We start from the raw sequence: 41,453 nt of genomic DNA, 5'->3' as shown, positions 1-41,453 counted from the left end.
GCGGCGCTGGGGGCGTGGCGGCGCTCGGCCCGGGGGCCGGCCCGGGAGGCATCGGCGGCAGCGGTGTCGTGGAGCAGGCCGCCAGCGCGCCTAGAATCGCCGCCGCCAGTCCGGCACGCCAGGAGAGAGTGGATAAAGACATGGGATTGCTATTGCTGGAGGCCCTGGGCGCGCTGGCCCTGCTGATATTCATTGTCTGGTGGACCATGTTCTCCGGCCGCAAGGGCGGCGAGCGGCGCGACGCCGATCAGGATCGCGACCCCAAGCCTTAATTCGCCTTGGGCGGCAGGAAGAAGCTGCGCGGCTGCGCCTTGAAGCGCCGCCAGATCGCGCCGCTGACGCGGGCCCGGTCGGCCAGCATGATGCCGCGCGAGCGCAGCGCCACCTTGAAGGCCAGATAGAAGCTGACGCTGACATTGAGCGCGCCGGTCAGCGGCACGGCGGCCACGCACCACCAGAAATCGGCCCGTTGCAGCACCTCCAGCCCCAGCGCGCCGGCGGCGGCGGCAATCTGGCCGGCCGACAGCGTGACGTGGCGCACCTCGATGGGCAGCGCGAAAAAGCCCAGCAGCGCGGGCACCAGGCCCAGCATCATGCCCAGCGAGACATTGGCCGTCAGGCCCGAGATATTGCTGCGCCACCAGTCGGCCCAGCGCTGCGCGCGCGCCTGACCGAGGCGGGCGACGATGCGCGGGTTCCAGGCGATCGCGGCGTCGAGGCGGTAGAACACAAACCAGTTCTCGACCCAGCCGGCGATCAGGCTGCTGGCGAACAGCAGGGTGCCGGTGAAGGCAGCGAACAGCAGCGTCGGGCCCAGCAGGGTCAGGCTGTGCAGCACATGCTCGGCATCCTTGGCGCCGACCAGGGGCGCGCCAAAGCTGAGCCAGCTCAGCAGCTGCACGCCCAGCACCAGGGGTACGACCAGGGCCAGATTGCCGACGATGCCGGCGATCTGCGAGCGAAGCAGATGGGCCACTTCATCGACAAAGTTCTCCAGGCCCTCATCGTTGTCGATATCGCTGAGCTTTTGCGCCATCGCCGGCGCAGTCATCGCCGGCTGCTTGGTGGCGACGGTCCAGTGCATCAGATGGATCGCGACGAAGCTGGCGGCATAGTTGGCACCGGCCCAGAAGCCGGCCCAGAAGGCCGACAGCGACAAGGCCATCACCGCGAACTTGACGAAGGTGGTGCCGGCGATCACGAGGCCGCCGCCCGCCGCGCTGCGCAGCATGTCGCGGTACTCGGCGGCGTTGCGGGTGATGTAGTGCTCGCCGGTTTCGGCGCTGCGCTCGGCCACCTTTCGGGCCAGCATCGAGTAGTGTCGAGCGAACAGCATGCGCACGCTGCGCCGCGCGTGAGTCACCCGCACCAGGTTCGAGACCAGCCGCGCCAGCTCGCGCTGCGGCTCGGGTGAGACCAGGCAATCCAGCAGGGTCTCGATGCGGCGCAGCCGCTCCAGCATCTGCTCGACCTCGAAGATGATGTCCACCGAGACGCCATAGCCTTCGAGATGGCGCGGAATGCTCTCGGCCGCCAGCCGGCAGCTGTCTAGCAGAACGCGCAGGTATTGCAGGGCCGGCATCATGGCCGCGCGATCGGCGCGCTGCAGCGCATCGCTGAACTGCTCGGTTGCTCGGCCAAGCTGTGTGAAAGGCTTGTGGCTCAGCAGCTCGGGGTCCATGCGCTGGCGCAGCGGACCCGACAGGCCGGCCGCCGCGACGCCGCTGATCAGCACTGTCAGCCCGCCCAGCATGGGCTCTCGCCACACATTGCCGGTCGGCACGGCCTGGCCGAACAGTGTCGCCAGCCGGCTCAGCAGCTCGTCGTCAAGCTCGGCCAGCCACAGCGCGTCCTCGGGCTCGGGGAAGAGCAGGCCGAACAGTTCGCCGAGTTCGCGGGTGTCCACCGTGTCGGGCAGCACGCGCTGGCGCAGCCGGTGCAGTAGTTCGCTCCACAAGGCCATGCGCGAGGCGAAGCCGACGTCGGCAAACAGGCCCAGGGCCTGAATATCGTGCCAGACGCTGCCCAGCACGCCGGCGAACGCTTCGGCATGCACCGGGTTGCGCTCCAGCACATTGAGCAGGTGTTTCAGTCGCAACAGCGGCAGCGCACGCTCGCCGCTACCGTCCAGGCCGGGCTCGCCACTGCGCTTGGCCGGGTGGCGCAGCCACTCCATCAGCCGCACCAGCCAGAGATTGCGTGCCGCCAGCTCGGCCCTGGGGTCGGCCGCGTTCAGCAGGGCCGTCAGATCCCAGCCCCGGTTCGCTCGCTTGAACCACATCAATGCAGGGTGCTGGTGTCGGCCAGCATGAATTCGGGCACCTCGGTGTAGAACACCTCGGCCGCTTCGGTGACACATAGAAAGCGGCCGCGCATGCTGCCTTGCGGCGGGGCGATCTGGGCCCAGGAGCTGTACTGGACTTTCTGGCCCGGGGCCAGCAGCGGCTGGTGGCCGACCACGGCCAGGCCGCTGACCTCCTGCACATGGCCGGCGGCGTCGCTGATCTGCCAGTGGCGCGCCACCAGCTGGGCCGTGACCGAGCCGCTGTTCTCTATGGTGATCGTGTAGCTGAAGGCATAGCGGCCTTGTTCAGCCTCGGTCTGCTCGGGCAGGACTTGCACGACAACGCTGCAGGTGAATTGAGCTTGAGCCATGGTGACTATTCTATGGTTGCTGCGCTGCATCATGATGCCGGGCGGCTATGCTGAAGCCCGGGCCGACATTGGAAGCAGAGTCAGAAAAAGGGATGAGATACCCCGCGATCACACGACGGGCATGGCTGGCGGTGCTGGGTCTGGCGCCCTGGGCCGTTGCCGCGCAGCCCGTATTGCTGCGCACCGTGGCGCAAAGCGGTGCGCCGGTCAAGTATGCACCCGGCGACAGCGCACGGCCCGGCCTCTGCGCCGAGGTGATGGGCGCGGTCGAGCGCCTTGATGCCGGCCTGCGCTTTGAGGGGCAGCGGCGGCTGACGCCGCTGCGGCGGGTCGAGCGCATGCTGGCGCAGGGCGAGATCGATGTGTTCTTCTGCCTGCTCAACACGGCGGAGCGGGCCCGCCAATGGGACTATCTGCCGGTGCCGCTGTACCGGGTGCGCCATGTGGCGGTGCAGCGCCAGAACGATCCGACCACCTTGCGCGGTGTGGCCGAGCTGCGGGGCGCCGGCCTCCACAAGCCGGTGCTGGTGGCCCAGGGTTCGGTGCTGGCGCAGGCGCTGAGGCAGGACCGGGTGCCCTTCAGCGACGCAGCGCGCTCCGACGTGGATGCGCTGCGTATGCTGATGCTGGGGCGCTCGGACGTGGTCTACGGGCAAGACATGACCCTGCTGCCGCTGCTGAGCCTGCCCGAGTTCGCCGGGCATTTGCGCCTCGCGCCGGTCGCGTTCCATGAGGAAACCCAATACGCGGTAGTGGCCAAGCACCTGCCGCCGCTCCTCACGCGGCGTCTGTTGCAGGCCTTGCAAACGCTGGAGCGCGAGGGCTTTCTGCGCGATCTAGCCGAACGTTATCGACAGCCATGAACCAAAATCTGTACTTTCCCGCCGATGGCCGGCCGCGCTGCCGCTGGTGTGCCGCCGCTGCCGACTGGCCACCGTATCTTCACTATCACGACACCGAATGGGGCTTCCCGGTCGCCGATGACCGTCGCCTGTTCGAGAAGCTGTGCCTGGAGGGTTTCCAGTCGGGCCTGTCCTGGCGAACCATCCTGGCCAAGCGCGAGGCCTTCCGCGCCGCATTCGCAGGCTTCGACGCCGACCGTGTGGCGGCCTTCGATGCCGCCGACGTCGAGCGCTTGCTGCAGGATGCCGGCATCGTCCGTCATCGCGGCAAGATCGAGGCGGTCATCAACAACGCGCAGCGCGTCATCGAACTGGTCGCCGAGCAGGGCTCGCTGGCCGCCTATATCTGGCGCTTCGAGCCGGAGGGCGGCCACGAGAACCTGACCGAGTCGCCGGCCTCCAAGGCCCTGTCCAAGGACCTGAAGAAGCGCGGCTGGAAATTCGTCGGCCCCACCACCATGCATGCCTTCATGCAGTCTATGGGCCTGATCAACGACCATGCGCCGCACTGCGTGACGCATGCCGAGGTGGAGGCCGCGCGGCGGCGTTTCAAGCCCCCGCGCGGAGCCCGGCCGGGCGTACTTTGGCCTCACGACGCTGTCGATCACATGGATCACGCCGTTGTCGGCGGCGATGTCGGTGGCCGTCACCTTGGCGCCATCGACCGTGACACCGCCCATCGTGGCGATCGTCAGCTCGCTGCCCTGCACCGTCTTGACCTTGCCGGCCTTGACGTCCTTGGCCATCACCTTGCCAGGCACGACGTGGTAGGTCAGCACGGCGGTCAGCTTGGCCTTGTCCTTCAGCAAGGCGTCGAGGTCGGCCTTGGGTACCTTGGCAAAGGCCGCATCTGTCGGCGCGAACACGGTGAACGGGCCGGGGCCCTTGAGGGTGTCGACCAGGCCTGCGGCCTGCAACGCGGTGGCCAGGGTCTTGAAGCTGCCCGCCGCCACGGCGGTGTCGACGATGTCCTTGGCCTGCGCCGACAGCGCGAGCAGGGACAGGGCACTGATTGCAATGAGCTTTTTCATCGGGTACTGCTTTCTTCGGGGTTGAGGGAAAGGGGGTAGGCGACGCTCACAGCGTCGGAAGGATGACCTTGTCGATCACATGGATCACGCCATTGCTGGCCAGCACATCGGTGGCCGTGATCCTGGCCTTGCGGCCGTTGCGGTCGCTGATGTCGAGATTGGCGTCGATCGTGAAGGTATTGCCCTGCACCGTGGTGATGGCCGGGCCGACTGGCACATCGGCCTTCAGCACCCGGGCCGGCAGCACGTGGTAGGTCAGCACCTTGCTCAGCAGGGCCTTGTCGGCCAGCAAGGCGTCCTTGCTGAGGCCCAGCTCGGTCAGCAGCGCGGCGAAGGCCGCGTTGGTCGGCGCGAACACGGTGAAGGGGCCATTGCCGCTCAGCGTGCCGGCCAAATCGGCGGCGACAACGGCCTCGACCAGGATGCTGAAATCGGGCAGCGCGCTGGCGGTCTGGACGATGGTCTTGTCGGCTGGCAGCAGCACACGGTCCAGCACATGGACGACGCCGTTGCTGGCCTGGATATCGGTGGCGGTGATGGTCGAGACACGGTTGCGTCCGTCGGTCACCCGGGCGGTGTCGCCGCTGACTTCGATCTTGAAGATGCCGCCTTGCAGCGTGGTGATGGGCTTTCCGGCCGGTATGGCCGCACGCTCCACCTTGGCGGGCAGCACATGGTAGGTCAGCACCGATGTCAGCAGGGCCTTGTCGGCCAGCAGCTGGGCCTTGCTGATGCCCAGTTCGGTCAGCAGCGCGGCGAAGGCGTCATTGGTCGGCGCGAACACGGTCAGGGTGCCCGGCGCGGACAGCGTGGTGCCCAGATCAGCCGCGATCACAGCCTCGCTGAGGATGCTGAAGCGGGCGTCGCTGCGGGCGATGTCGACGACCGTGGGCGGGTGATCATCACCGCCGCCGCAGGCGGCCAGCAGGCCGACCGAGGCCAGCAGGGTGAGGCGTTTGAACCAGGCAAACATGGCGGTATTTCCCTGCTTGTTGATAAGGGTTGAGGTTGGGGTGTCTGCGGCTTCAGAAGCCGTCGGGCAGCAAGGGCGCGGCCAGGCGGTGCAGCACGCCGTTGACGGCTTGCCAGTCGCTGCCAGGCTGCAGCGGCTGAGCGGTATCGCCGCAGCACAGCAGGCCCAGCGCGCCGAACTGGATCGCCGAGCCCTCGATGCTGTTCATGCGAGCGCCCCAGGGCAGCTCGTGGCTGAGCCAGCGTCCGCCAAGCAGATGGTGGCGCACGAGTCGGCCGAGCCGCTCGCGATCATTCATCAGCTCGCGCCGGCGCAGACCCAGGCGTGCCGCCAATTGCTTGAAACCACTGTCGTCGGGCGCCAGCAGCGTGAAGGGACCGCTGGAGCGCAGCACCACATCGAGACCGCAGCGATGCACGGCCTCGGCGAATTCGCTCAGGGACGGCGTCTGCTGCACCTGGGCCAGCAGGCCTTGTTGCGGCGCCTGCAGCACGCGGTCTATGACATGCAGCCGCAATTCGCCCCAAGTCAGCTCACCGCTCAGCAAACGGGCCAGACGGCCCTGGGCATCAAGCAGGCAAGGGCCTTGGGCATCGGCTTGCAGTCGCAGGGTGCCGCGACCCATGCTGGGCAGCGGAAGGGGCTGCGGCAGGGGCTCGGGGCTTAGCGGCACAAGCAGCAGATGCTCCAGCAGCAGCGCGCGCAAGCGCTGGGGTTCGGCCAGCAGCGCGTCCATGCCCAGGCCCTGTTCGCTCAGATGCTGCCGCAGCGCGGCGTCGCTGGGCGCCAGCAGGGTCAGGCTTCGGCCGTGGCTGAGCAGGCTCTGCAGTCCGGCGCGTGGCATGGCTGATACCAGCCAGGCCGGCGCCGTCGGCAGCTCGGTGCGCGGCTGCGCAGCGGCGCTGGCGCCGGGCAGCAAGCCGGCGCGGTGAGCGGTGGTCATCGGGCAAAGCCATCTGAGCATCTGGTCCTCGCTTTCTGGGTGTCGGCGCTGGGAGATGCGGAATTTGAACTGTTCAGTTCATTTTGTCAACTGATTGGTTTTGTAAAAATACTTAATGGTATCAATTCGACCTGCGTGTTCTGAATTGTTACGATGGGCTCTAGAATCGGGCCATGGCAAAAGTTTCATTCCGCGAACAGGTCCTGCAGGCCCGTGAGGACGCCATCGTCGATGCGGTCAACCGCCTGCTGGCCGAGAAGGGCTTCGACCTGATGACGGTGGATGAGGTGGTGGCCGATGTGGGCATCGCCAAGGCCAGCCTCTACAAGCACTTCAGCTCCAAGGAGGAGCTGGCGGCCGCCGCGATGGTGCGGGTGCTGGAGCGGGCGCTGGCCGAGCTGGCGCGGCTGCGCGAGCAGCCGGGCTCGGCGCTGGACAGGCTCAAGGCCGTGGCGCGCTGGACCATGCAGGTGCAGCTGGCCGGCGAAATGCCCTCGCTGCCGGCGCAGAACTCCAGCCTGCGCGCGGCGCTGACGGGGCACAAGCTCTATATGGACCGGCTGCTGACCCTGAGTGACGAGCTCGGCGAGTGGATCGCAGCGGCCCAGGCCGATGGCAGCCTGCGCCCCGATCTGCCGCCCGAGATCGTGCTCTACACCTTGTTCGCCCGCGCCTGCGATCCGGTACTCGCCCTGCTGAAGGCCGGCGGCCAGCACAGCGATGCGCAAATCATCGAGATGCTGCTGACCACCTGCTTCGGCGGGCTGGCGGGCTCCTAAAATCGGGGCTCACTCCCAGCCCCGCGCCCGATCATGAGCACCTCAAGCCGCCCCTCGCCGCTGATCTCTCCCAGCATCCTCTCCGCCGACTTTGCCCGCCTGGGCGAGGAGGTCCGCAACGTGCTGGCCGCCGGTGCCGACTGGATCCATTTCGATGTGATGGACAACCATTACGTGCCCAATCTGACCTTCGGGCCCATGGTCTGCGAGGCGCTGAAAAAACACGCCGTCAAGCCCGACGGCACGCCGGCGCCCATCGATGTACATCTGATGGTGCAGCCGGTCGACAGCCTGGCCCAGGCCGTTGTGCGCGCCGGCGCCGAGCTGGTGAGCTTTCACCCCGAGGTCAGCGCCCATGTGGACCGCACCGTGCAGCTGATCAAGGCCGAGGGCGCTCAGGCCGGCCTGGTGTTCAACCCGGGCACGCCGCTGGACGTGCTGGAGTGGGTGATCGACAAGGTCGACCTGGTGCTGATCATGAGCGTCAACCCGGGCTTCGGCGGTCAGAGCTTCATCCCCAGCGCGCTGAAGAAGCTGGAGGCGGCGCGCCGAATCATCGAGCAGAGCGGCCGCGACATCCGGCTGGAGATCGACGGCGGGGTCAAGGTCGACAACATCCGTCAGATCGCCGATGCCGGCGCCGACACCTTTGTGGCCGGCTCGGCCATCTTCGGTAAGCCTGATTACAAGGCGGTCATCGACGCGATGCGCGCGGAGCTGGCGCGCTGAGCGACGCCGCGCGATGCGCTTCGTCCTCGGCGACTGGGCGATCGATCCGGCCAGCAATGGCCTGAGCCGGGGCGAAGAGCGCCGCCAGATCGAGCCGCGGGCGATGCAGGTGCTGGTGGCGCTGTGCGAGCAGCCCGGCCAGGTGCTCAGCGCCGAGCAGCTGCTGCAGCAGTGCTGGCCCGAGCAACCGCTGGGCGACAACCCGGTGCACAAGACCGTGGCCCAGCTGCGCCGCGCGCTGGACGACAGCGCCACCGAGCCGCGCTATATCGAGACCCTGCGCAAGCGCGGCTACCGCGTGCTGGCCCCGGTCGCGTCCAGCGATGGCCCCGCGCCCCAGGCCCGCGAGGGCGGCTGGCGCGGCGGCTCGCCGTTTCGCGGCCTGCTGGCTTTCGATGCGGCCCATGCCGAGGTCTTCTTCGGCCGCGAGCGCGTGCTGCAGGAATTGTTGCTCAGCGTGCGCGCCCGCTGGCGCGAGCAGCGTGCCTTCACGCTGCTGCTCGGGCCCAGCGGCTCGGGCAAGACCTCGCTGGTGCAGGCCGGTCTGTTCCCGGCCCTGCAAGGCCTGGCCAGCACGGGCCTGGACCTCGGCGATATCGGCCTGCATGCGCCGCTGGCCGCGCTGGCGGCCGCGCTGCTGGACTGGGAGCTCGACGGGCGCAGCCTGTTCCCCGGCGCCAGTGCCGACAGCCTGGCCCGGAGCCTGGCGCACACGCCGCAGGCCGTGCTGGCCGAGATTGCGGCTGCGCGCGGCGGGCGCGACGCGGCGCTGCTGCTTTTCGTCGACCGGCTGGAGGCGCTGTTCGTCGCGCCGCATCTCGATGCCGCCTGTGTTGGCGACCTGCTGGCCGCGCTGCAGGCCCTGGCCGACAGCGGCGATGTCATCGTGATCGCGGCCTGCCGCAACGATTTCTATCCGCGCCTGTCCGAGCACAGCCTGCTGATGCGCGACAAGCAGCTGGGCGCGCACTTCGACCTGGGCCCGCCCAGCCGTGCCGAGATTGCCCAGATGATCCGCCTGCCGGCACGCGCGGCCGGGCTGAGCTTCGGCATCGATCCGAGCACCCGGGCGCGGCTCGACGATCAGCTCTGCGACGACGCGGCCCACAGCCCGGATGCGCTGCCGCTGCTGCAGTACACGCTGGAGGAGCTGTACCGGCTGCGCAGCCCGCATGGCGAGCTGAGCTTCGCTGCCTACCGCGAACTCGGCGGGCTGGAGGGCGCGATCGGCCTGCGCGCCGAGGCCGTGATCAAGAGCCTGCTGCCCATCCAGCAACAGGCCCTGCCGCAGGTGCTGGCGCTGCAGATCAGCCTGTCGGCCGAGGAGGCGCGCGCCACCAGCCGGCGCGCGCTGTGGGACGAGCTCGGTGGTGCGGCCGAGCGCGAGCTGGTCCAGGCCCTGGTCGATGCGCGGCTGCTGGTCAGCGATCTGATCGAGCAGCGGGCCGGTTTTCGCGTCGCCCACGAGGCGATTCTGCGGCGCTGGCCGCGGGTCACCGAATGGATTGCCGAGCACCAACAGGCCCTGCAGCTGCGCAGCCGGCTGCGCCAGCAGGTGGCGCGCTGGCAGGCCGAGGGGCGGGCCGCCGAGTACCTGCTGCCCAAGGGCAAGCAGCTGGCCGACGCGCTGGCGCTGCTAGGGCATAGCGAGTTCGTGATCAGCGCTGACGAGCGCGACTATGTGCAGGCCTCGCGCCGCCGCGCCGCGCGCGGCGGGCATCTGCGCCTGGCGGCCGTGCTGGGCCTGGCCTTGCTGACCCTGCTCAGCGGCACGCTGGCCTGGCGAGCCGACCGCGCAGAGCAGCTGGCGCGCCAGCGCAGCGAGCAGGCCGATGACTTGCTGGGCTATATGCTGGGTGAATTCGCCGACAAGCTGCGCCCGGTGGGCCGGCTCGAACTGCTCGACAGCGTCGGCGCGCAGGCCCTGAAGCATCTGGCCGAAGGCGACCGCCCGACCGAGCCCCAGGCCCTGCTGCAGCGTGCCAAGGCGCTGACCGTGATCGGCGAGGTGCGGGTCTCCAAGCGCGAGCTGGAGGCGGCGATAGCACCGCTGCAGCAGGCGCGCCGCCTGCTCGAGGTGGCCACGCCCGCCGCCGAGCTGCTGCCGCAGTGGCGCAAGGCCCAGGGCGCGGCGGATTTCTGGCTCGGCCATGCGTTCTATGTGCAGCGCCAGTTCGGCGCCGCGCGCGCCGCCTGGCACGCCTACCGCGAGCACAGCGCCCAATGGCTGGCCGAGGCGCCCGGCCAGGCCGAGCCGCTGATCGAGCTGTCCTATGCCGAGAACAGCCTGGGCACGGTGATGCTGGACAGCGGCGATCTGCCCGGCGCGGCGCGGCAGTTCCGCGCCTCGATCGAGCTCAAGCAGCAGGCGATGCGGCTGCGCCCCGATGACCTGGGCCTGAAGGCCTGGTGGGCCAACAGCCTGACCTGGCTGGGCACGACCCTGCTGTGGCAGGGCGAGTTTGAGGCCGCGCGGCGCCTGTTCGAGCAGGGGCTGCAAGGCATCGCACAGGCGCGCGCCCAGGCCCCGTCGGATCTGGAGTGGCTGGACAGCGAAGCGGTGGCCCAGACCTGGATCGGTCAGGCCTGGCAGAAGCTGGGGCAGCGTGATCAGGCGCTGGCGGCCTTCGGCCGGGCCAAGGCCTTGTTCGGCCGCTTGCTGGCGCAGGAGAGCGACAACCGCAAATGGCGGCTGGGCCTGGCCCGGGTCGAGGTGCTGGAGATCGAGACGCAGGCGCCCGGGCGCGGCGCGGCGCGGCTGCGCGAGCTGTTGGCGCAGATGCAGCGTTTCAACAGCGGCGCCAGCGCGGCGGCGACGCTGCGTCGCCTGCCTCAGCGCGCGCAGACCACGCTGCTGCTGGGCCGCGAACTGCGTGCCCAGGGCGAAGACGCCGAGGCCCTAGAGCTGCTGACGGGCCTGCTGCCCAGCCTGAGTGATGCACTGCAAACCCAGCCCGACGATCTGCGCCTGCATGCCGAGCGCGCCAAGGTCCGGCTGGCCGTCGCGGATCTGCACGCGCAAGCGCGCGCCGAGACGGCGGCACGCGCGCAATGTGAATCCGTGCTGGCCGAGTTGGACCGCCTGCGGCCCTTGCTGCGGGTTCATTTCGATATTACCGAGACCTGGGTCCAGGCATATTCATGCCTGGAGCGGAAAAGCCAGGTCGGCGCCGAGCAGCAATGGTTGGCTGAACGTCGCGATCCCCGCTCCTGATTTATTTGAAAACCAGTTGAAAAGGGATAGCCATGTCGACCAATACCTACTATGTCAAGGCCTCGATAGACGCCAGCGGCAACTATGCCGACTGCAGTTATTTCACCGACCCGGCCTGTACCCAGGTGGCCGAGCAGCCTTTGCGCATTCCACAAAGCGCCGGGGTTTGTAACTTCGTGCAGGCCGCCGCCTCGCCGCTGGTGCTGGTCGGCTCGGTCTTCAAGACCCTGGGCCATGCGCCGACGCTGAACAGCCACAACTTCACGCCGGCCAATGACGAACACATCGTCGCGGTGGGCATGCCCACCAGCGAGATCGTCACCAAGGGTGTGGTGCTGATGTTCTCCAGCCCCGGGGAGGTCACCTGCCTGTATCCCAGCACCGACCCCGAGGTCAAGAACGACGACCAGTGAGCCGGCACCGTCCATCTGAGACCGAGATGAGACCAAGCTGAGACTGCCGCCAGCGCCGGGCAGGTCGACAATTCGCGGACTTGCTTGGCCGTAGATCCGTCAAAACCAAGGGTTGTCCCTTGGTTTTTTCGTTGATGGAGTCCCGGAAGGTTTCCGGAAGCTTGCCCGGGCCCGGGCTGCCTAGCGTCCGTGACGTCGCGGAGATCGCGCGGCGCCGCCGCGGGACGCTCGACCGACCCGCCCCCATCATCAAAAGAGGGTCCGAGCATGCAGCAAGACCCAGAACGCGCCGGTCGGCCGGTGCCGACCACTGGACGGGTATTCCTGGTCTCCGAGATACTGAAGGATCTGCGCAGCGAGAAACTGCAAAGCCAGGAGGAAATGGCATTTTCCTGCAGCGACCGGAAAATCCGGGTCTCGATCGCGTCGATCAAGCGGGCCGAAACCGGCAAGCCGGTGATTTACCGGGTGGCCCGCGAACTGGCACGGTATTTCGATGTGCCGGTGCAGAAACTGATACGCAGCGAGCGCAGCGGCACCGCCTGATACTGATACCAAACTGATACTGGTTGGCCGGCCGCCAGCCACCAAACTAGTCTTCGCTCAGGGGCTGCGGAATATCGACCAAGCATCGGCCTTGAACAAGTGACAAGGCCGGGACGCCGGGCCGCAGCGGCGTCTTCTATCATCGCGGGGATGAAGAACATCCTGCTGGTGTGCACCGCCAATATCTGCCGTTCGCCGATGGCCGAGGCGGTCTTGAAGGCGCAAGGCCTGTATGCGCTGGTGCAATCGGCCGGCATGCGCGCCGGGCCGCGGGGCGAGCCGGTCGATGCCCGCGCCGCCCGCGTGCTCTTGCAGCGCGGCTATGAGCTGGGCAAGAAATGGCGTTCGCGGCGCGTCCAGGCCGAGGACTTTGCCCGCTTCGATCTGGTGCTGGCGATGGACCACGACAATCTGCACGATTTGCGCCTGCTCTGCCCGGCCCCGCAGCAGGACAAGCTGCATCTGTTCCTGGATTTCGTGCCCGGCCATGCCGGCCGCGAGGTGCCCGACCCCTATTTCGGCAGCATCCAGGGTTTCGAGCATGTGCTGAGCCTGGTGGAACTGGGCGCGTCGGGATTGCGCGAAGCGCTGCAGAGCGGGCGTGTCTCGGCGCTGTGACAGCCCGGGTCGGCGCGCTACTCAATTGTGTGCTGCAGCGCTAAGCTGCGGCCATGCAGATACGCACCAAGCTCGCCCTCCATCTGGTGGTGCAGGTCGTCCTGGTGGCGCTGATGGTGGCGGCCCTGCTGCATCTGGCCTCGGCCTACCGGGCGCTTGAGCAGGCCCAGTCGCGGCGCTTCGAGGGCCATCAGCTGGCGGCCGAGCTGTATCAAAGCTCTAACGAGCTGAGCCTGATGGCGCGTCTGTTCGTGCTGCAGCAGCAGCCGCGCTATGCCCAGTTCTATGCCGACATCGTGCGCATGCGCGAGGGGCAGGCGCCGCGCCCGCTGGACTATGACGCGGCGTTCTGGGATCTGCGCCTGGCCGATGCGCAGGCCGCCGACGGACCAGGCCGGATGGCCTCGGCGCAGGAGCGCCTGCACGCGGCCGGCTTCACCGCGCAGGAACTGGGCTTGCTCGACGAGGCCCGGCAGCGCTCCGAGGCACTGATGGCGCTGGAGCGCCAGGCCATGGGTCTGATCGAGAAGCGCCCGGGCTTCACGCCGCGGCCGGAGGACTGGCGCCAGGCCCTGGATCTGCTGCATGGCGAGGCCTATCTGCGCGCCAAGGCCGAGATCGCGGCGCCGCTGCGGCGCCTGACCCAAAGCCTGGCCCAGCGGCTGGAACAGGAGCGGCTGCAGGCACAGCGCAGCGTGCGGCAGGCCTCCTATATGGCCGCCGCCATCCTGCTGGTGCTGAGCCTGCATGCGCTGTGGTCGGCGCACCGTTTCGACCGCTCGGTGCGCCAGCCGCTGGCGGCCCTGCGGGACTGGGCCCAGTCGGTGCGCTCGGGCCGCCATGGCAGCCGCACGAAGCTGCCGGTGGACACCGAGTTCGGCGAGCTGTCGGCGGTGATCGACGAGATGGCCGATGCGGTGGAGCACAGCCTGGCCGAGCTGCGCGAGGAGGTGCAGCGCCGCACCCGCGCCGAGGAGGTGGTCCAGCACCTGGCCAACCACGATGCGCTGACCGGCCTGCCGTCGCTGCGCCTGCTGCACGACCGGCTGGAGCGGGCGCTGGCCCGGGCCCAGCGCGAAGGCGAGGGCGTGGCGCTGCTGTTCATCGACCTGAACGGCTTCAAGCCGGTCAATGACCAGTACGGCCATGAGTCCGGCGATATGGTGCTTAAGGTGGTGGGCCAGCGCCTGGCCGGTGCGGTGCGCGATGCCGACACGGTGGGCCGCATCGGCGGGGACGAGTTCCTGGTCATCCTGCCCGATGTCTGCAGCCATGAGGCGGCCGTCCAGGTGCGCGACAAGCTGGACGCGCTGCTGCGCCAGCCCATCTATCTGCCGACCCACAAGCTGGTGGTGCAGATCTCGGCGGCCATCGGCATCGCCCGCTTTCCCGACATGGCCAAGGACTCCGCCAGCCTGCTGCGCCTGGCCGACGAGGACATGTACAAGCACAAGGCCGCCAGCGGGGCGGGGCGTCCGCCCTCGTCCCCGCCGATCAAGGTCGGCTGATCAGGAGGCTGCCAGGGCCACCGCCAGGCGGGCGCCGGCCACCGCGTTGTGCTTGACCAGGGCGATATTGGTGGCCAGGCTGCGGCCCTCGGTCAGCGCCTTGATGCGGGCCAGCAGATAGGGGGTGACGGCCTTGCCGGCGATGCCTTGCGCGGCCGCCTCGGCCAGGGCCTGCGCGGTGATGCGCTCGATCTCGGCTCGCTCCATCGCCTGCCCGGCCGGCACCGGGTTGGCGATCACGACGCCGCCGGCCAGGCCCAGCGCCCATTTGGTCTGCAGGAAACGCGCCTGCTCGGCTGCTGCGTCGATGCGGAAGTCGGCCTTGAAGCCGCTGTCGGGCGTGTAGAAGGCGGCGAAATTGTCCTGGCCGATCGCGATCACCGGCACGCCATGGGTTTCCAGGTACTCCAAGGTCAGGCCGATGTCGAGAATGGACTTGGCGCCGGCGCAGACCACGGCCACCGAGGTCTGCGCCAGCTCCTGCAGATCGGCCGAGATGTCGAAGGAGGTCTCGGCGCCGCGGTGCACGCCGCCGATGCCGCCGGTCACGAAGACCTGGATGCCGGCCAGCGCCGCGCAGATCATCGTCGCGGCCACGGTCGTCGCGCCGATCTTGCCGCTGGCCAGCACATAGGGCAGGTCACGCCGGCTGACCTTCAGCGCCTCGGGCGATTGGCCCAGCAGCTCCAGCTCGGCCTCGGACAGGCCGATGCGGATCTTGCCGTCGAGGATGGCGATGGTGGCCGGCACCGCGCCGCCGTCGCGAATGATCTGCTCGACCTCGCGGGCCGTCTGCACATTCTGCGGGTAGGGCATGCCATGCGAAATGATGGTGGATTCCAGCGCGACGATGGGGCTGCCGGCGGCGCGGGCGGCGGCCACTTCGGCCGAGTAGTCGATGAAGGTGTGCAGGGTGCTCATGGGGGTTCTCAGTGGATGGATTGCAGCAGTTCGGGGCCGAGATCGGGATGGACGGTGGCTTCGGTCTGCAGGGTCAGCGCCGATAGCGCGAGGCCGCGGCGGCAGGCCAGAGCCAGGTCTTGCGGGTCCTGGTACAGCGAGGCGCAGACCCCGGCCGAGAAGGCGTCGCCGGCGCCGGTGACATCGAGCACCGGCACGCTCGGCGCCGGCATTGCCAGCAGCGCGTCGCCGTCGCTGTAGAGCACGCCGGCAGCGCCCTGGGTGACGACCAGCTGTTGCAGGCCGCGCTCGCGCAGCTGGCGATGGGCGCGCCGCAGCGCGCCCGGGCTGGAGAGCGGCTTGCCGCCGCACAGTGCGGCCAACTCGCCCTCGTTCAGCAGCAGGCAGTGCACGCCGCTCAGGTTCTGCGGCAGCCGCGCCATCTTGGGCACCGAGACCGCGACGACGACCAGCGGCCGCGTGTCGGCGGCGGCCTCGCTGATCAACTGGGCCACGCTGTCGGCCGGCAGGTTCAGGTCGATCACGGTGAGGCTGGCGCTGGCGCGCTGGGCCGAGGTGAGGCGCAGGAAATCGGGTGTCAGCCTCTCGGTCAGCGCCATTTGCGCCAGGGCCAGCAGCATCGCGCCGTCGGCGTCGAGCACGGCGGTATAGCTGCCGGTGGCGGCGTCGGCGGCCTGCAGCGAGCCGCTGGTCGCGATGCCCAGCCGCGCCGCATGGGCCAGCAGCTCGCGGCCGGCCGGGTCGTCGCCGACCGCGCTGAGCAGATGCACAGGCAGGCCCAGCCGCGCCAGGTTCTCGGCCACATTGCGGGCCACGCCGCCGGGCGTCTCGCGCTGGCTGACCGGGTTCGAGGTGCCCATCTGCAGCGGCGCCAGGGTGCGCAGCTTGCGGTCCAGATTGCTGCCGCCGATGCAGACGATGGGCGCACGCTGCGGCAGCACATAGGCCCGGCCCAGCAGCCGGCGCTCGCGCGTCAGGCTGGCGATATGGCCGGCCACCGCCGAGCGCGACAGGCCCAGGCGCTCGGCCAGGTCCTGCTGGCCGATGAAGGGGTTGTCGCGTATCAGTGCGAGCAGCTGTTCTTTTTTGCTGTCCATGGTGCTTATAAACAATTGTCCGTATTGTAAAACAATTGTCTTGATCGAGGTGGTGTGCCCAGCGTGCCCGCTAAACTCGCGGCTCCCCAGTTCGCCACCGCCGCCGTGACCTCTCAGACCTGCCCCCAAGCCTTCATCCTCGACCTTGACGGCACCCTGGTCGATACGCTGGGCGACTTTGTCGCGGTGCTGAATCTGGTGCTGCAGGAGCTGGCGCTGCCGGCCGTGAGCCGCGAGTTCGTCGAGCTGACGATAGGCCAGGGCAGCGAGCACCTGATACGCAGCACGCTGGCCGAGGTGGGTGGAGCGCCCGCGCTCTACGAAACCGCCTGGTCTCGCTACCAGCAGCACTATCTGGCGCTGAACGGGCAGTTCTCGGCGGTGTTTCCCGGCGTTGTCGAGGGGCTGGAGCGGCTGGCGGCGCTGGGCCTGCCGATGGCCTGCCTGACCAACAAGCCGCTGGCCTTTGCCCGTGAGCTGCTGGCGCGCAAGGGCCTGGCCGGCTATTTCGGCTGGGTGTTTGGCGGCGACAGCTTCGAGCGCAAAAAGCCTGATCCGCTACCGCTGATCAAGACCTGCGAGGCGCTGGGCACGGCACCCGGCGCCACCTGGATGATCGGCGACTCCAGCAACGATGCCCGCGCGGCGCGCGGCGCCGGTTGCCCGGTGGTGCTGGTGCGCTATGGCTACAACCACGGTGAGCCCATCGACGCGGTGCCGGCGCTGCAGCACCTCGACCGGCTGGATCAGCTCACTGTCCCGAGCGGCTGCGCTGAATCCCCAGCAGCGCATCCTTGAGCTGGTCGTCGGCCGGCGACTTGCCCAGCCAGATCTTCAGCAGCACGCCGAAGAACTCCGGCTCCTTGATCGGCTCACCGGCGACCTTGGCGCCGTTGACATAGACCACGGTGCCGGTGCCGGGAATCCACTCGACGCTGAAGTTCTCGCCGGTCGTGAGCTTTTTCTTGGTCGCAAAGATATCGGCGATGCGCAGCACGCCGTTGATGGCCTTGGCGAACTCCTCGCGCGAGGCGTTCTGCTCCATGCCCTTGGTGAAGAGCTTGCCGAGCTCGTTGCCGTCGATCTCGCGCAGCATCTGGATGTGCAGGCGTTTCGGGCCCGGCGCGGCCAGCGCGGCCTCCGGCGTGCCGGCCTTGGCGCCCAGATACAGGCCTGCGGTATAGACCTTGAAGACGGCCTTGTAGCGAATGCCGGCGCCGTTGAGTTGCAGCTTCTGGCCGGCCACTTCGGCCGTGGGCTCGTACTTGACGCCGGCCACCTCGACCGTCTGGGCCTGGATGGGCAGGGCCATGGCCAGCAGCAGGGCCGCAAGGAATTGTCTCGACATGTCTCGCTCCGTTTTATCGGCGAAGTATGGCGCGAAGCCCGCCCGCTTGTCCGTGTTGTGCATCACGCACAAACCCTGAACGGAGTCGTCACACAAGCACTGCTAAACTGCGCCGCATCATGTTCATCACGCGCAAGCACATCAAGGGGTCGAACGACCGGGGAGCCTGGCCCTGGCGTCGCCCGTCCGACTTCGCCTGAAGCCGCTTGATTGATTGACCGCGTGCCGGCTCCTGGTTCCCGGAGCCGCACAGCCCGAACCTTCCCGGTGGGATGGACGCAGTCAAGCGACCTGACATCCGGTGTGCCTGCGTCGCCTTCGAGCGCGGGGCCGCCCTGCATCAAGGTACGTGATGATTACCGACCTCGAGTTCCAGAGCCTGGCCGCCCAGGGCTATAACCGCATCCCGCTGCTCAGCGAGGCTTTTGCGGATCTTGAAACCCCGCTGTCCCTGTATCTGAAGTTGTGCGCCGGTGCCGGCAACGGTCGGCACAGCTTCCTGCTGGAGTCCGTCGTCGGCGGCGAGCGCTTCGGCCGCTACTCCTTCATCGGGCTGCCGGCCCGCACCGTGCTGAAGAGCCAGGGGCTGCGTACCGAAGTGCTGCGCGACGACGCGGTGATAGAGACGCACGAGGGCAATCCGCTGGACTTCATCGAGGCCTACCAGCAGCGCTTCAAGGTCGCGCTGCGGCCCGGCATGCCGCGCTTTTGCGGTGGCCTGGCCGGCTACTTCGGCTATGACGCGGTGCGCTATATCGAGCCCAAACCCGCCAAGACACAGAAAAGCGGCGGCCTGGACACGCCCGATGTGATGCTCTTGCAGTGCGAGGAACTGGCCGTCATCGACAATCTGTCGGGCCGGCTCTACCTGATCGTCTACGCCGACCCCTCCCAGCCCGAGGCCTACTTCCGCGCCAAGAAGCGCCTGAGCGATCTGCGCGACAAGCTGACCTACAGCGTCTCGGCGCCCCAGGTCAAGCGCGGCCAGTCGCACCCGGTCGAGCGCGAGTTCGCACGCGCCGATTTCGAGGCCGGCGTGCTCAAGGCCAAGGACTACATCGCGGCCGGCGACTGCATGCAGATCGTGTTCGGCCAGCGCCTGCGCAAGCGCTACACCGAGTCGCCGCTGAGCCTGTACCGCGCGCTGCGTTCGCTGAATCCCAGCCCCTATATGTACTTCTACGATATGGGTGACTTCCAGATCGTCGGCGCCTCGCCGGAGATCCTGGTGCGACACGAGCGCACACCCGAGGGCCAGCAGATCACGATCCGCCCGCTGGCCGGCACCCGCCCTCGCGGCGCGACGCCCGAGCTCGATGCGGCGCTCGAAGTGGAGCTGAAGGCCGACCCCAAGGAGCGTGCCGAGCACCTGATGCTGATCGACCTGGCGCGCAACGACATCGGCCGCATCGCCAAGACCGGCTCGGTCAAACTGAGCGATGCCTTCGCGGTGGAACGCTACTCGCATGTGATGCACATCGTCTCGAATGTCGAGGGCACGCTGCGCGAGGGTTTGAGCAATATGGATGTGTTCCGCGCCGCCTTCCCGGCCGGCACCTTGAGCGGCGCGCCGAAGATACGCGCGATGCAGATCATCGACGAGCTGGAGCCGGTCAAGCGCGGCATCTATGGCGGCGCCTGCGGCTATCTGAGCTTTGCCGGCGATATGGACCTGGCGATTGCGATCCGCACCGGCATCGTGCAGGACCAGACCCTGTATGTGGCCGCCGCCGCCGGCATCGTGGCCGACTCGGTGCCCGAGCTGGAATGGAAGGAAACCGAGGCGAAGGCGCGCGCGCTGATTCGCGCGGCTGAACTGGTTGAGGAGGGCTTCTAAATGCTGCTGATGATCGACAACTACGACAGCTTCACCTTCAATCTGGTGCAGTACTTCGGTGAACTCGGCGCCGAGGTCAAGGTGGCCCGCAACGACGAGATCACGCTGGAAGAAATCGCCGCCCTGAAGCCCGACCATCTGGTGCTTTCGCCCGGGCCCTGCTCGCCTGCCGAGGCCGGCATCTGTGTGCCGGCCATCCAGCATTTCATCGGCAAGCTGCCCATCCTCGGTGTCTGCCTGGGTCATCAGAGCATGGGGGCGGCGCTGGGCGGCAAGATCGTGCGCGCCAAAACCCAGATGCATGGCAAGGCCAGCACCATCACGACCGACCAGAAGGGCGTGTTCAAGGGCCTGCCTCGCGACTTCAGTGTGATCCGCTACCACTCGCTGGTGATCGAGGAAGCGTCCTGCCCCCAGGAGTTCGAGATCACCGCGCGCAGCGAGGACGGCGAGATCATGGGCGTGCGCCACCGCGAGCTGGCCGGCACGGCCACGCCGCTGGAGGGCGTGCAGTTCCATCCCGAGTCCATCCTGTCCGAGCATGGCCATGCCATGCTGAAGAACTTCCTGGAGCGAGCACTGTGAATATCGTCGATCTGCGCAGCGATACCGTCACCCGACCCACGGCCGCGATGCGCGAGGCGATCGCGCGCGCCGAGGTGGGCGACGACGTCTTCGGCGACGACCCGACGGTGCTGGCCTTGCAGGCACGCATGGCCGCGCTGACCGGCATGGAGGCGGCGCTGTTCATGCCCTCGGGCACGCAGAGCAATCTGTGCGCGATGCTGGCCCATTGCGAGCGCGGCGACGAGTACATCGTCGGCCAGCTGGCCCACACCTACCGCTATGAAGGCGGTGGCGCGGCCGTGCTGGGCAGCATCCAGCCCCAGCCGCTGAGCCAGGATGGTCGTGGCCGGATGGATCTGGCCGACATCGCGGCGGCCATCAAGCCGAACGATCCTCACTTCGCGCGCAGCCGCCTGCTGTGCCTGGAGAACACCTGGAACGGCCAGGTCATGCCGCACGCCTATCTGGCCGAGGCCACGGCCCTGGTGCGTCGTCACGGCCTGAGCTGCCATCTGGACGGGGCGCGGGTGTTTAACGCGGCGGTCACCGATGCCGGGGAGGGTGGCGATGTGTTCGCGGCGCTCGCGCGCATCACCGCGTATTTCGACAGCGTCTCGGTCTGCTTCAGTAAGGGCCTGGGCGCGCCGGTGGGCTCGATGCTGTGCGGCTCGGCCGCGCTGATCACCAGGGCGATGCGGGTGCGCAAGATGGTTGGCGGCGGCATGCGCCAGGTCGGCCTGCTGGCGGCCGCAGCCAACCATGCGCTGGATCACCATGTGCTGCGCCTGCGTGAGGACCATGCGCTGGCCGCCAGCCTGGCCGAGGGGCTCGCGGGCATCGAGGGGCTGAGCGTGCGCCCGGTGGACACCAATATTGTTTTTGCTGATGTGACCGACGGACGCGGCGCCGATCTGCTGGCCCATCTGAAGGCGCAGGGCATCCTGGCCACAGGCCTGATCGGCCTGCGTTTCGTGACCCACCTGGATGTCGATGCCGAAGGTATCCGCCGCACCGTGGCCGCCGTGCGCGAGTTCTTCGCCGCCGGTGCCAAGGCGCCGGCCCCAGCAGTCCGCGCTGCGACCGGACCGTATTGAGATTTGCAGGAGCGACAAGCATGCCCATTACCGACAACGAAGCCCTGACCCGCGTCATCGAGCACCGCGAGATCTTCCATGACGAGATGCTGACCCTGATGCGCCGCATCATGGCCGGCGAGATGTCGCCGGTGATGGCCTCGGCCCTCCTGATCGGCCTGCGCGTCAAGAAGGAAACCATCGGCGAGATCACCGCAGCCGCGCAGGTGATGCGCGAGCTGAGCAACAAGGTGCCGGTGCCGCCAAGCCCGCACCTGGTCGATGTCGTCGGTACCGGCGGCGATGGCGCCCACACCTTCAATATCAGCACCTGCTCGATGTTCGTCGCGGCCGCAGCCGGCGCGCAGATCGCCAAGCATGGCAACCGCAGCGTCTCCAGCAAGACCGGTAGCGCCGATGTGCTGGAGGCGCTGGGCGCCAACATCATGCTGAGCCCGGCCCAGGTGGCCGAGAGCGTCAAGCAGACCGGCATCGGCTTCATGTTCGCGCCGAATCACCATCCGGCGATGAAGAACATCGCCCCGGTGCGGCGCGAGCTGGGTGTGCGCACCATCTTCAACATTCTGGGCCCGCTGACCAATCCGGCCGATGCGAAGAACATCCTGATGGGCGTCTTCCACCCCGATCTGGTCGGCATCCAGGTGCGCGTGATGCAGCGCCTGGGCGCCGAGCATGCGGTGGTGGTCTATGGCAAGGACGGCATGGACGAGATCTCGCTGGGCGCGGCCACCTTGGTCGGCGAGCTGAAGAACGGCGAGGTGCGCGAGTACGAGATCCATCCGGAAGACTTCGGTCTGGCCATGGTGAGCAACCGCAGCCTCAAGGTCGCCGGTCCCGAGGAATCGCGCGTGATGCTGATGGGCGCGCTGGAAAATGTCGAAGGGCCGGCGCGCGATATCGTGATCCTGAATGCCGGCGCGACGCTCTACGCGGCCAATGTTGCCGAATCGATCGCCGAGGGCATTGCCAAGGCCCGTGCCGCGATCGCGTCCGGTGCCGCCAAGGCCAAGCTGGCGCAGTTCGTCGCGGCGACCCAGTCGCTGGGCAAGGCTTGAGAGAGAGAAAGATCGAGATGGACGACATCCTGAAGCGCATCGTTGCGGTCAAGCACGAGGAGATCAAGGCGGCGCGCGCCGCGCTGCCGCTGGCGACCGTGCGGCGCGAGGCCGAGCAGCTCGGCGGCCTGCGCGATTTCGAGGCCGCGCTGCGCGCCAGGATCGCTGCAGGCCATAGTGCAGTGATCGCCGAGATCAAGAAGGCCAGCCCCAGCAAGGGCGTGATTCGCGCCGACTTCCGGCCCGCCGAGATCGCTGCCAGCTACGAAAAGTACGGCGCAGCCTGCCTGAGCGTGCTGACCGATGCGCAGTTCTTCCAGGGCGCGCCGGCCTATCTTCAGCAGGCCCGGGCGGCCTGCGCGCTGCCGGTGCTGCGCAAGGACTTCATGGTCGACGAGTACCAGGTCTATGAGGCCCGCGCGATGGGGGCCGATTGCATCCTGCTGATCGCCGCCTGCCTGGAAGACGCGCAGATGGCCGATCTGGAGGCCTGCGCGCAAAGCCTGGGCCTGGCGGTGCTGGTCGAGGCGCACGACGGCGCCGAGCTGGACCGCGCGCTGCGGCTGAAGACGCCGCTGGTCGGCATCAACAACCGCAATCTGCGCAGCTTCGAGGTCACGCTGGACACGACCCTGGGCCTGCTGAAGAACGTGCCGGCCGATCGTCTGCTGGTCACCGAGAGCGGCATCCTCGGCCCGGCCGATGTGCGGACCATGCGCGCGGCCCAGGTCAATGCCTTCCTGGTCGGCGAGGCCTTTATGCGCGCGCCCGATCCCGGCGCGGCGCTGGCCGAGCTGTTCGCGTGAGTGCCGACGCGGTCTCTGGCGGCTGGGCGCCCATCGTCGAGGCCTGGCGCGCCAGCCCGGCCGGCCAGGGCCTGGAGGCCTATCTGGCCCAGCGCCGCGCTGCCGGTGCGACGATCTATCCGCCCGAGCCCTATCGCGCGCTGCAGCTGACCCCGCTGGACCAGGTCAAGGTCGTGATCCTGGGTCAGGACCCGTACCACGGCCCGGGGCAGGCCGAGGGCCTGTCCTTCTCGGTGCCGCGCGGTCTCAAGAAACTGCCGCCCAGCCTGCGCAATATCTACAAGGAGTTGCAGCGCGATCTGGGCCTGACGCCGCCGGCCCATGGCCATCTTGCCACCTGGGCCGAGCGCGGCGTGCTGCTGCTCAACACCTGCCTGACGGTCGAGGACGGCGCGCCGGCCAGCCATGCCAAACGGGGTTGGGAGGCGCTGACCGATGCGCTGATCCGGGCCGCGGCGGCCGATGCTGCACCCAAGGTCTTCATGCTCTGGGGCGCGCACGCCCAGGCTAAGGCGATGCTGATCGCGGCGGCCGGTCCCCAGCATCTGATCCTGCAGTCCAACCATCCCTCGCCGCTGTCGGCGACACGGCCGCCGCTGCCCTTCATCGGCTGCGGTCATTTCTCGCGAGCCGCCCAGTGGCTGGCCGAGCAGGGACGGGCGCTGGAGTGGCGTTTACCGGAATAACCCTGATTTGGTGCCTTATTGGTATTAACCCGAGATTAAGGCAGAACCCGCGTCACTGAGGGTAAATCAGTGGAATACCAATTGACGTACCGGTATCTCTGGTACTAGACTGGTATTAACATGAGAACGGTCCTCGAACGCGCGCTCGATGCGCTCACTCCCAGCCATATCAAGACCATACGCTACCTGGTGGGCGTCGATGGCGGTGGCACCGGCACCCGTCTGCGGCTGGCCGATCTGGATGGTCGCCCGCTGGGTCAGGGTGAGGCCGGGCCCTCGGCCTTGGGGCAGGGGGCCGAGCAGGCTTGGCATCATATCCAGCAAGCCCTGCAGGCGGCTTGCCGGCAGGCGGGCCTGGACTCGCTGAACCTGGCCGAGTGTGCCATCGGTCTGGGGCTGTCGGGGGCCACCGTCGTCGAGCAGGCCCAGGCTTTCATGCGCATCCAGCCCGGCTATGCCCATGTGGTGCTGGACAACGACGGCTACACCACGGTGCTGGGTGCCCATGGCGGCGCGCCGGGCGCGGTGGTCGCGGCCGGCACCGGTTCGGTGGGCGAGGCCTTGCGAGCCGATGGTTCGCGCGTCATGAGCAGCGGCTGGGGCTGGATCAACGGCGACGAGGGCAGCGGTGCCTGGCTGGGGCTGAAGGCGATGCGCCATGCCCAGCAGGCGCTGGACGGCCGGGTGCCGGCCGGGCCGCTGGCCCGCGCGGTCTGGGCTTTTGCCGGTAGCGACCGCGAAACCCTGCTGGCCTGGTGCGCCAGCGCCGCCCAGCATGGCCACGCGCGATTGGCGCCGCTGGTGTTCGAGAACGCCGCGCATGATCCGGTTGCCCAGGGCTTCGTCAACGAGGCCGTGGCCGAACTGGAGCGTCTGGCCTTGGCGCTCGACCCGCAAGGGCAGTTGCCGCTGGCGCTGTGCGGCAGTGTGGCGCTGCGTCTGGCGCCGCTTTTTTCCGAGTCGATACGAGCCCGCTGCGTCGCGCCCCAGGGCGATTCGGCCGCGGGCGCGCTGCTGCTGGTTCGCGGCGCCTTAACCGAGATGGGGTCCTAAGAAAATCATGTCAAGCGCCGCCAAGCTGCCCTTTCAATTCAAACCCGATCCGCAGGCCGCCTCGCCGCTGTATATGCAGCTGGCCCAGAAGCTGGCCCAGGCGATCCGCGACGGCCAGTACCACGCCGACGAGGCCCTGCCCTCGGAGCGGGTGTTGTCCGAATCGCTGGATCTCTCGCGCGTCACGGCCCGCAAGGCCATCGACCGGCTGGTCGAGCAGGGGCTGATCATCCGCAAGCGCGGCTCGGGCAACTACATTGCGCCCAAGCTGGAGCAGCCGCTGTCGCGCCTGACCAGTTTCTCGGAAGAGCTGCACCAGCGCGGCTTCAAGCCCAGCTCGCGCTGGCTGACGCGCAGCTTCTCGCTGGCCGCGCCCGATGAGCAGCTGAGTCTGGGTCTGACCACGGGCGAGCGGGTCTCGCGCCTGGAGCGCCTGCGCCTGGCCGACACGGTGGTGATGGCTTACGAGGTCAGCGTGCTGCCCGAGGCGGTGCTGCCCGATCCGCAGGCCGTCGAGGCCTCGCTGTACGCCCATCTGGCCCAGCATGGCGGCGCGCCGGTGCGCGCGCTGCAGCACATCCGCGCCATCAATGCCGAGCCCAAGCTGGCCGAGTTGCTGGAAGTGCCGGTGGGGCAGGCGGTGCTGTTCATCACGCGGGTGGGCTTTCTGGAGTCGGGCCAGGCGGTGGAGCTGACGCACTCCTACTGCCGCAGCGATTACTACGACTTCGTCGCCGAGATGCGGCGTGAGGGCTGAGGCGGGGATGAGTTTGGGCCAGACCATCGAGGGCTATGTCCTGACGCCGCAGGGCTTTGTGCGCGGCACGCTGACCCAGCGGGACGGCCGCATCGCGGCCATCAGCGGCGAGCCGGTCAGCGAATCCGAGGTCCGCCACGGCCGGGCGCTGCCGCTTGTGCTGCCGGGCTTCATCGATGTGCATGTGCATGGCGGTGGCGGGCGCGACACGATGGAAGGCGGCGACGCCGCGCTGGCGATCGCCCGCATGCACGCACGCCACGGCACGACCGCGCTGCTGGCGACGACGATGACGGCGCCAATGGGGGATATCCGCACGGCGCTGAGCGCGCTCGGCCCGGTCTGCCGCGAGCGCGCGAGCGGCAGCGCCCGGGTGCTGGGCGTGCATCTGGAAGGCCCCTACATCAACCCCGGCAAGCTCGGCGCCCAGCCCGACTTCGCCAAGCCGGCCAGCATCGAGGAAATCCAGGCGCTGCATGCGCTGGCCCCGATCCGGCTGATCACGCTGGCGCCCGAGCTGCCCGGCAATCTGGATCTGATCAGCGCGCTGCGTGCGGCCGGTTTCCAGGTGCAGATCGGCCATACGCTGGGCACTTACGAGGATGGCGTGGCCGCGCTGGCGCATGGCGCCGGTGGCTTCACCCATCTGTTCAATGCGATGACCGGCCTGCACCACCGTGAGCCGGGCATGGTGGGCGCGGCGCTGGCCCATGCGCAGTATTCGGAAATCATTCCCGACCTGCTGCATGTGCATCCGGGCGCGATCAAGGTGGCGCTGCGCGCCATCCCCTGCCTGTTCTGCGTCAGCGATTCGACCGCCGCAGCCGGCATGCCCGATGGCGAGTACAGCCTGGGCAGCCACAAGGTGCGCAAGTGCATGGGCGGCGTGCGCCTGCCCGACGGCACGCTGGCGGGCAGCACGCTGACGCTGGACCAGGCGTTGCGCAATCTGGTGGGGCTGGGGCTGGAGATCGCGGACGCCTCGCGCCGCGTCTCCACCCATGCGGCCGATTACATGGGCCTGGACGATCGCGGCCGCCTGGCCGTCGGCGCCTGGGCCGATTTGGTGGTGATGGACCGGGATCTGCAGTTGCAGCGTGTGCTTGTTGAAGGGGAAGAGATTGACATCGCGAATGCTTGAGGAAGCGCTGAGCGCGCCCGCCGCCGTGGCGCGCCAGCTGGCCGCCGACCAGAATGCCTATGCGGCACTTGGCGAGGCGCTGCGCGCCAGCCCGCCGACCAGCCTGCTGACGGTGGCCCGCGGCAGCTCCGACCATGCGGCCCACTACATGGCCTATCTGATGATGGCGCGGCTGGGCCGGCTGGTGACTTCGCTGCCGATGTCGCTGATCACGCTGTACCAGAGCAAGATCGAGTGCAAGGGCCTGGTCTCGCTGGCCTTCTCGCAGTCCGGCCAGAGCCCGGACCTGGTGGCGCCGACGAAATTCTTCAGCGCCGGCGGGGCCCGCACCGTGGCCTTTGTGAACGCCGAGGGCTCGCCGCTGGCGGCCGCCGCCCAGCATGTGTTCGGCCTGCATGCCGGCCCGGAGCAGAGCGTCGCCGCGACCAAGAGCTATATCGCCCAACTGGTGGCCGGTGCCCGCGTGGTCGCGGCCTGGCAGGCGGACGAAGACCTGTCCGCCGCGCTGCAGACCCTGCCGCAGGCGCTGGAGAGGGCGGCCGCGCTGCGCTGGGATGTGGCGGTCGAGGCCTTGAAGGATGCCGACAAGCTGTTCGTGATCGGCCGCGGCACCGGCCTGGCGATCGCGATGGAGGCGGCGCTGAAGTTCAAGGAGACCTGCGGCATCCAGGCCGAGGCCTTCTCGGGTGCCGAGGTCAAGCACGGGCCCATGGCCCTGGTCGAGGAGGGCTATCCGCTCTTGGTGTTCGCGCCGCGCGGCCCGGCCCAGGCCGGCCTGATCGCGCTGGCCGAGGAGATGCGCGGCCGTGGCGCGCGCGTGCTGCTGGCAGCCCCGGCCGGCACACCCGGCGCGGAGCTGGAACTGGCGTGCACCGGCAACGAGGATCTGGACCCGATCGCCGCTGTGCAGAGCTTCTACCCGATGGTGGAAGCGCTGGCGCGCGCGCGCGGGCTCAACCCCGACCAGCCGCGCCATCTGGCCAAGGTCACGAAGACGCATTGATCATGAGCGCCACCCCTGCTTTCCAGCCCGGCCGTCTGGTGATGGTCGATATCCAGGGCAAATCCCTGGACGCGGCCACGGCCGCTTTTCTGCGCGAGCACCATATCCGCGCCGTCTGCCTGTTCCGCAAGAATCTGGGCAGCGAGGCCGAGGTGCGCCAGCTGACCCGCGATCTGCGCGAGGTGATGGGGCCCGAGGCCCTGATCGGCCTCGACCAGGAGGGCGGCTCGGTGGTGCGCGCGACCTTCCTGCCGCAGCCGCCCTCGGCGATGGCGCTGGGTGCGGCCGGCGACGAGGCCTTGACCGAGCGGGTCGGCGCCGCGGTGGCCCGCGGCCTGCGCGGCATCGGCGTGAACTGGAATTTCGCGCCGGTCACCGACATCAACAACAACCCAGCCAACCCGGTGATCGCCGAGCGCAGCTTTGCCGAGACCGCCGACGAGGTGACCCGGCTGGCCGGAGCCTGGATGCGCGGCTCGCTGGCCGCCGGCGTGGCCTGCTGCATCAAGCATTTCCCCGGCCATGGCGACACCCATGTCGACTCGCACCTGGACCTGCCGACGGTGGACAAGAGCCGCGCCGAGCTGGACGCGCTGGAGCTGCGGCCCTTCAAGGCCTTGCGCGAGCTCGCACCCTCGGTGATGACGGCCCATATCGTCTATCCGCAGATCGATCCCGACTATCCCGCCACGCTGTCGAAGAAGGTGCTGGGCGGCATCCTGCGCGAGGAGCTGGGCTACGAAGGCGTGGTCATCACCGACGCGCTGATGATGAAGGCCATCGCCGAGCGCTATGGCTATGCGCGCGCGGCGGTGCTGGCCATCGACGCCGGCGCCGACATGATCCTGGCGCAGGGCTCGCTGGAGGAGCAGGGCCAGTCTATCGCGGCCTTGCAAGCGGCCTTTGCCAGCGGCGAGCTGACACAAGCCCAGGGCGAGCGCGCCGCTGCGCGCCTGGACGCGCTGGCCCGCGCCTACCCGGTGGTGCATGACGACTACCGCGGCACGCAGCGCGACGGCGATGACGCACTGATGCGCCAGGCCTGGGCGGCCGGGCTGACGGCGCTGCGCGGCGCGCAGGCGCCGGCACGCAGCGAGCGGCTGCGTGTCTATGTGCAGGACAGCGTGCCGACCGACGGCGTCTCCGAGGCGGGTCCGACCGGCGCGCAGGTGCGGGCACTGTTCGACGGTTTCGGCGATGTGGACTTCGTCGCGCTGGATGACATTGCCGCGCTGGCCTGGGCCGATGTGCCGGCCGACGGCCGCCGCACCATCGTCGCCTCGACCCACCGGGCCCGTTACGGCGAGCAGGCGGGCCAGTGGCGGCCGGACCTGCACTTGGTGCTGTGGAACCCGTTCCAGGCGCTCGATGTGGCCGCACCGACGGTCATCACCTGGGGCTATGCCGATGGCGCGCTGGCCGCGCTGCGCGACTGGCTGCAGGGCCACAGCCAGGCGGCGGCGCGCTCGCCCGTGACTCTGAACTGAGGACGCCATGACCCCGCCACGCTCCCCCTTCGCTTCCCCGATCCGCTGGGTGCCCACGCTGTACTTTGTGCAGGGCATGCAGTTCTTCGTCGTGATGCTGATCGCCGGCCTGATGTTCAAGAACATGGGTGTGGCCAATGACCAGATCGCGCGCTGGACCGGCTTGCTGGGCCTGGCCTGGGCGATCAAGCCGCTGTGGAGTCCGTTCCTGGAGCTGGCGCGCAGCAAGAAGCTGATCGTCGTCGCGATGCAGTTCACCGGTGCAGCGGGTCTGGCGCTGATGGCGCTGGCGCTGCAGCTGCCGATGTGGTTTGCGGCCAGCATCGCGGTGCTGTTCGTGCTGGCCTATGCCTCGGCCACCCATGACATTGCCTGCGACGGCCTCTATATGGCCAGCCTCGACGCCAGGCAGCAGGCCGCCTATGCCGGCTGGCAGGGTGCGTTCTTCAATGCCTCCAAGTTTCTGACCCTGGGCGGACTGCTGGTGCTGGCCGGCCAGCTGGAGCGCAGCATGGGCGTGATGAACGCCTGGTCGGTGATCTTTGCGCTGCTGGCGGTGCTGCTGGCCCTGCTGGCGGCCTACAACGCCTATGCGCTGCCCGGCACGCTGAATACCGGCCATGCCGAGCTGACGGCCGCCAGCGTCTGGCGCACGCTGCGCGAGGTGATCGCCGATTTCCTGAGCAAGCCGGGCATCTGGTTGATGGTGCTATTCATTGTGCTGTTCCGCTTCGCCGAGGGGCAGGTGCAGACCATAGGCCCGTTGTTCCTGATCGAGGCGCGCGACAAGGGTGGCCTGGGCCTGAGCACCGAGCAGGTCGGCGGCGTCTATGGCACGGTGGGCACGGCGGCCTTTCTGGTCGGCAGCATCCTGGGCGGCTACTTCACCTCCTGGCTGAGCCTCAAGCGCGCGATGCCCATCCTGATCATCGCGATGGCCGTGCCCAATGTGACCTTCTACTACCTGAGCCTGACACTGCCGCAGGACATGTTCCATGTCGGTGCCGCCATTGCGGTGGAGATGCTGGGCTACGGCTTCGGCTTCGTTGGCATGATTCTCTACATCATGCAGGTCGTCGCCCCGGGCAAGTTCCAGACCGCGCATTACGCGCTGGGCAGCGGTGTGATGCAGCTGGGCTTCATCTTCTCCAAGACCATCAGCGGCGACATCCAGCTGGCCATGGGCTACCAGAGCTTCTTCCTCTGGACCATTGCCTGCGGCGCGCCAGCCCTGCTGCTGCTGCTCTTCGTCAAGATCCCGGCCGCGCGAGCGGCGGCGCCCGTCGAGCCCGGCGCGGCCGAGCCTGTTGCCACCCGCTGAAGAAAAGACACCGACATGTCCAGTGCTTTGCGCGCGGCGGCGCTGGCCGCCGCCCTGACCACCGTTTGCCTTTGTCAACCTGCGCGGGCGCAAGCGCCTGCGCAGGTTTTTTTTGACGATTTCAGCTACCGCCACAGCGGCGAGCTGGGCAGCGGCGGCTGGACCCCGCGCAGCCAGACCGGCCATCCCGGCATCCCAGGCGCGCAATGGCGCAGCGACGCGCTGAGCCTGCTGGACGATGCCGAGCTCAAGGGCAACCGCCTGCTGCGCCTGCGCGCCGCCACCGATGGCACCGGGCAGGGCACGCAGCAGGTGCAGCTGTGCCATGCGCGCAAATATCTGGAGGGCACGTATGCGGCGCGGCTGCGCTTTCGCGATGCGCCCAGCAGCGGCGCCGACGGCGACCCGGTGATCCAGACCTTTTATGTGGTCAGCCCGCTGAAGCACGACTTCGATCCCGAGTTCAGCGAGATCGATTGGGAGTACCTGCCCAACGGCGGCTGGGGCAGCCCGGACACCCGCATCTACGGCATCAGCTGGCAGACCGTCAAGCTGGAGCCCTGGCAGGCCTTCAACGGTTCGCACCAGGAGCGCGGCTCGCTCAACGGCTGGCACACGCTGATGATGCAGGTGCTGGACGGCGAGGTACGCCTCTTCATCGACGGCCGCCAAGTGGCCACGCATGGCGGGCGCAACTACCCGGTGGTGCCGATGTCGATCAACTTCAATCTGTGGTTCTCGCCCGGTGGCCTGCTGCCGGCCAGCGCCACGCCGCGGGTCTATGAGCAGGATGTGGACTGGGTCTTTCATGCGCGCAACGCGCGGCTGAGCCCGGCCGAGGTGGCGGCGCAGGTGGCTGCGCTGCGCCAGGCCGGTTCTGCCCGCGTCGACCAGGTGCCGCCGGCCCAGCCACCGCTGGACAGCCGCTGCGACTTCTGAGCCCGGTCCGTAACAGTCGATGAATCAACGCTACGCCTCGGTCGATGCGCTGCGCGGCCTGTGTGTCGCCGCGATGCTGCTGGTCAACAACCCCGGTGACTGGGGCCATGTCTATGCGCCGCTGCAGCATGCGGCCTGGCATGGCTGCACGCCGACCGATCTGATCTTTCCCTTCTTCCTGTTCATCGTCGGCGTCTCGCTGAGCCTGGCGCTAAGTCCCAAGGTCGAGGCAGGCGTCGCCATCGCGCCGCTGCGCCGCGCAGTGCTCGTACGTGCGCTGCGCATCCTGCTGCTGGGCCTGGCCCTGCATGCGCTGGCCTGGTGGCTGATGGACAAACCCCACTTCCGCCTGATGGGCGTGCTGCAGCGCATCGCGATCTGCTTTGCGCTGACCGGGCTGGCAGCCCTGGTGCTGCGGCCGCGCCAGCAATGGGGCCTGCTGCTGGCCTTGCTGCTGGGCTGGGGGCTGTTGCTGCTGAGCGGCGGCAGCCTGGACAAGGCCGGCAATATCGCTGCCCGGGTCGACAGCCTGCTGCTGGGACCTCTGGCCTACGAATGGCGCGAGGGCCTGGCCCATGAGCCCGAGGGCCTGCTGTCTACCCTGGGTGCGCTGGCCACCACCATGCTGGGCCTGCGCGTTGGCGCCTGGCTGCGCGAACGCCACACGAAGGCGCTGTTGGCCACCGGTCTGCTCTGCCTCGTGGCGGGCTGGCTGTGGAGCCAGTGGCAGCCGATGAACAAGCAGCTGTGGACACCCAGCTTCGTGCTGTGGAGCGGCGGCGTCGCGACCCTGACCCTGCTGCTGGCCCAGCGCCTGATCGATCAGCGCGGCTGGCCGGCGCTGGGGCGCAGCTTCGGGGTCAACGCGATCACGGCGTATGCGGGGGCTTGGGTGATGAGTGTGGTGCTGGACGGCATGGGCTGGTCCGGGCCGCTCTACCGTCTTGGGCTGGGCTGGCTGCCGCTCGCGCCCGAGGCGCGCTCACTGGCGTATGCCCTGTGCTTTGTGCTGGTCTGGGTCTGTGTTGCCCGGGCTTTGGACCGGCGCGGCCTCTACGTCAAGATCTAGCCAGGACCGTCGGTCGTCTGCGAGAGTTTTCTTCGATGCCTGATCGCCGGGGTCTGCCCGGTGCCCTGTGGTGCGGGCCCAGTGCCGCCGCCCATCTTTCGCGGTCCTCGCGGCCGCCCGTTTCACGAGTACCGCCATGTCCCCAAGTCCTGCATCCTGGCCTCAGTTGAGCGGTGAGCGCTGCCACAGCATTGACGCGCTGCGAGCCCTGACCATTGTTGCGATGCTGCTGGTCAACGAATGGCACGGCGTCAGCGGCGTTCCGCAGTGGTTGCGTCACTATCCTGCGGACGCCGACGCGATGAGTGTTGCCGACCTGGTGTTTCCCTTCTTTCTTTTCATCGTCGGCATGTCCATTCCGCCTGCGCTGCAGGGCCGGCTGTCCTCGCGTGGCATCGCTGCGGCACTTGGCACGGTGGCGCTGCGCAGCTTGGGCCTGGTCGTGCTGGGCGTGCTGATGGTCAATACCGAAGCCGGGCATTTCTTCGCTGCGGCGATGCCGTTGCCCATCCATGCCTGGGCGGTGCTCAGCTGCCTGGGCTTCTTTCTGATCTGGGGCTCGGTGCGCGGCGGACCCGCGCTGGCTTGGCCCTGGCGTGTGGCGGGCTGCGCGCTCTTGCTGGTGCTGGCCTGGGTCTGGCGCGGCGGTCCCGACGGCAGCGAGCGCATCGCCCCGCAGTGGTGGGGCATTCTGGGCCTGATCGGTTGGGCCTATGGCATCGCCTGCCTGGCCTACCTGGCGCTTCGCGGGCGTCTGTTGCTGCTGCTCGCGGCCATAGGCGTTGCGCTGGGCTGGCGCATGTTGGGGGCCGGCTGGGGCGACGGGCATGCGGCCCATGCGCTGATCGTGCTGGCCGGTGCGGTGACCATGCTGCTGTTCTACGACCAGGCCCTGCCTCTGGCCCTGCCGAAGCGGCGAGCGCTGGCGCTGTGCTTTGCGCTGCTGATGCTGCTGTTGGCGACTTTGCTGCGGCCTGCCTATCCGATCTCCAAGATTTATGCCTCACCGAGCTGGGTTCTCTACAGCTCGGCGCTCAGCGTGCTGGCCTTTGGCGGGTTGCATGCATGGCTGGATGTGGGACATCGCTTGATGCCTGGTTGGCGCTGGTTGGCGCCGGTGGCCGCAAACCCGCTGCTGACCTATTTACTGCCGTTTGCACTCGGCGCGCTGGCGCACCTGTTAGGCCTGACATGGCCGACTCCGGTACTGCGGCATGGTGTTGCCGGCGTGCTGGCGGGCAGCGTGTTCCTGCTTTTTGTGTTGTGGCTGGTGCGCCTGCTGAGCGCGCGTGGCGTGCGCCTGCGGGTCTAGCGCGCATTGCCGGGGCGTGGCGCCAGCCCGCCCTTGAGAGACAAGGCCTTGGGCATGCCTCGCAGGCGCTGCCATGGCCGCCAGCACCCGGGCGCTGCGCCAGCGTCGCGGTGCCCGGGTGCGGCGATGCCGCGCCGATCCTGATCCGCGCGCCCCTCTCCGACCGGTGACTGGCTCGACGCCAACTGGCCGACGAGCCGCTCTCCTTGCCCGGCCGCCAGGCCAGATGCTGACCACAAGCACATGGTGCCGAATAAATACCGATTGCAGGCCTATTGCAAGCACCAATGCACTACCAAATCGCGCAAGTGTCCTCAGTCACTGTGTCGCAAACCCCGACAAATCAGGGAAAACGCGGATCATGAAGTGGTAGCAAAGTGGAGTTATTGAATCGTACATTGGCATCCGATTGGTTTCTTTTGATGCCATCTAGGGGAGGCCGAATGCCTGCCATGCACTCCACAAGCAGGCAAGGGTTTCGCGTTTAAACAGGCCGCTTCATTGACGGCCATATCGAGGAGCAGTTCATGAAGATGGTCAGACAGACCCCCATCGCGGCCGCCGTGTCGCTGACATTGCTGAGTGCGGTCTTTGCCGCCCAGGCTCAGCAGGCCGATCAAGCGGCCAAGAAAGCGGAAGCAAGCCAGCTCGACCAGGTGGTCATCACCGGCATTCGCGCGTCGCTGGAAACGGCCGCCAACATCAAGAAGAACGCCAGTGCCGTGGTCGACGCCGTGTCTGCCGAAGATGTGGGCAAGCTGCCTGACGCCGATGTCGGCCAGGCGCTGGGGCGCATTCCCGGCATTTCGATCGGCCGGGCCTTCGGGCAGGGCTCGTCGGTGTCGATCCGCGGTACCGATCCCCAGATGACCTACACCACCTTGAACGGTCAGACCGTGGCCTCGACAGGCTGGTACGACCAGAACGACATCGATCGCTCCTTCAATTATTCGCTGCTGCCTGCCGAGTTGATCGGTGGCATGGAGGTCTACAAGTCCTCTCAGGCCAACCTGACCGAGGGCGGCATCGGCGGGACGGTCATCGTCAAGACCCGCAAGCCGCTGGACTTGGCGGCCCATACCGCTTTTGCGACCGTGCGTTACGGTGATGGCACCATCAGCGAGCCTGAGAAAGACGTCTCCGGGCTGTACAGCTGGCGCAACGAAGGCCGCACCCTTGGCGTGCTGGTCGCCGGCGGCACCTCCCGCGGCAACTACATCCGCCGGGGCATTGAAGCCGACAGCCGCTGGTCTTCAGACGTCGCGCCCACCACCTTCTTGCAGGAGCGCAAGCGCGACGCGCTCAATGTCGCATTGCAAGCCCGGCCGATTCAAGGCCTGGAAGTTGGCCTGAGCTTGTTGAACATGAAGCTGTCTGCCGACAGCTCCAACACCAGCCATTACCTGTTCCACGGCCCCAACTGCACCAAGCGGAATCCGGCGGTCAAGTCCACCTTCAATCCCGACGGCATCTGCCTCAGCAGCACGACCACGGCTGCCAATCCGCTTCCGAACAGCTTCCTCCAGGTCTGGGCACGTGCGGCCGAGATGAGCTCTGACAGCGTCTCTTTTGACGCGCACTACACGCTCGACAAGGCGAAGTTCGACTTTGTCATGGGGAGCACCAAGGCCAAGGGCGGCACTTCGGTGACCAGCAACTACCAGACGCGCTCGTGGACAGATCCCTCTGACCCGGTCGGCTTCGAGTACTTCAAGCCGCCCGCCTGGCAAGGCACGATCGATGCTACCGGCAAGCAGATCGTCGTCAGCCCCACCGCGGACCCGTCTTTCAATCTGAGCCATATGCCCAAGAAGATGGGGCCTCAGGACTGGGCCGCGCTGGCCGGTCCGAACCGAGACAAGGAACAGTACGCCCAGCTGGACGGCACTTTCGATCTGAACTGGGGTGCCATCAGCGTCTTCAAGACGGGGGTTCGCTTTGCCGACCACACCTTCGAGAAGCGGGGCTACCGTCCGCGCTGGAATGCGACCATGGTGCCTGCCGACACATCCAGCCTGTTCAATGGCTCGGTCCAGGTGGCAAGCTGGCATGTGCCGCGGCCGAACATCGGCGCCATGATCAACAACACCCAGCAGAACGTCGAAACCTGGATCGAGAACCGCGCTGCCTACGGCGAACTGAACGAGAAGAATCGTTCGGCCTACGGCATGTTCGAGTTTGACACCCAGGACGTGCGCGGCAACTTCGGCCTGCGCTACATCTCCACCACGATCACGAGCACCGGCTACAAGTTCGACGGATCGCCGCTGCAGCCGGGCGACTACGCCGGTAATATCAACTGGGGCCGCAGCCTAGCGGTGACGACGGCCAAGTACAACGACGTCCTGCCCAGTGTGAACATTGCCTTTGACTTGAAGCGCAATCTTGTCTTGCGCATGACGGCATCCCAGGCCATCACCCGCCCGAATTTTGCCGAAATGTTCGGCGTGACGGTGTCCGGCTATGACGACGACCGCACCCAGAACGAGACCTGGACCGTGGGCAACGTCAAGCTGAAGCCGATGAAGTCCAGCCAGGCAGACCTGAGCCTGGAGTACTACTACGGGCGTGGCAATATGCTGTCCGCGACCTTTTTCACGAAGGACATCTCCAACTTCGTCACAGCCGAGGTGAAGGAGAACCAGAAGGTTGGACTGGTCGATCCCCTGAGCGGCGTTGACAACTGGACGGTCCAGAGCTTTGTGAACTCGGGAGGCGGTCGTATCCGCGGCCTGGAGTTGCAGGCCAACCATGCCTTCGGCAACGGTTTTGGCGTCAGCGGCAACTACACCTTCACCGAAGGCAAGGCCCCGGGAAGCAGCTATCTCGACAAGCTGGGTGTCTTCACCCAGGCGTCCAAACACAACGTCAACCTGGTTGGCTACTACGAGACCCAGGACTACTTCGCTCGTGCGGCCTACAACTGGCGCTCCAAGTACATGATTCGTGAAGGCGCCTACTGGTTCGGCAACCGCATGCACGATGCCTTCGGCACCCTGGATGCCAGCCTGGGCTGGAACATCACCAAGAACCTGAAGCTGTCTTTGGACTTCATCAATCTGCTGAAGGAGGACGATGTGCAGTACGGCGCCGCCGCCGCCTCCAACACTGCGGTCAAGGACCCGCTGCGCGCCGGCTTCCCGGCCTGGAGTGCCAAGGGTGAAACGACCTACAAGCTGGGTCTGAGCGCCAAGTTCTGATGCTCGCCAAGCGCCCATGAGAAAGCCCGGCAACAGCCGGGCTTTTTTCGAGCCGCTGCGCAGACAATCAGTGGCTGTTTCCGTGCCAGTCACCACAACTTTAGGAGCCGCTGGCAGACCATGGATGACCTGTTTGCGATTCGTATGCCGCCTGAAATCCGCTCGGTGCGGGTCGGCGAGCACCAAGTCGTGTTCATCGACGATTTCCTGGCGCACCCCGATGCCTTGGTGGAGGCGGCCGCCCAGGCCCGCTTCGAGCCCTGTGCGGGCGCGGATGAGCGCAAGGGCTATCCGGGCGTGCGAGCATCGGTGCCGAAGGCTTACTCCGAGAACCTGACGGAATTGCTCGACCCCTTGATCCGGCTGAACTTCGGTGTGCCGGAGGAACTCGCGCTGCGCAAGTCGCCGTGCAACTTCTCGCTCACCAATGTCGCACCGCAGGATTTGGGTCCCTTGCAGCGCGTGCCGCATTTTGACGCCAGCACACCGCACTTCATGGCTGTACTGCTCTACCTCTGTGATGAGCGGCATGGCGGGACGGCCTTCTACCGACACAAGGCCAGCGGCCTGCAGCAGATCACGGCCAACACGCGCGATCGCTATGGCGAGATGATCTATGCGGAGGGCGAGCGGTGCCCTGCGCCACCGCGCTACTTCTCCGACTCGAACGAGTGCTTCGAGTTGCTGGGCATGATGCCCGCACGCTTCAACCGCTTGGTGATCTATCGCGGCAGCCTGCTGCACTCGGCCATCGTCAACCCGCAGCAAGGCCTGAGCAGCGACCCGCGCCAGGGCCGGCTGACCCTCAATCCCTTCTACGACTTCTAGCGCCGTCGACAGGCCCCAATTGGCAAACGCGCGGCCTTCGGCCGCGCGTTTTGCTTTGTCTGGCCGGCGTGATGCTACAAAGCTTGATGCGCAAGTAAAAAAGCCCAGCGGCTGCCGGGCTTTTGTGGTGTCGGGTGTCCGTCGATCAGAACTTGGCGCTCAGGCCCAGCTTGAAGGTGGTCTCACCCTTGAAGCTCCAGGCCGGGAAGCCGGCGCGCAGCGGGTCCTTGATGCCGGTGTTGGAGGCGGCGGCGGCGCCGTACTGGACATCATCTTCCTTGGTCAGATTGATGGCCTCGAAGGACAGTTTCAGGTTCTTGGTGATGTTCCAGCCCAGGCTGGCGTCCAGCGTGCCGTAGGCGTCATGCATGCGGTTGCCGTACCAGTAGGCGCCTTCGCGGATCATGTACTTGGAGCGCCAGTTGTAGGCCAGGCGGCCGAAGTAGCGCTCGTTCTCGTAGTAGCCCACCAGGTTCACATTGTGCTTTGAGGACTGGGTGAACACGCCCAGCTGATCCAGGTAGCTGCTGGCGGGAGCGTTACCCTCGGTGAACGTGTAGTTGCCCAGCGCGCCGAAGCCGTTGCCGAAGGCGTGGCTGGCCTGCAGTTCCAGGCCACGGATCTTGCCGCCGCCGGCGTTCTGGAAGCTCTGCACCGTCCAGTTGTCTACACCGGTTCTCGGGTCGACCAAGCCAACCTTCTGATTTTCCGTGACGTTGGCGACGACGAAGTTCGAGATGTCTTTCACGAAGTAGGTGGCGGACAGCATATTGCCACGGCCATAGTAGTACTCCAGGCCGATGTCAGCCTGGCTGGACTTCATGGGCTTGAGGCCGATGTTGCCGACTGTCCAGGTTTCGTTGCCATTGCGGTCGTCGTTGTAGCCCGACACCGTCACGCCGAACATATTGGCGAAGTTCGGGCGGGTGATGGCTTGCGAGGCCGTGGCGCGCAGCACCAGGTCCTTGCGCAAGTCGAAGGCCAAGTTCACGCTGGGCAGCACATCGTTGTAGGTCGACTTCGTCGAGGCCGTGGTCTTGGCCCAGTTCTGATTGCCGGAGTACTGGTCAGCCGGGGTGACGCCGTCGAACTTGTAGCCGGTGCTGGTGGCCTTGGTGGAGATGTAGCGCAGGCCGAAGTTACCGCGTAGGCCTGGGGTGTCGAACTCGAACAGGCCGTAGACCGAGCGGTTCTTCTCGTTGAGCTCGCCATAGCCCGAGCGGTCTTCCACCCAGGAGCCGATGCTCTTGGCGGTGTTGCGCAGCATGGCGCCGATGTCCGCGCGTGGAACCGACCAGCCGCCGACATTCACCGATCCGTCGAACAGCGTGCTGGTGCTGGTCGTTGCGTGGAGGGGGCCGCCGTCATCGAAAGTGACGTTCCAGACCGGGCGGAAGCTGCGCTTCTCGAAGGTGTGATCCGCCATACGCACACCGGTCTTGAAGGCGGTGATGACGCCCCAGTCCAGGTCGAAGGTGGCGTCGAGCTGACCGAACTTTTCCTTATCCTTGTTCGGGCCGGCCGAGGTGGCCCACGATTGGGCCGCCATCTGGGAGGGCAGGGAACTCAGGCCCCAGGACTGGTTGGTGCTCGGGTTGATCTGGATTTGTTTGCCAGTGGCGTCGATCGTGCCCTTCCACTCGGGACGGGTGAAGCCGGTAGCCCAGGAGTTGCTCTGATAGTTGGTGGTGGCCGAGGTGCCGCCGCTGGCCTTGGTGCTGCCGATCACAAGGTCGAACTTGGCGTTGCCGAGCGTGTAATGGGCATCGGCGACGACGCTGTCCGAGTCCATGCTGGCGCCACGGGCCCAGACCTGGAAGAACTTGTGGGTCGGGCCGGAGGTTGCGCTGCTTGTGCTGTGCAGGCAGATGCCGTTGGGATTGAAGGCCGAACTCACAGCGGTGTTGCGCTTGTCGCAGTTCGGGTCATGCATCAGGTAATCGCTGGCGTTGGAGCTGTTGGCGTTCAACTCCATCTTCATCAGATTCAGACCCAGCTCCAGGCCTTCGACCGGGCGTGCCTGCAGGGCGACATTGAAAGCGGTGCGCTTGCGTTCCTGAATGAAGGCGGTGGGTGCCACATCGCTGTTCCAGCGACTGTCCGCCTCGACGCCACGGCGGATGTAGTCGCCCTTGGACTGGCCGGCGGCAACCAGCACGCCGAAGCTGCGGGCCTCATTGCGCCAGCTGTACAGGCCGGAGAACTCCTTCTCCGGGTCGCTGATGGTGCCGTCGCCGTAGCGCACGCTGCCGAAGGCGGTGTTGGCCTTCAGGTCCAGCGGCTTGCGGGTCTTGACGATCACGGTGCCGCCGATGCCGCCTTCGGTCAGGTTGGCCTGCGAAGACTTGTAGACCTCCATGCCGCCGATCAGCTCGGCGGGCAGCAACGAGTAGTTGAACGAGCGGTCGATGTCGTTCTGGTCATACCAGCCGGTGGACGCGACGGTCTGGCCGTTCAGCGTGGTGTAGGTCATCTGCGGATCAGTGCCGCGGATCGACACCGCAGCGCCTTGGCCGAAGGCGCGGCCCACCGAGATGCCGGGAATGCGACCCAGCGCCTGGCCGACGTCCGCGTCCGGCAGCTTGCCCACGTCCTCGGCGGACACGGCATCCACCACGGCGGTGGCGTTCTTCTTGATGTTGGCGGCGGTTTCCAGCGAAGCGCGGATACCGGTGATCACCACCTGGTCGAGTTGGCTGGCCTCGGGCTTCGCCGCCGCTTGTCCGGCCTGCTGGGCTTGGGCGGCAAACGCCACGCCCAGCAATGTCAGCGACACGGCGGCCGCGATGGGGGTCTGTCGGACCTTCTTCATAAACTGCTCCTCGATATGGCCGTCAACGAATCGGCCTGTTTAGACGCGGAGCCCGATGCATACCCATGGAGAAGTGGCATGCGTCTGGCGCCCCAGATGGACATCAATGTGCAACCAATGCCATGCCACTATACGGCGGTGTAGTGCCACTTTGCTACCACTTCATGACTCGTGTTTTCCCTGCTTGTCGTTGCTTTTGCGACAGCAAACGGGTGTTGATGTTGTTTCTTGGTAGCTAATTGGTATTGCTTTCGGGTTTTGGCTGGTATTGGTTATAGGTGATGAAGGAGTGGGGTGGTGCGTTCCTGCCGTGAGCTGGGGGCTTGGCGTCGCTGGACTTGAAAAGTCTTTGCGGCCCAAAAAAGCTGTGCTATAGTCGCAGGCTCGCCTCGGAGGGGTGGCCGAGTGGTTAAAGGCAGCAGACTGTAAATCTGCCCGCTAACGCGTACGCTGGTTCGAATCCAGCCTCCTCCACCAAGGCGAACGTTTTGATGGGTCGAGATGCCGGTGATCCGGGTCTCGATTCCAGCGAGGCGATGAAGAAGAGTTGGATTGATCAAGACTCCCGGGCGGGAGTAGTTCAATGGTAGAACCTTAGCCTTCCAAGCTAATGACACGGGTTCGATTCCCGTTTCCCGCTCCAGTTGTGGGGTGCTTGGTTGTGTAGGGTGGTTGTTGCGTCGATACCGGTTTGCTGGTTGGTTTGCCGTCAAACCTGTGTCGATGCCCATGTGGCTCAGTGGTAGAGCACTCCCTTGGTAAGGGAGAGGTCACGCGTTCGATCCGCGTCATGGGCACCACCAATTTCT

Annotated in this window: 35 protein-coding genes, 3 tRNA genes and 2 pseudogenes; 31 read left to right on the top strand and 9 right to left on the bottom strand. The window is 67.1% G+C overall.

The window, feature by feature from the left end:
- Positions 1-272: hypothetical protein (locus PO768_RS12895; protein ID WP_272646384.1), on the top strand; the 272-nt coding region annotated here is incomplete at its 5' end.
- On the opposite strand, the gene PO768_RS12890 is transcribed toward PO768_RS12895, so the two are convergent.
- A complete protein-coding gene (locus PO768_RS12890; RefSeq protein ID WP_272646382.1) occupies positions 269-2,281 on the bottom strand; it encodes a site-specific recombinase in 2,013 nt (670 codons plus the stop codon). The two genes, PO768_RS12895 and PO768_RS12890, sit on opposite strands and share 4 nt — an antisense overlap.
- Positions 2,281-2,655 (bottom strand): Co2+/Mg2+ efflux protein ApaG, encoded by a 375-nt coding sequence (apaG, locus tag PO768_RS12885; protein WP_272646381.1) that lies wholly within the window; start codon positions 2,653-2,655, stop codon positions 2,281-2,283. The genes PO768_RS12890 and apaG overlap by 1 nt, the downstream gene beginning before the upstream one ends.
- Positions 2,656-2,747: 92 nt before the next feature.
- Between apaG and PO768_RS12880 the strand changes: the two genes are divergently transcribed.
- Both PO768_RS12880 and PO768_RS12875 read left to right on the top strand, forming a co-directional pair.
- Positions 2,748-3,518: a substrate-binding periplasmic protein gene (locus PO768_RS12880; protein WP_272646380.1), complete on the top strand. Its 771-nt coding sequence runs from the start codon at positions 2,748-2,750 to the stop codon at positions 3,516-3,518.
- Positions 3,515-4,117 (top strand): annotated as a pseudogene (locus PO768_RS12875) (DNA-3-methyladenine glycosylase I); the annotation flags it as partial. The gene PO768_RS12880 and the pseudogene PO768_RS12875, both read left to right, overlap by 4 nt.
- A gap of 21 nt (positions 4,118-4,138) precedes the next feature.
- Here PO768_RS12875 and PO768_RS12870 read toward each other — a convergent pair.
- The 3 genes and pseudogenes from PO768_RS12870 to PO768_RS12860 all read right to left on the bottom strand — a co-directional run.
- A pseudogene (locus PO768_RS12870) lies at positions 4,139-4,588 on the bottom strand (fasciclin domain-containing protein); the annotation flags it as partial.
- A gap of 46 nt (positions 4,589-4,634) precedes the next feature.
- Positions 4,635-5,561 carry a fasciclin domain-containing protein gene (locus PO768_RS12865; RefSeq protein ID WP_272646379.1) on the bottom strand — a complete coding sequence of 309 codons (927 nt, stop codon included), beginning with the start codon at positions 5,559-5,561 and terminating at the stop codon, positions 4,635-4,637.
- 52 nt (positions 5,562-5,613) lie between these two features.
- Positions 5,614-6,504 carry a fasciclin domain-containing protein gene (locus tag PO768_RS12860; protein WP_272646378.1) on the bottom strand — a complete coding sequence of 297 codons (891 nt, stop codon included), beginning with the start codon at positions 6,502-6,504 and terminating at the stop codon, positions 5,614-5,616.
- A 173-nt stretch (positions 6,505-6,677) separates the two neighbouring features.
- Here PO768_RS12860 and PO768_RS12855 point away from each other — a divergent pair, with 173 nt between their 5' ends.
- The 7 genes from PO768_RS12855 to PO768_RS12825 all read left to right on the top strand — a co-directional run bounded on the left by PO768_RS12855 (position 6,678) and on the right by PO768_RS12825 (position 14,311).
- A complete protein-coding gene (locus tag PO768_RS12855) occupies positions 6,678-7,283 on the top strand; it encodes a TetR/AcrR family transcriptional regulator (RefSeq protein ID WP_137942900.1) in 606 nt (201 codons plus the stop codon).
- Between the two features lie 33 nt (positions 7,284-7,316).
- Positions 7,317-8,012 carry a ribulose-phosphate 3-epimerase gene (rpe, locus tag PO768_RS12850; RefSeq protein ID WP_272646377.1) on the top strand — a complete coding sequence of 232 codons (696 nt, stop codon included), beginning with the start codon at positions 7,317-7,319 and terminating at the stop codon, positions 8,010-8,012.
- Positions 8,013-8,025: 13 nt separating this feature from the next.
- Positions 8,026-11,226 (top strand): nSTAND1 domain-containing NTPase, encoded by a 3,201-nt coding sequence (locus PO768_RS12845; protein WP_272646376.1) that lies wholly within the window; start codon positions 8,026-8,028, stop codon positions 11,224-11,226.
- A 32-nt stretch (positions 11,227-11,258) separates the two neighbouring features.
- The gene (locus PO768_RS12840) at positions 11,259-11,639 is read left to right on the top strand and encodes a hypothetical protein (protein WP_262971624.1); all 381 of its coding nucleotides are present in this window, start codon (positions 11,259-11,261) and stop codon (positions 11,637-11,639) included.
- 267 nt (positions 11,640-11,906) lie between these two features.
- Complete coding sequence (locus PO768_RS12835; protein ID WP_272646375.1) at positions 11,907-12,185, top strand: helix-turn-helix domain-containing protein; 279 nt, start codon at positions 11,907-11,909, stop codon at positions 12,183-12,185.
- Between the two features lie 150 nt (positions 12,186-12,335).
- Positions 12,336-12,803: a low molecular weight protein-tyrosine-phosphatase gene (locus PO768_RS12830; RefSeq protein WP_262971623.1), complete on the top strand. Its 468-nt coding sequence runs from the start codon at positions 12,336-12,338 to the stop codon at positions 12,801-12,803.
- A 53-nt stretch (positions 12,804-12,856) separates the two neighbouring features.
- Positions 12,857-14,311: a GGDEF domain-containing protein gene (locus PO768_RS12825; protein ID WP_272646374.1), complete on the top strand. Its 1,455-nt coding sequence runs from the start codon at positions 12,857-12,859 to the stop codon at positions 14,309-14,311.
- On the opposite strand, the gene PO768_RS12820 is transcribed toward PO768_RS12825, so the two are convergent.
- Complete coding sequence (locus PO768_RS12820; protein WP_442953223.1) at positions 14,312-15,232, bottom strand: pseudouridine-5'-phosphate glycosidase; 921 nt, start codon at positions 15,230-15,232, stop codon at positions 14,312-14,314.
- An 8-nt stretch (positions 15,233-15,240) separates the two neighbouring features.
- A complete protein-coding gene (locus PO768_RS12815; RefSeq protein ID WP_272646373.1) occupies positions 15,241-16,329 on the bottom strand; it encodes a carbohydrate kinase in 1,089 nt (362 codons plus the stop codon).
- Positions 16,330-16,434: 105 nt separating this feature from the next.
- Here PO768_RS12815 and gph point away from each other — a divergent pair, with 105 nt between their 5' ends.
- Positions 16,435-17,127 (top strand): phosphoglycolate phosphatase, encoded by a 693-nt coding sequence (gene gph / locus PO768_RS12810; protein ID WP_272646372.1) that lies wholly within the window; start codon positions 16,435-16,437, stop codon positions 17,125-17,127.
- Here gph and PO768_RS12805 read toward each other — a convergent pair.
- Positions 17,081-17,677, bottom strand: a complete 597-nt coding sequence (locus PO768_RS12805) for a chalcone isomerase family protein (RefSeq protein WP_137942908.1) — start codon at positions 17,675-17,677, stop codon at positions 17,081-17,083. The two genes, gph and PO768_RS12805, sit on opposite strands and share 47 nt — an antisense overlap.
- A 352-nt stretch (positions 17,678-18,029) precedes the next feature.
- On the opposite strand from PO768_RS12805, the gene trpE reads away from it, so the two are divergent.
- From trpE to PO768_RS12720, 17 genes are all read left to right on the top strand, one after another.
- Positions 18,030-19,514 (top strand): anthranilate synthase component I, encoded by a 1,485-nt coding sequence (gene trpE / locus PO768_RS12800; protein WP_272646371.1) that lies wholly within the window; start codon positions 18,030-18,032, stop codon positions 19,512-19,514.
- Positions 19,515-20,099, top strand: coding sequence for an aminodeoxychorismate/anthranilate synthase component II (locus PO768_RS12795; protein WP_272646370.1), 585 nt, complete (start codon positions 19,515-19,517; stop codon positions 20,097-20,099).
- Entirely contained in the window at positions 20,096-21,175 is a 1,080-nt protein-coding gene (ltaE, locus tag PO768_RS12790; RefSeq protein WP_272646369.1) for a low-specificity L-threonine aldolase, read from the top strand. The genes PO768_RS12795 and ltaE overlap by 4 nt, the downstream gene beginning before the upstream one ends.
- 20 nt (positions 21,176-21,195) lie before the next feature.
- Positions 21,196-22,230 (top strand): anthranilate phosphoribosyltransferase, encoded by a 1,035-nt coding sequence (gene trpD, locus PO768_RS12785; RefSeq protein WP_272646368.1) that lies wholly within the window; start codon positions 21,196-21,198, stop codon positions 22,228-22,230.
- 17 nt (positions 22,231-22,247) lie between these two features.
- Entirely contained in the window at positions 22,248-23,036 is a 789-nt protein-coding gene (gene trpC / locus PO768_RS12780) for an indole-3-glycerol phosphate synthase TrpC (protein ID WP_272646367.1), read from the top strand.
- Positions 23,033-23,722 (top strand): uracil-DNA glycosylase, encoded by a 690-nt coding sequence (locus tag PO768_RS12775; RefSeq protein ID WP_269838282.1) that lies wholly within the window; start codon positions 23,033-23,035, stop codon positions 23,720-23,722. Before trpC ends, PO768_RS12775 begins: the two co-directional genes overlap by 4 nt.
- Before the next feature lie 120 nt (positions 23,723-23,842).
- Entirely contained in the window at positions 23,843-24,775 is a 933-nt protein-coding gene (locus PO768_RS12770) for a BadF/BadG/BcrA/BcrD ATPase family protein (RefSeq protein WP_269838281.1), read from the top strand.
- A gap of 7 nt (positions 24,776-24,782) precedes the next feature.
- Positions 24,783-25,532 (top strand): GntR family transcriptional regulator, encoded by a 750-nt coding sequence (locus PO768_RS12765; RefSeq protein WP_137942916.1) that lies wholly within the window; start codon positions 24,783-24,785, stop codon positions 25,530-25,532.
- Between the two features lie 7 nt (positions 25,533-25,539).
- Positions 25,540-26,673 carry an N-acetylglucosamine-6-phosphate deacetylase gene (gene nagA / locus PO768_RS12760; RefSeq protein ID WP_272646366.1) on the top strand — a complete coding sequence of 378 codons (1,134 nt, stop codon included), beginning with the start codon at positions 25,540-25,542 and terminating at the stop codon, positions 26,671-26,673.
- Positions 26,666-27,676, top strand: coding sequence for an SIS domain-containing protein (locus PO768_RS12755; protein WP_272646365.1), 1,011 nt, complete (start codon positions 26,666-26,668; stop codon positions 27,674-27,676). The genes nagA and PO768_RS12755 overlap by 8 nt, the downstream gene beginning before the upstream one ends.
- 2 nt (positions 27,677-27,678) lie before the next feature.
- Positions 27,679-29,163 carry a beta-N-acetylhexosaminidase gene (gene nagZ, locus PO768_RS12750; RefSeq protein WP_272646364.1) on the top strand — a complete coding sequence of 495 codons (1,485 nt, stop codon included), beginning with the start codon at positions 27,679-27,681 and terminating at the stop codon, positions 29,161-29,163.
- 7 nt (positions 29,164-29,170) lie between these two features.
- Positions 29,171-30,484 carry an MFS transporter gene (locus PO768_RS12745; RefSeq protein ID WP_272646363.1) on the top strand — a complete coding sequence of 438 codons (1,314 nt, stop codon included), beginning with the start codon at positions 29,171-29,173 and terminating at the stop codon, positions 30,482-30,484.
- A gap of 15 nt (positions 30,485-30,499) precedes the next feature.
- A complete protein-coding gene (locus tag PO768_RS12740) occupies positions 30,500-31,423 on the top strand; it encodes a glycoside hydrolase family 16 protein (protein WP_272646362.1) in 924 nt (307 codons plus the stop codon).
- Positions 31,424-31,442: 19 nt separating this feature from the next.
- Complete coding sequence (locus tag PO768_RS12735; RefSeq protein ID WP_272646361.1) at positions 31,443-32,492, top strand: acyltransferase family protein; 1,050 nt, start codon at positions 31,443-31,445, stop codon at positions 32,490-32,492.
- A gap of 136 nt (positions 32,493-32,628) precedes the next feature.
- The gene (locus tag PO768_RS12730) at positions 32,629-33,804 is read left to right on the top strand and encodes a DUF5009 domain-containing protein (protein WP_272646360.1); all 1,176 of its coding nucleotides are present in this window, start codon (positions 32,629-32,631) and stop codon (positions 33,802-33,804) included.
- Positions 33,805-34,331: 527 nt separating this feature from the next.
- Positions 34,332-37,004 carry a TonB-dependent receptor gene (locus tag PO768_RS12725; protein WP_272646359.1) on the top strand — a complete coding sequence of 891 codons (2,673 nt, stop codon included), beginning with the start codon at positions 34,332-34,334 and terminating at the stop codon, positions 37,002-37,004.
- A 120-nt stretch (positions 37,005-37,124) separates the two neighbouring features.
- The gene (locus tag PO768_RS12720; protein WP_272646358.1) at positions 37,125-37,832 is read left to right on the top strand and encodes a DUF6445 family protein; all 708 of its coding nucleotides are present in this window, start codon (positions 37,125-37,127) and stop codon (positions 37,830-37,832) included.
- A 145-nt stretch (positions 37,833-37,977) separates the two neighbouring features.
- On the opposite strand, the gene PO768_RS12715 is transcribed toward PO768_RS12720, so the two are convergent.
- Positions 37,978-40,644: a TonB-dependent receptor gene (locus PO768_RS12715; protein ID WP_272646357.1), complete on the bottom strand. Its 2,667-nt coding sequence runs from the start codon at positions 40,642-40,644 to the stop codon at positions 37,978-37,980.
- Positions 40,645-41,035: 391 nt separating this feature from the next.
- Here PO768_RS12715 and PO768_RS12710 point away from each other — a divergent pair.
- The 3 genes from PO768_RS12710 (at position 41,036) to PO768_RS12700 (ending at position 41,444) form a co-directional block, all read left to right on the top strand.
- Positions 41,036-41,121, top strand: a tRNA-Tyr gene (locus tag PO768_RS12710).
- Positions 41,122-41,213: 92 nt separating this feature from the next.
- Positions 41,214-41,287 (top strand) — tRNA-Gly (locus PO768_RS12705).
- Positions 41,288-41,369: 82 nt separating this feature from the next.
- A tRNA-Thr gene (locus tag PO768_RS12700) sits at positions 41,370-41,444 on the top strand.
- The last annotated feature ends 9 nt before the right edge of the window (positions 41,445-41,453 follow it).

The sequence above is a fragment of the Paucibacter sp. XJ19-41 genome, from assembly GCF_028462495.1.
Classification (GTDB): domain Bacteria; phylum Pseudomonadota; class Gammaproteobacteria; order Burkholderiales; family Burkholderiaceae_C; genus Roseateles_E.
This window is presented reverse-complemented; position numbering and strand designations above follow the sequence as displayed.

Bases quoted from the DNA above. Each gene is read 5' to 3' on its own strand.
- PO768_RS12890 (WP_272646382.1), bottom strand. From the start codon at position 2,281: ATGTGGTTCAAGCGAGCGAACCGGGGCTGGGATCTGACGGCCCTGCTG.
- apaG (WP_272646381.1), bottom strand. From the start codon at position 2,655: ATGGCTCAAGCTCAATTCACCTGCAGCGTTGTCGTGCAAGTCCTGCCC.
- PO768_RS12880 (WP_272646380.1), top strand. From the start codon at position 2,748: ATGAGATACCCCGCGATCACACGACGGGCATGGCTGGCGGTGCTGGGT.
- PO768_RS12865 (WP_272646379.1), bottom strand. From the start codon at position 5,561: ATGTTTGCCTGGTTCAAACGCCTCACCCTGCTGGCCTCGGTCGGCCTG.
- PO768_RS12860 (WP_272646378.1), bottom strand. From the start codon at position 6,504: ATGACCACCGCTCACCGCGCCGGCTTGCTGCCCGGCGCCAGCGCCGCT.
- PO768_RS12855 (WP_137942900.1), top strand. From the start codon at position 6,678: ATGGCAAAAGTTTCATTCCGCGAACAGGTCCTGCAGGCCCGTGAGGAC.
- rpe (WP_272646377.1), top strand. From the start codon at position 7,317: ATGAGCACCTCAAGCCGCCCCTCGCCGCTGATCTCTCCCAGCATCCTC.
- PO768_RS12845 (WP_272646376.1), top strand. From the start codon at position 8,026: ATGCGCTTCGTCCTCGGCGACTGGGCGATCGATCCGGCCAGCAATGGC.
- PO768_RS12840 (WP_262971624.1), top strand. From the start codon at position 11,259: ATGTCGACCAATACCTACTATGTCAAGGCCTCGATAGACGCCAGCGGC.
- PO768_RS12835 (WP_272646375.1), top strand. From the start codon at position 11,907: ATGCAGCAAGACCCAGAACGCGCCGGTCGGCCGGTGCCGACCACTGGA.
- PO768_RS12830 (WP_262971623.1), top strand. From the start codon at position 12,336: ATGAAGAACATCCTGCTGGTGTGCACCGCCAATATCTGCCGTTCGCCG.
- PO768_RS12825 (WP_272646374.1), top strand. From the start codon at position 12,857: ATGCAGATACGCACCAAGCTCGCCCTCCATCTGGTGGTGCAGGTCGTC.
- PO768_RS12820 (WP_442953223.1), bottom strand. From the start codon at position 15,232: ATGAGCACCCTGCACACCTTCATCGACTACTCGGCCGAAGTGGCCGCC.
- PO768_RS12815 (WP_272646373.1), bottom strand. From the start codon at position 16,329: ATGGACAGCAAAAAAGAACAGCTGCTCGCACTGATACGCGACAACCCC.
- PO768_RS12805 (WP_137942908.1), bottom strand. From the start codon at position 17,677: ATGTCGAGACAATTCCTTGCGGCCCTGCTGCTGGCCATGGCCCTGCCC.
- trpE (WP_272646371.1), top strand. From the start codon at position 18,030: ATGATTACCGACCTCGAGTTCCAGAGCCTGGCCGCCCAGGGCTATAAC.
- PO768_RS12795 (WP_272646370.1), top strand. From the start codon at position 19,515: ATGCTGCTGATGATCGACAACTACGACAGCTTCACCTTCAATCTGGTG.
- trpD (WP_272646368.1), top strand. From the start codon at position 21,196: ATGCCCATTACCGACAACGAAGCCCTGACCCGCGTCATCGAGCACCGC.
- trpC (WP_272646367.1), top strand. From the start codon at position 22,248: ATGGACGACATCCTGAAGCGCATCGTTGCGGTCAAGCACGAGGAGATC.
- PO768_RS12770 (WP_269838281.1), top strand. From the start codon at position 23,843: ATGAGAACGGTCCTCGAACGCGCGCTCGATGCGCTCACTCCCAGCCAT.
- PO768_RS12765 (WP_137942916.1), top strand. From the start codon at position 24,783: ATGTCAAGCGCCGCCAAGCTGCCCTTTCAATTCAAACCCGATCCGCAG.
- nagA (WP_272646366.1), top strand. From the start codon at position 25,540: ATGAGTTTGGGCCAGACCATCGAGGGCTATGTCCTGACGCCGCAGGGC.
- PO768_RS12755 (WP_272646365.1), top strand. From the start codon at position 26,666: ATGCTTGAGGAAGCGCTGAGCGCGCCCGCCGCCGTGGCGCGCCAGCTG.
- nagZ (WP_272646364.1), top strand. From the start codon at position 27,679: ATGAGCGCCACCCCTGCTTTCCAGCCCGGCCGTCTGGTGATGGTCGAT.
- PO768_RS12745 (WP_272646363.1), top strand. From the start codon at position 29,171: ATGACCCCGCCACGCTCCCCCTTCGCTTCCCCGATCCGCTGGGTGCCC.
- PO768_RS12740 (WP_272646362.1), top strand. From the start codon at position 30,500: ATGTCCAGTGCTTTGCGCGCGGCGGCGCTGGCCGCCGCCCTGACCACC.
- PO768_RS12735 (WP_272646361.1), top strand. From the start codon at position 31,443: ATGAATCAACGCTACGCCTCGGTCGATGCGCTGCGCGGCCTGTGTGTC.
- PO768_RS12730 (WP_272646360.1), top strand. From the start codon at position 32,629: ATGTCCCCAAGTCCTGCATCCTGGCCTCAGTTGAGCGGTGAGCGCTGC.
- PO768_RS12725 (WP_272646359.1), top strand. From the start codon at position 34,332: ATGAAGATGGTCAGACAGACCCCCATCGCGGCCGCCGTGTCGCTGACA.
- PO768_RS12720 (WP_272646358.1), top strand. From the start codon at position 37,125: ATGGATGACCTGTTTGCGATTCGTATGCCGCCTGAAATCCGCTCGGTG.
- PO768_RS12715 (WP_272646357.1), bottom strand. From the start codon at position 40,644: ATGAAGAAGGTCCGACAGACCCCCATCGCGGCCGCCGTGTCGCTGACA.